This is a genomic window from Pseudomonas sp. LBUM1676 (genome assembly GCF_059695605.1).
The window spans coordinates 117,501-175,171 of record NZ_CP166777.1 but is presented as its reverse complement, the minus strand read 5'-3'; the positions used below and the strand labels follow the sequence as shown (position 1 = coordinate 175,171).

Here is a 57,671-nt window from a genome sequence, read left to right as displayed (position 1 = left end):
TTCCTTGGCCACGGCAGCATTCTTCGGCACGTTGGTCAGAATGGTCGGCTCGAAGAAGTTGCCTTCCATGACCTTGCCACCGGCAAGCACGGTTGCGCCTTTGCTGACGGCGTCAGCAATGTGCTCTTGAACCTTGGCCACAGCTTTTTCGTCGATCAGCGGACCGGTGGTGGTGCCGTCTTCCAGACCGTTACCGATCTTGAGCTTGGCCACGGCCACTTTCAGCTTCTCGGCGAACGCGTCGTAGACCGAATCCTGGATGTACAGGCGGTTGGCGCAGACGCAGGTCTGGCCGTTGTTGCGGTACTTGGAAATGATCGCGCCTTCGACGGCCTTATCCAGGTCCGCGTCGTCGAACACGATGAACGGCGCGTTGCCGCCCAGTTCCAGGGAGACTTTCTTGATGTCCTTGGCGCATTCGGCCATCAGCTGACGACCGATTTCGGTCGAGCCAGTGAAGGACAATTTACGCACGATCGGGTTGCTGGTCAGCTCGCTGCCAATGTCGCCGGCGCTGCCGGACACCACACTGAACACGCCATTCGGAATGCCGGCACGCTGGGCCAGTTCAGCCAGGGCGAAAGCCGAGAACGGCGTTTGCGAAGCAGGCTTGAGCACCATGGTGCAACCGGCGGCCAGGGCCGGGCCGGCTTTACGGGTGATCATCGCGGCCGGGAAGTTCCACGGGGTGATCGCAGCGGTCACGCCGATCGGCTGCTTGATCACGATCAGGCGCTTGTCTGGCTGGTGGCCCGGAATCACGTCACCGTAGATGCGCTTGGCTTCTTCGGCGAACCACTCGATAAAGGAAGCGGCGTAAACGATTTCGCCCTTGGCTTCGGCCAATGGCTTGCCCTGTTCCAGGGTCATCAGGCGAGCCAGGTCGTCCTGGTTCTCGATGATCAGTTCGAACCAGCGACGCAGCTTATTGGCGCGCTCCTTGGCGGTCAGTGCACGCCAGGCCGGCAGCGCTTTGTCAGCAGCTTCGATTGCACGGCGGGTTTCGGCAGCGCCCATTTTCGGCACGGTGCCCAGAATTTCGCCCGTTGCCGGGTTGTTGACCTTGATCGTCTGACCATTGTCCGCATCGACCCAAGCGCCATCGATAAAGGCTTGCTGGCGGAACAACTGGGTGTCTTTAAGCTGCATGTCGGCTTTCCTTAACAGCACCGCGACCAGCGCGGAGCGAATTATGATTGTAGAAAGGCGCCTCAAAGGCTGCCGTCAGGGAAATCATTCACCGGGCTGAAGCACATAAATAGCGCACGGATTGGACTCGTGCGGTTCAGCACCCAGACAAGAGCGTTTGAAATCTCAAACGAATCCTAGGATCAAAGGGGGTAAAGGACAATAGCCTGTTCGAAAAAAAGAACGAAAACGCCGCATTTGCTGATATTTTCAGATCAGCGTAGCAAACGGTCGTTACAGGCTCGAAAAACGCAGGCGATTCAGCAGCATGGACGCCCGCACCGCTTATGAGTATCATGGCGCCCGCATTGCACCAGTAGCTCAGCTGGATAGAGTACTGCCCTCCGAAGGCAGTGGTCGTGGGTTCGAATCCCGCCTGGTGCACCATACGTAGAAACGAGAAAGCCTCAGGCCTTAGGGTCTGGGGCTTTTTTGTGGGTGCTCTGTTTAGGGAGGCTGATAAACAGGAAAGCCCTCAAGATCGACAACACACGACTGGTAAAGGAAAAAAAAAGACAATAAAAACCCCTGAGCAATCTCAGCGTCTTCGCGCATCAATCGACAGGGGCCGTGTTGAGCCGCGATTTGCTGCAAATCATCTCGTGCATGTGCGTAGAAAAGCAGTTGCCTCATGGACGCCCCTGCTCAGCTGCGACCTCATCTATGAGCGCATCGAGCTCAGCAAACACCGTGTCGGCCGCAATGGCCGGGCGTGGATCATTGCGACTGGCCGCAATAGCCTCACGGATTTCTGCCTGTAATCGATCCAGCAATTCCGCTTTCACTCCGTCGTCCAATCAAACTCGTCGTAGTCATCGCCTTCTTCGTCCTCGATCAACTCATCATCAAGGACGCCTTCCTCAAGCGCTTCTTCTGCCTGCTTGGCCAGCAGATACTCCTTACGACTCTCAGTCACTGCTCGCCGCAGTTCCTCGCCCTTTACCGGGCAATTGAGCATTTGGGCGATGCGGTCGATTTTTTTTGCCACGGCATCCTCCAACGCATCGGCTATGGGTCGATAGTGCGCGCTTTCGGGTGTCGATGCCAAATTGACGACCGCTGTGCACCTCAGTTTTTCTGTAATTCCTTCATTCGGACTGTGAGGTTTTCGCCAGGGAAACGCTTGTGCAATGTTTTCAACAGCGCATCGGCGGCTTGGGTCTGACCGGCATTTTGCAGGCGCAGTACCTCATGCAGTTGTTCATCCAGCGTTTTTACTGGCGCCGCTGCACGTTTGCTGACCCTTGCTTCATCGGCCATTTCAGCGTTGATCGATTCGCTCTGCGCAGGGGCGGCAAAATCGGCCATTGGCGCCATGGGCGCGGGGGCGGACATGGCGCCGGCCGGTGCAGCCAAGGAGCGGGCAACGGACGGTGGCGCTTGCGCCGCTTCTTTTTTGGCGACCGGCGCGGACATCTTTGGCGCCGGGGCGAAGTCGTAGCTTGGCGCTTGTTCCGGCGTGCGCTGCACCACTGCAAGCATCAGGGCAACGCCGACGAGGCTGGCGAATGCGACTTGCCAACGAGGTTTCTGGCAGGCTTGCACCCAACGTTGCCACAGGCTTGGCTTGCGCGCAGGGACTTCCCGGTGCGCTGTGGCCAGGATAAACGCATCGAGATGAGCCGGTGGTTCGCCGCTCCCATGCTCGCGGAAATGCTGAAGCACTTCGTCTTCCGGTGTTTTGCGGGCGTCAGTCATGTCAGTACCTCCTCGGCCAGTAGCCGACGCAGTTTTTGCTGGGCGTAGCGCAAGCGGCTCTTGACGGTTTCCAGCGGTGTTTCGGTGAGAGTGGCGATTTGCGGCAGGTCGAGGTCACCGTGGGCGCGCAGCAGGAACACTTCGCGCTGGTCGGGGGGAAGGTGTTGCAGGGCGGCTTCGAGACGCTGGTTGTCACGGCTCAGGCTCAGCAGTTGTTCGGGATCGGCCGCCTCGTCGCTCAGGGCGTGGAGTTGTTCGTCATAGCTGTCATGCAAGGGGTTGTGGATGCCGTGTTTGCGCCAGTGATCGATCAGGCGGTTGCGGGCAATCTGGTAGAGCCAGGTACGAAAATTCGCCCGGCCTTGTGGCTGACTGCTGCTGCGGATCAGGCTCAACCAGGTTTCCTGGTAGACCTCTTCGGCCAGTTCGGATTTGCCGCTCAGGCCGAGCAGGAAGCGATAAAGTCCCTGGCGATGGCGGGCGTATAAAATCTCGAACGCCGGCCCCTCGCCCGAGCGATAGCGGGCCAGCAGCGATTCGTCGCTGCCGCCGGCCGAGCTGATTTCAGAATCGGACATGTCAGCGCTGGCCTCTTTCACTCTATCCGGTGGTCATTGGGTTGTTGATTCGAGGCGGTGGAGATTCGCAGACTTTGTGCCAACTCCACCAGTTGCACGAACTCTGCGCGCAACCCGAATCGATCGTCACCCCGCGCGCCGCGGGCCAGGGTTTCGGTGTCCTTCAGGTTGAAATCGCCGGTGTAGCGCCCGTCCTTGAGCTGCTGGGAAAACGCTGCCACGGCAGCCGCAAATCGCAAGTCATCACTGGCTTTACCGGCTTCACTACTGACGATCGGCCGCTCGATCAAGCGACTATTCCCACCCTCAGGCAACTGATATCGCACGCGCAACATTGCCAATTCCCCGGTCGTTGCGGAGATAGCTGCTGCGGAATGCCCATATCGCAGCGGCTCCAGCCAACCCTTCTCACCCTTGGGCACAATTTCGTACAACGCAGTGACCGTGTGTCCTGCGCCGATTTCTCCGGCATCGACCTTGTCGTTGCTGAAATCCTCACGTTTCAAGGCGCGGTTCTCATAGCCCAACAGTCGGTACTCGCTGACCTGCGCCGGGTTGAATTCCACTTGCAGCTTCACATTCTTCGCAACGACGGCGAGGGTCGAACCGAGCTGATCCACCAGCACCTTGCGCGCCTCGCGCAGGTTGTCGATGTAGGCGTAGTTGCCGTCGCCGGCATCGGCCAGTTGCTCCATCAGGTGTTCATTGTAGTTATCCACACCAAAACCCAATGTGGTCAGGGACACGCCAGTCTTGCGTTTATCCACAGCCATCTGCTTGAGGCTGTCGAAGTCGCTGATGCCGACGTTGAAGTCGCCGTCGGTGGCCAACAGGATGCGGTTGATACCCTTGGGGATAAACGCCTGTTGGGCCATTTGGTAAGCCAGCTCGATCCCCGACGCCCCAGCGGTGGAGCCGCCTGCGGTCAATTGTTCGATGGCGCTGCGAATTTTGGCTTTTTCCCGTCCGGAAGTCGGCTCCAGCACCACGCGCGAATCGCCGGCGTAGACCACCAACGACACCCGATCCTGCTCGCGTAACTGATCGACCAGCAGTTTCAGCGTGCTCTTGACCAGCGGCAAACCTTCGCGACGGTCCATCGAGCCGGACACGTCCACCAGGAACACCAGGTTCGCCGGCGCCAGTTCGGCCACTGCGCGGTCCGAAGCCTTGATGCCGATGCGCAGCAATCGGGTATGCGGGTTCCACGGGGACGGCGCCAGCTCAGTGGTTACACCGAAGGGCGAGCCGTCGGTGGGCAAGGCGTAATCGTAGGGGAAGTAGTTGACCATTTCCTCCAGGCGCACTGCGCCTTCGGGCGGCAAACGTCCTTGATTGAGCAAGCGGCGGACGTTGGCATAGGCGCCGGTGTCGACGTCGGCGCTGAAAGTCGATACCGGCGCTTCGGTCACGCTATGAATCGGGTTGTCGGCCAGCGCTTGATACTGTTCACGCTGCTCGTCCCGATAACCCGCCGGGGCAGATTCAGGCATCGGCGCATAGCCCGCGATCGGTGCCGGTCGCACGCTGCGCTTGGCCATCGTGGCATCAGCCATGACCGCCTCGCTACGCACCAACGCCTCAGTCTTCATCGCACCTTGAGCCGGTGGTGAAACCGAGGCGGAGTCAGGCTTGGACGAAACGCCGCAACCGGCAATGGCCAGCAGCAACCCGACGGCGAAACCCTGGGTGGCCGGGCGCAGGAAATGCAGAGGGAGGGACATGGGGGCTGACCTCAGGAGGAAATTGATCCATTCATCCTCTGAGACGGGCAGCCCGGCCGGTTCGGGTTAAGCCGAAGTGAAAAAAAACTTCAGCGGTGATAACGCCGCACTACGCTGGTGTTTTTCAACTGATCTTTCGGGTGGGGCCGTGGTCGGCGTGCAAACTATAGCCGGACCGTTCGTACCGTGGCAGCGGCAATTGGCTGAACCTCGGGAGAAACCGCGGACTCTTAACTTAAACGTTTGTCAGGAGAGCGATCATGGCCCTGCACCGCGTCGCCCGTTTCGCCGATGTGCCCGAGAACCGCGGCCTGGAAGTCCGGATCGGCGAGACCAAAATCGTCCTGCTGCGAGTCGGCGATCAATTGCGCGCCTACCAGGGTGAATGCCCCCACGCCGGGGCGCCACTGGCCGAGGGCGCGCTGTGTAATGGGCGCTTGATTTGCCCTTGGCACAAGGCGGCGTACCGGATCGAAGACGGAGCATTGTGTGAGCCGCCGTCTCTGGACAGCCTCAAGCGCTACCCGTTGGAACTGCGCGATGACGAAGTATGGGTCGACGACCAGGCGCTGCCGACCGGCAGCACACCGCCGGCTGACGATGAGCGCACGTTCGTGATCATCGGCGCTGGTGCCGCAGGCACGGCGGGTGCAGCGGCGTTGCGCGAAAAAGGCTTCGGCGGCCGCGTGTTGCTGATCGACCGCGAAGCCGACGCCGGCTACGACCGCACGGTGCTGAGCAAATTCGTGATCGCCGGTGAGATGCCGCCGGAGGAAGTCCCACCGCTGCGTGATGAGCGTTTCTACCACGAGCAGCGAATCGAGCGCGTAAAGGGTGAAGTGGCGAGCCTGGATGCGGTGAATAAAACCCTGCGCCTGGCTGACGGTCAGTCGCTGAGGTATGACGCCGCCCTGCTCGCCACCGGCGGTACACCCAATCCGCTCAAACTGCCCGGTGCCGAACTGCCACAGGTTTTCGTGTTGCGCTCCAAGGATCAGGCGCAGCAGATTCTAGCCGCAGCGAAACCTGGCCAGCGCGCCGTGATCATCGGCGACAGTTTCATTGCCATGGAGTCCGCCTCGGCCCTGCGCGAATATGGTCTGGACGTCACCGTTCTGGCCCGCCATGCCGTGCCCTTCGCCAAGCAGTTCGGCGACACGGTCGGCAAGGCCATTCGTGCACGGCACGTGGCCCACGGCGTGGTGTTTCACACCGATAGCGAAGCCGCGCAGATAGAAGGCACTGACAAGGTCGAAGCGGTGAAACTGGACGACGGTCAACGTTTGCCAGCGGACCTGGTGCTGGTCGGCATTGGCGTCAGCCCGGCAACCGAAGCGTTTGCCGACCTGCCCAAGGAAAAAGATCAGTCACTGACGGTCGATGGCGGTATGCGCGTGACCGATGGGCTCTGGGCCGCCGGTGACATCGCGACCTTCCCGCTCAATGGCCAGTCCCAGCGGATCGAGCATTGGCGCCTGGCACAGCAACAGGCGAGGATCGCGGCGGCGAACATGCTCGGCGGCGACGAGCATTACCTCGACGTGCCGTTTTTCTGGACCTGGCACTTCGGCAAAAACTACGACTACCTTGGCCATGCCGAGGCCTGGGACGAAGTCGAATTCAAGGGCGACCCCTATCATCCGCCCTTTATCGGCCTGTTTTGCAAGAACGGTGTGGTGGCGGCAGCTGTAGCCTGCGATGAAGAACGGGCGATGGCGATGCTCGCGGAACGAATGAAACAACCGCTGCCGGTGGACGAGGCGTGGCGCCTGATACGGGATGTTGGCTGACTGCCAGCTTTCATTGCCACGCATTCCCATGCAGGCGCTGCTGCCTGCATGGGAAACGTGGCGGGTTCAGGCGCGGTTCACGGGTTCTGCGTTGTCGTCACCTTCGCCGGGACGACGGATCACTTTTGGATTCTCCAGGGTCTGCAGAGTTTGCGGTGGCCGGGTTTCGATAGTGAAGAAGTGGCTGACGACATGCGTGATATCGCCATCGTGATCGTTGTGAATGGTCATCGAACCCGGGCTGCGCAATTTATGCAGGCGTTCTCGGGTCAATTTGAAAGTCTTGCTCAAGCCTTGATCGTCAACCACCGGGGCCGCCATTCGACGCTGGGCGTAGCTTTTGCTTTTGCGTTGTTGATAACGCGCCCAACCGATCAGGACCAGCGCGTTGAACACCGCCACCCATAAATAAACCTGCAGGGTGCCCAGGGCATCGAACGCTGAAGGGCCAATCCGGGGCCCCTCGTGGGTATCGATCAAGGGCCACAGACCCAGGAACAACAAGTACAGGAATCCGGCCCACGCCAGCACGGTGAATAAGGCATCGACCACGATAAGCACTGGCCGCTGCCGGGTTGTGATGATTTTCATTTGACGATCTCCTCTTCATCGGCACCTGGCGGCCGAATGCCGCGATCCGGACTGATCCAGCGCGCACGTTTCTGACGTAGACGGAACAGCACTTTGGGGAAACTGACCAGCGTCGTGAGCAGACTGACCAGCCAGAACACCAGCGGGTACCAGATCACCCAGAACATGGTCTTGCCCAAACCTTTTTCGTAGCGCCGATCGATCAGGAGGCTGACCCCGAACTGCATCAGGCAGACCACTGCCAGCAACAAGCCGGTAAACGCCGGTGGCCACATTTGGGGCACCGCGATGACTTCCGGCAACGCTATGTACAGACCCACCAGCCATAGAATTATCGACAGCAGGAAAGTAAACGCCCAACCGGTGGACAGGCAGTATTCGAACAGCAACGGCCAGAGGTAGCGATGACGGTACTGCCAGATGCCGCGAATGTTCTTGAACAGTACTTCCGCGCCGCCCTGGGCCCAGCGCAGACGCTGTTTCCATAGACCACCCAGGGTTTCCGGCATCAGGATCCAGCACAGCGCACGGGGCTCGTAGAAAATACTCCAGTGATCCAGTTGCAGCTTCCAGCTGATATCGATGTCTTCGGTGATCATATCCGTGCTCCAGTAGCCGACCCGGTGCAGGGCCGTACGACGGAAAGCAACGACCACTCCGGAGACGGTAAAGATCCGCCCGAAGACCCGCTGGGTGCGTTTGATCAGACCGATGATCGAGGAGAACTCGCCAACCTGTACACGGCCGACCAGGGTCGAACGGGTACGGATCCGCGGGTTGCCGGTCACCGCACCGAGGCGCGGGTTGTCGAGCAACGGCGCGACCAGATAAGCCGCGGTATGGGGTGCCAGCAGCGCATCACCGTCGATGCACACCAGGTACTCGCTACGCGCTGCAATGGCGCCCATGCGCAGGGCCACGGCCTTGCCCTGGTTTTCCGCGAGGTGGAGTACCCGCAGACGCGGATCCTGCACGGCCAAAGCGTCCAGCACGGCACCCGTGTCGTCCTTCGAACCATCGTTGATCGCGATGACCTCGATGTTCGGGTACTGCTGGGCCAGCGCCGCACGGATGGTTTCAGTGACGTTGTCACCTTCGTTGAAGCAAGGGATGAGGATCGAAATCAGCGGCTCGCCGGCCAGCGGTGGCGGCAAGGTGTCTTCGTTCCACGGCCAGTGCCGCTCCCAGTGCAGCCAGAAATACAGCCCCCCCGCGATCCACAGTCCCGACATGAACAGTGGATAGAAGAACACGAAGTCCATCAGGAATTGTCCGGTGAGCAGAAAGATCAGCCCCAGAGGAATCCCGAGGACGATCGCCAGAACCAGTAAAGCCAGAAGTCTATCCAGCATGTTATGGATTCCACTTGTTGGAGAGGGCCGGCCGTACGGATTTCAGGTCGGGCAGGTTGTCGAGGAAGTTGTCGGGGTAGTAGCCAAAACTGGTCACGCCCTGACGCTGCAGAACTCGCATCCACTCGGCCAATTGTTCGCCTTCGATGTCGGCCTGGTCCTGTTTCGTCCAGTCCCGTGCCTGCAGTTCGAACACGGTGCGATCGAGCGCGCCGGGGCGAGCCTTGACCGTGGCGACCAGTTTCTCGAGCCAGGCTTCGGAGTCTTCATAAGACTGTTTTTCCATCAACGGCATGGCCATCGGCGCCGTCCAGTCGTAAGTACCGAGGAAGTCATCCAGATTCTGCGCGTACCAGGTTTCACTCTCGGGATTGAGTATCGGCTCGGCGAAAATGTTGCGCGCCGTACTCAGCTGCGGGCCACGAATGGCGCGGACCTTGGCCGTCAACTCCTTGGTGAAATCGATCAGGTAGCGGCTTTTGAAACGCGTCCACTGCTGCATCACGGCAGGATCGGCGCGCAGCGCGGCAATCGAGCCGGGCAGACCATTGGCGGCATAGACTTTGAGAGCATCGGGGCCTGCGTCTTCGAAGTCCGACATTATTGCGTCATCGTGAAACAGGACGCCGTCGACCGACGCCATGCGCGCAAGGTCTTCGTAGATTTCACCAATGATGCGCCGTACGTTGGGATCGTAGGGCGACAAGCGTTTGTACTGGTTCGGATCGACCGACGTGGTGCCGGTTTCCGGGTCCCAGCGCGTCACGCGCGGCAGCTTCGAATCCAGGGCAAAGCTCAGCACTGGCATCCAGGCGTAGACTTTGACATGGGCTCGAGTGTGCAACTGCCAGGCCACGCGGTTAAAAATGTCGGCGGCCATCGGCAGGTGACGGTTGGGGAAGTACAGCGAATGCACCAGGCCATCACCCTTCGGATCGGCGAAGGCCTGCAGGAACACCGTATTGGCGCCCATGTCGGACATGCGCTGGATCAATTTACCCAGGTTTCTTTCCTGCTGGGCCGGGTCCGGGTCGTAGACGTTATCCAGGTCTACGTGCACGACGCGCATTGGATTCTTCGACTGCACCGAGACGACGCTATTGGCGAAGCGCGCGCCTTCCGGGTCGGCAGCAACAAGATAACGCGGGCTGCTCATCAGGGTATCGACAGTGTCGAGCCCGTCTTCGAGGGTCAAGGACATCTGATAGCCCTGATCATTGACGATTTGCAGCGTGCTGCCGTCCGCCGCGCCGTACGGCCAGACCCAGACTCGCGGCTTTTTACCGGTGACCTTGTAAATTTTCTCCGAGATCGCCGCGATGTCAGCACGCTGGCGGGCCTGGAACTCGGCTTCGGTTTCATAGCGTTTGGCGACTGGATCGTAACGTCGGGTAGTGGCGGCCGGCTGCAGGTTGCCCTGGGGGTTAGCCACGATACCCTTGTGATTGGCATCGGTGTGCGCAGCGATTTCCACCAGTCCGGACTGGGAAACCTCCCGCACCTGATCCCAGGTCAGGAACTCCGAACGCTTGCGCGGCATGCCGGCGAAATCCACCGGTTGGTTCGCCGGGGTGTCGACCCAAGTTCCGACCGGCGCCAGCAATGCAGGCCATTTATAGGCGCGCAGCACCGGCATCACCCGGGTATAGAAGCTCGAATAACCGTCGTCGAAACTGAGCATGACCGCTTTGGGCGGCAGGTCGTGGCCTACTTTGCGTGCCGCCAGAACCTGGTCGACGGAGACCGGCTGGTAGCCGTTCTCCCGCAACCAGGCCAGCTGCTCGAGCAAGCGTTCGGTGCGCACGGCCACCACCGCCTGGTCGGGATCCTTGTCATCGACATCGTGATAGGCGATGCCCAGTACATGGTTTTTCGGCCACGGGGTTTCGCTCTCCACGACCGGACGTTCGGACGGCGGCGAGAACGCGGGTGCCTGCTGGGCACAAGCGCTGATCAACAGCACTCCCAGCAGGAGGAAGAAACGCGACATCAAGGCCATTTTCAAACCCCTCTAGAAGCGGAAAGTAAGATCGACCATCAGACGCAGATCGGTTTCCCGCTCTCCGTCATATGGCCGGTTGATTGCGCTTAACATACCGCCGACCTCCAGCACGTCGTTCCAGCTGTAACGCTGGCCATAGCCCAACAGGGCCATGCCTCCGGTGGAATGATATTGCTGGGTGTAAGTACCTGCGCCGGCCTGGAACTGCTGACTCCATCGTGTTTCATAGCGCTGGTAGAGCATGTGATTGACGCTGACCATCGGCAGGACGCTGAGATCGGACTTGGGGTTGAAATACGGCACGTCGTCAGACATGGAGTTGTGGCTGGCGCCGACTTCCAATCCCAGATCGACTTGCACGTTCGGTGCGCTGTAGATGCCTTCGCGCCCGGTGAGCAAGGCTTCGACGCGGTTGTTGCCATCGCTGAAGTGAGACGGGCTGACCGCGAATTTCCACTCGCGACTTTCATTGGCCCGCCAGCGAATGAAACCGCTGCCGCCATTGGCCGTGATGTCGCTGTTCAAGGCCCGCAACGGCGTCGCCGCTGCGAAGTATTCCAGGCTGGCGCCGTACTGCCAGTAATCGTTGATGTCATGCGCGAACGCCAGACGCGCGCCCTGTTTGGAACCGAAGCCATAGGAGTGGTTGGAGACTTCCGCCTCCAGGGTCAAGTCCCGGGTCCGGCGTTCGAGCCCGACGCGCTGGAAGCGATGGTGGCCCGTCCCTTCCTGGAAATCGCCGGTGGCATAACCGGCACCGCCGAATACACGCCAGTCTTCACCGATGGGCGGGCTGTACAGGGTGGTTTCGATGCCGAGATCACGACTGCCGTTGACCGCGCCGGCGTTGTCGTCATCGCCGCCATAAGTCTTGCCGCCGAAAGCTTCTACTCGCAGCTCGAACTTGTCATGGACCTCACGCTGACGTTGCAAGCGCTGCACCTGACGATTCTCGGGGGAACGCGCGAGCACGTCGTCGGTCAGCGCATCTACCTGCCGCCATTCCTGCAGGTCCGTGGCGGTGTGGGCCTGGGCGATTTCCAGCGAGAGGTTGCGCGGGGCCATGCTCTCGGCTTCCTTGAGCTTGCTCTCGGCAAGCCGCGGCCAGCCCCGGGCCAGGTACAAATCGGCCTGAGCCACACGCAGGCTGACGTTGCCCGGCGCCTGTTCGACCAAGGCCTGCAGACGCTCCTCGCCATGGGGCAGATCGGAACTGTAAGTCCCGGCCTGGGCAGCGAGTTGTTGCGCGTCCATCCATTCGTCGTTGGGGTTGCCTCCGGGCAAACCCTTGAGCTCGACGCGAGGTCGCTGGGCTTTGGCCAGCTCTTCGGCGACTGTACGAGCCTCGGCCGCCTCGCCACTTTCAAGCAAGGCATAGTAAAGCGCGGTGGTGTCTTGCAAACGGTTGCCAGGATCGGCATCCGGCGTGAGCAGGATCTGCCGATACATATCGGTGGCGATTTCCGGTTCGCGCTGGTCCAGGTAAGACGAGGCGACCCAACGCTGGGCGTAGGTCGGAACTTCCACACCTTCGGCCTGCAGCTTGTGGTATTCGCTGATGACTTCGTCGGTGCGCGCACGGGCCTTGAGGGCACCCATGCGGTCGATTCGCCAGCGGATCACGTCATCGTGAGCCTGCGGATCCGAGGACCAGGTGGAAATCAATTTGTCGTAATCGGCCAGGGCCCGATCAGCGATCACGTAACGCTCCGATTCGCTACGGGTAGGCATTTCCGCCAGACGCACGCGTTCCGCAGCCAGGTCACCTTCGAGGTGACGTGTCGTGACCGGATCGATCAAGCCGGGCCGCTGACGGGCCAGGCGCAAGGCCGGTTCCGGCAGGTGGGCACGCTGCATCGCACCCACGTACTCCTTGGCGACTTCCGGCTTGTTACCGGCACGGACAAACGCCTGATCGTATTCGAACAACGAGTCGTACTCTTTACCGGCACGGTTCAAGGCGTAGCCCAGAGCCATGCGGCGGTTGACGTCGTTGGGTTGGGCAGCCACCAGTGCTCGGGCGCGCGTCACCGCGTCGTCGGGCTTGCTGGAGTCGGCCTGGGTCAGCGCCAGCCCCAGTTGCAATTCCTGGTTGTCCGGTTCGAGGGCCAGGGCCTTGTTGTAGACCCGGGTCGCATCGTCCCAGCGCTTCTGGTTGCGGTAGGCCCGCGCAGTGGCGGTCAGGGCTTGAACCGGCAGGTCCAGCGTGCGCCCCTGGGTTTCATAAACCTTGATGACTTCGGCATCCAGACCGGCCCAACTGGCGATCTGCAAGTGATCGCTGATCTGGCTGGTGGTGGCTTGGCCCGGCGGCACCTGACGCAACGCGGTTAGCGCAGGCGTGTAGTGACCAGCTCGGGCATCAAGCACCATTTCGTCGTAAGGGGTATCGGCAAACGCTAACATTGGCCACAACAACTGGCTGCACAGCGCGACGCGAAACAGAGGTCGCATACCACGATGAACAAAGGGGGCAACAATACTCGGCATTCGTCAGCATCCTTACATGGCCAGCCGGGCCGCAATGCCCTCTTCGCCCTTTCGTAACGGAAAGCTGGTCCAGTTGACCCAGCCAAACTTTATTTAAAGGCAGTCTTGCATGCGAGCTCGCTGGGTTATTGGGAACACAATAATTGTTCAGATTCGTGAAATTGCAGGCGTCGTCCATCGTCCCGTCTTAAAAGCCAGACAGCAAAACGCCCGACGTCTGCTAGTAGCAGAGGCCGGGCGTTCGGTGTGTAAGCCCCGGTTTTACTGGATAGTGCCAGTGCCCCCAAGTTTACTCATCACGAAGCCGGCAAATTCTTCGACGGTCATCTTCTGCCCGTTGAACTCCACCTGGTTGTTAGCGTAGTGCAGTTTGGTGACGATGCTACTGCCTTCGAGTTTTGCCAGCTGGGTACCGACCGCCATGCTGGCGAACATGTCGGCGGTGGCGGTGGCCTGGTCGGCGATGAGTTTGGTGTCGGTCTGACCGTCGATTTGCCCCTGGACGCTAAGTAAATCAACGAGCATCGGCTTGGACACCTGTAAATTGAAGTCCAGCAGGGCGATCAGTTGCCGGGTCAGCTGCTCAGGCGGCAAGTCCATGGACTTCGGCTTGGTCAGATCGAGCACCAGATTGGCGCGGCTTTCACCGTTGGTGGTGTGAAACGACAGATTTTCCAGGGCAACCTGCGGACCGGCAGCCAGCAATTTCTCCAGGCCGGCTTTGACCTGGATCTCTTCGGCCGGGGTCAGGACCAGCTCTGGCACGGGTTGACCGGCGGCAGCGGCTTCGGCGGCGGCTTTCTCGTACGGTTGCAGTTTGGTCTGGTAAATCTGCATCAGCGACAGGGTCGCGGGGATGTCGAGGTTCTTCAGGCTCATGGCCATTTGCGCAGAGCCGACCGTCTTGCCGTTGAAGGACACTTCGCCAACCTTGTAATCGGCACGCCCTGAGGCGTTGGTGTCCAATTCCTCGGTCTTGTTTTTCATCTCGAATTTCTTCAACCCGAGTATCGACTGCCGGGCGCCGAAGGTGGTTTTGCTATCGGTCAGTTCAAGGGTGTTTTCGCCGGTGTAGTAGCCGTAGGTGCTTTTTGCCAGGTTGCTGGCCAGGGTCAGACCGCTCAGTTCGATCTTCACCGGCGTCTGGTCTTCAGCCACGGTGGTCAGTGTCAAGCTGTCCATGTAGCCGTTGGCCTTGACCTTCTGCGCCTGGGCGCTGGCAGCGACGTCGAGATTCAGGCCGGAAAATTTCAGGTTGGACTTGTCATCCAGGGCTACGTCCAGCGGCAGCAATTGCAGGGTGCCGTTGGTGGAGTTGTCATAGCCGATGTTGACCACGCCCGTGACCGGAGATTTGTCCTTGGCGGCAATGAACCATTTTTCGGTGGCCGGGGTTCTTTCCAGCTCGTAGTGACTGGTGGCCATGACCGGCAGCCACTTCAGCGACACCAGGCGCGAAAATGGCAGCGGACCGTGCTCGATGTGATCGACGAATAACAGTTCGACCGGCGCTTCGCCAAACAGCTCGCCTTCACCCTTGAGGCGATAGTGCGCGACGCTGCTGAACACATTACGCTCCAGCGACACCAGTTCCAGCGACGCCGTGCCGTTGGAACCCACCAGCGCGGCCTGCAATTCCTTGTTGGCGTCGGCGATCGAGGTGTTGAGCACGCCTTCGAGCTTGGTACCGGTGTACCAGGCACCGCCAGCGCTGATTGCACCGATGGCCACGACAATTCCCAGAAGCACGCCTGCTGATTTATTCATGAATTACCCAGTCAATGTCCGTTGTTGAAGGTGTGGTCGTCTTCCCTGAACCCTTGACGGGTTATGGCTCGACTCCGCTGAAAATGGAATGCAGGTTAGCATCAGGCGCACCGGGCGACCCAAAGATTAAAGGTGAAAGAGTGTCTATGGACCGTATGCATCGGTCGAGAGTTTCGGCGGACATGAAATCGCCTTCGCCGGCAAGCCGGCGAAGGCGTCAGTTCGGGCACCATCAATTCAAGAGTATTGAACCTCAATCTCATCCAGCTGATGATCAAAACTCTTAAGCCGCGCCGTCCAGGTATACACCAACACCTCGAAATCCCGATTGATCACCGCCCCGCCGGTCACTTCCGAGCGCGGGTCGCAGAAATCCAGTTGATAGCGTTCCCGGGCCATGGCGGTAGCCACGTCGGAGAGTTCACGGGCGTTGTTGAGCCAGTGTCGGCCGTCTTCGGCGATCTGCTTGTCCAGCTCCAGACATTGCTTTTTCAGCGCTTCAAGGCTTTTTTCCAGCGGCGTACCAGTGAGTTCGCCCATGACCTCCTGGAACGTGCGCCCCGGTTGCCAGTAGCTGCCCCAGAAATACCGGTCAAACACCGTTTCGACGCGACGCAAAGCCACCTTGGTGTCCCAGATCAGCACCAGGGTCTTGCCTTGTTCACATTGTCTTTTCTTGATGCGCTGACTCTGGACCGACGCCCAGGCCACCACCACGATAGCCATCACGGCAATCAGCGCAGCCGCGCTGTCGAGGAAAAACAGCGCCTTATCGATTTGATGGGCCAGCATGATGCCGTAGAAATAAGTGGCCGAGAGCAGCACCAACGCCGCAATAGCGCACCAGAAGCCGGGAGCATAAGGGTTTTTCATTATTGGTATCCCCATGACCAACGCGAGCCTTGATCGATGAGTTCGACGAGCGATCTCATCAAATCAAAGCATAGCAACGGCCTCAGGGTTTGCCGGGGTTCGAGGCTTGCGTTCGTCCGCTTTCCCAGCCACCGCCCAATGCCAGGAACAAATCGATCTGGCTCATGGCAACCTGGGTGTTGGCGGCGGCCAGTTGCGCCCGTACGTCGGTATAAGTGCGCGTGGCCTGCAGATCGGCCAGGAACGAGGCGCGACCGGCAGTGAAAAAGCGGTGGGTCTGGTCTGCGGCCAGTTGCGCCGACTGTTCTGCATCCGCCAATGCATCGCGGCGCTGCAACAATGCCGAGTACTGGGCCAGGCCGGTCTGGGTCTCGCGGATGGCGTTGAGCACCACGCCGTCGAAATGCGCCAGCGCACCCTGGGTCACCGCTTGCGCCTCACGGATCCGCGCCCGGGAGCCATTGGATGGCACGGTCCAGGTCAGCAAAGGGCCGAAGCCCCAGCGATTGGTCGCCGGTTTGCCGAGGTTCTCCAGGATGCCGACAGTACCGACGCTCGCGCCGATGCTGATGTCCGGGTACAACTCGCCGGTGGCGATACCGATGCCGGCCGTCGCGGCCGCCAGCCGGCGCTCGGCCTGGCGAATGTCGGGACGGCGTTTGAGCAAGGTGGCGCCGTCACCCACTGGCAGCAATTGCGCGATTTTCGGCAGCTCGGCGCAGCTGTCGGTGCCGGCCGGCAGCTGATCCAGCGGTTTGGCCAGCAGCATCGATAACCGGAACAACCCGGCCTGACGCGCCGCGTCATAGCGCGGCATGTCGGCGCGCAAGGATTTGAATTGGGTTTGCGAGCGGGTGACCTGGGTTTCATCGCCACGCCCGGCATCACGCAATCGCTGGATCAGCGCGGTGCCCTGGGCCTGCAGATCGAGGGAGTGCTGGGCGATTTCCCGCTCTTCGTTGGCCGCGCAGACCTGGGTGTAGGCCCGAACGACATCGGCCACCAGGGTGATCCGGGCCGTATCCGCAGCGGCCTGAGTGGCATCGGCATTGGCCTTGGCCGCTTCGATCCCGCGCTGCAGCGTACCGAACAGGTCAAATTGATACGAAGTGGTAATGCCGACGTCGCCGACGTTGGCCACCGGCACTTTCTCCGGTAACAGGAAGGCTTCGCCGGACTCCTGCAAGCGCTGGGCGCCGATCTTCACGCCGCCGCTCCAGCCGCCCGCTGCCTGGGCTTCGTCGACCTGTGCGCGGGCCCGGGACAGATTCGCCGCCGCCACCCGCAGGTCGGTATTGGACGCCATGGCCTGCTGCACCAATTGGTCCAGGCGCGGATCCTGGTACAACCGCCACCAATCGCCGGGGACCGGTGCGGAGACGACACTCTTGCCGTTCACAGCCAACTCACCCTGCAGGTCTTCACGGTGGATGGCGGCTTCCTCCGGCAATTGATAGTCCGGCCCGACCACCTGGCAGGCCGAGAGCAAAAGCCCGAATCCGGCGACCGCCAACCCCGCAGCCCTGCTCATTGCGCGGGCTCCCGGGTTTGATCGTCCATGATCGACACCGTGGCCGTACGTCCGGCAATCATGCGGAAGTCCGCCGGCACCTCGTCGAAGGCAATCCGCACCGGAATCCGCTGGGCCAGGCGCACCCAACTGAACGCCGGGTTGACGTTGGGCAACAGGTTGCTGCCGCTGCTGCGGTCGCGGTCTTCGATGCCGGCGACGATACTTTCTACGTGCCCGCGCAGGCGCGCACGGTCACCGATCACCCGGATATCGACGCTCTGACCGACGTGAATGCCATCCAGCTTGGTCTCTTCGAAATAGCCGTCGATGTGGAACGAATTGCTGTCCACCACCGATAACACCGGGCGCCCTGCAGTGACGAACTCCTGATTGCGCGGCGCACGGTCGTTGACGTAGCCATCCACCGCGCTGCGGATGGTCGAACGGTCGAGGTTGAGCTGGGCGCTGTCGACGGCGACCTGGGCTTCCATCAGCGCCACGGCGGCGCGGGCGACTCTGGATTGGCTTTCTTCCAGTTGTTCGCCCGGCACCAGATTGCCGAGGCCGCGGTTACGTTTGGCTTCCCGTTGTGCCTGGGCCAGGGTTTCCTGACGGTCGGCGACTGCCGCCTTGGCCTGGCGCAAGGCCAGCTTGAAACGGTCCTGATCGATGCTGAACAGCACCTGGCCACGTTTCACCAACTGATTGTCGCGCACCTCGACCTGCTGGATCAGCCCGGAGACGTCCGGGGCGATTTGCACGATATCGGCACGGATGTGCCCGTCACGGGTCCAGGGCGCGAACATGTAATACATCACCATGCGCCAGACCACGACAACGGCGAAAGTCACGATCAGCAGGGTCAGGACCACGCGACCGATGGTCAGAAACGGTTTTTTCATGTCATCAGGTATCGACTGAGTGAGTCCACTGCGCCGAGCAGCAAAGCGTAGAGAGCCACGTTGAACAATGCCCGGTGCCAGACCAGACGGTAAAAGTGCAGGCGCGTGAGCCCCCCGTGCACCAACAGGTACAACACATACGTAATACCCATCAGCACCAGCAGCGTCGGCAGGAACACCCCGCTGATATCCAGATCACCGATCATAAAGGTGCTCCATCGATGCCATGGGGCAACGGTTCTTCGAGTTCGCCTGCGCCGACGAACTCCACCCCCGGCAGCAGGGCCAGGCGCAAGCCGCTCAGGGCGTGCAGCAAATGCAGACGGGCGCCGTCATCGCACTGCGTGTCGAGGGCGCGACGGGTGCGGTCGAGGGTCATCAGCAACGGGCTTGGCGCCGGCAAGCGTTCGCCGGCCTTGAGGCACGCCTTGAAGTACTCGCCGACTTCGGCCACCACCTGCTGCAGCAGCACCTGCGGCAAGCCAGCCACGCGCGGCGTATAGGCGAGCAGGTCGAGCAGGTTCAGCGCCACGCGCACTTCGCGCAACGCGATGCCGGTGTCCTGGCCGGTCATGGCCAGGCGCGGCAAATGCTGCATCAGGCGATCGAGGATCTGCACGCCCAATTGCCGGTGTTCGGCCAACGAGGCCGGCTCGGTGAGGCTAACGATGTCGCGCCAGCTGAAACGGGTCAGGCGCTTGGCCGCCAGTTCAGCACCAAACGGCCGCGCGATCAGGGTCCAGACAAAGGCGAACAGCAAGCCCACGGGGCCGGCCAGGTTGGAGTTGGCGAAGCTGAGGAAATCCGCGTCGTATGCGCCCTGAATGCTGATGAAGGACGAGGTGTTGACCAGGGTCAGCAGCATGCCCAGATAAAACTGCGGCTTTACCGTCAGGGTACCGATGCAGATAAAGGGTACGGCGAACGCCAGCACCAGCATCGGGAAGTCATGCAGGTTGGGCAGGATCAGAAACAGATAGAGGCTGGCGAACAACACCGACATCGCCGTCCAGAAAAAGAACCGGTAGATCTGCGGTGCCGGGTCGTCCATCGAGGCAAAGAAGCTGCACGCCACCGCTGCCAGAATCACTGCGGCGCCGCCGTCGGTCCAGCCAAGCAGGATCCACAGCACCGACGCGACAATGATCGCAGTCACCGTGGACGCCGCCGAGTAGAGCATCAAACCGTGGTCGAGAAACGGCGACAACCGCCCGAGCCGCCAGTGCCGATACACCGCGCGCCAACTGTCCTGGTTTTCGCACTGGATGGCGTATTGCAGGCTGCGGCAGTCCTGCCACAAATCGATCCACTCACCGAGGCGGTACAGGGCGTTGGAAAACAGCAGTTGCTTGCGATCGTCCAAGGCTTCGGCTGAGGGTTGCAGCGCTTCAAGCTGATTTTTCAGTGCTTGCCAACGGCCGAGGTCGGCCTCTTTGTGGTCCAGCCATTCGGTAGTCGCCGTCAGCAGCGGCGCAAACCTGGCCACGAGCTCCGGCGTACGTCGTTCGAGGGCGTAAAGCGCGTCGTCGAGCGCGTCAATCACCGGCAACAGGTGAATCATGCGCCCGCGCAACTCCTTGGTATTGCGCACGGTTTGCGGTCGCGCACCTTCATGGGGCAGCTGGCCGATCATCAATTCCAGGGTGTTGAAAGTCGCGACCATCGATGAGCGCAGGGCGCTGACCTCGTCCGGCTGTACGCTGCGACTGAGGAATCGAAGGCTGTAGGTCGAGGCATCGGCAAACCATTTGTTTACCGAGTCGTTGAACACCGGCGCCAGCCGTCTTGGCCAGAACATCGCGCCCACCACCGCCGCTACGGCGATGCCGAGGAAGATTTCTTCGGTCCGCGATTCAGCCACGTCCCACACCGCCAGCGGATTATCCACCACCGGCAAGGCAATCAGCGGCAAGGTATAACCGGCGAGCATCAGGGCATAACTGTTGGCGGTGCGCAGGTGCAGGGACAAAAACAGCAAGATTCCGGTCCACAGCGCGATGACCACCACCAGCACATAAGGACTCTGGACAAACATCGGCACGAAAAATACCGCGGCGGCAGCGCCAAGCAGGGTGCCGACAGCCCGGTACAGGGCCTTGGAGCTGGTGGGGCCGACAAAGGGACTGGAGACGATATAGACCGTGGCCATTGCCCAATAGGGACGGGGCATTTGCATGAGCATGGCGATGTACAACGCGATCATCGATGCCGCGAACGTGCGCACACCGTAGAACCAGTCCCGCGCCGGGGGCATGCCGGTGAAAAAACCGTTCAAGAATGGGCCACCGGTGAGTCATTGGCCGATTCAAACGCCTTGAGAACCCGCAGTGCCGCTTCCAGATCACTCTGTTCGATGCCTTCGAGCACCTCGTGACGCAAGCGCACCAATTCGATTTCCACCGCCTGTACCAACTCCCGACCGCTCTCGGTCAGGCTCAGGCATTTGGCGCGCCGGTCATGGGTATCTGCTGTACGGCAGACGTAACCGGCATGGCACAGTTGATCCAGCAGGCGCACCAGGGACGGACTCTCCATCCCCGCCGCCTGCGCCACTGTCACCTGCCGCACGCCCTCGCCCAGACGCCCGATCATCAACAACGGGACGGCACAGGCTTCGGAGATTCCATAGTTGACCAGCGTGGTCTGGCAGATCTTTCGCCAATGCCTGGCGGCCACCACCATGGAGCTGCTGATGTTCATCTGGAGAGCGTCGAGGTTCTTCGGCACGAAGGAAAATACACACTGTTAGTTTGCTAACTATCAATATGACATTCGAAGGGAAAGTTGGTCAAGTTTTGTAACAAATTTGCGCTGACCATTTAGAAGAATTCACCGTTTCTTGGCACGCTCATAAACATCGCTGCGCTCGCGCTTCCCAACCGCGACGACAGAAACAACTACACGCTCATCGATAACCTCGTAAACAAGTCGGTATCCCGATGATTTCAGCTTAATTTTGTAGCAGTCAGGCATGCCGTGCAGCGAGTCGGATGGTATTCGAGGGAGCTCCAGTCTTTCCGCCAGTTTCTTTTTGAATTGATCACGCACCGTATGCCCCAACTTGTCCCACTCTTTACGAGCCGATGGCAGGAATTCGAGCTTATAAGTCATCCAGTGTTACCGGAATCGGCGTTTCATGACGGCGAGAACGAACGATTTCTGCCAGTTCAAGGTCATCTAGACGCTCGACCATTCGTTCGAAAACATCCGCGGGAACCATGTATCCCATAACTCGATTGTGATTCAGCACCGCTACAGGCCCACCAAGCGCACCGCTCAGGACCGCAGATGGGTTTTTCTTCAACTCGGAAACACTAACGGCCATGTCGGCAAGTACATTTTGCATAATTAAGACCTCAAATAAGGTCTTAATTCTGGTCTTTTTTCTCTCTTTGGACAATCGGGAAAAATACCTTCTATCAGATTTATACTCCTCGCCCCTTCCTCAGTAGCACATCCAGCTGATCCACCACCTCCGCCCAATCCGCGTCATCCAGAATCTCGTCACGCAAAAGCTCCGCCTGGCTCTCGCTCCAGAAAAACGCATCAGCCAGATGCAATTCCGGCTTAAGCGGTGAATGCGTGGCAATGAATTTATCGATGCTCTCGGCGTCATCAGGCAGGCCGAGTTGTTTGAAAAGCGAGGGCAGGCTGTGGGTTGGGGGTTGCATGTCGTGGCTCCTTTTTATGACGCATATTTGGGGGGCTAATTTGCAGTCGATCGCGGGCAAGTCGGATCGCCGCACCGCTCGCTCCTACAGGTTCAGCGTCGTGCGCAATATTCGTAGACGACATAAATCCGTAGGAGCGAGCGGTGCGGCGATCCGACTTGCCCGCGAAGGCGATACAACTGACGCAAATCTCAAGCACTCAACTCCCGCACTTCGGCATGCGGCACCATTTTCAGAAACTCCGGCATGTTCATGTGCACCAGGTTGGTGTGGTTGCCGGCTTCCAGATAAATATCTTTCTGCCGGGTCAGCAGAGGATCGATAACCACGTCGATCCCATAGGCCTCACCCAGGGCGGGCACAGCGCCGCGTTCGCAATCGTCAAACAGGTGCGGCAGATTGCTTTCCCGTGAGACCTGCCATTCGCCACTGCTGCGAACTTTGCTCAGGTCCAGGTGGCGGCTGGCGGGGAGCACCGCCATCAAGTAATGACCATGGTGATCGTCGAGGATGACCGACTTGGCCACCCGCTCGGCAGGAATGCCCGCGACCCGCGCCGTTTCGAGGCTGCTGGCCGAGTGTGGGTGGGTGACGATGTCATATTCGCATTGAGCCTTCTCCAGGCTTTTCTGCACGGTTCTTGCCATACGCATGATGCACCTCGATGTCCGCAGACAGTGTCTGGTGGACGATGGTTAACACTTTTCTCAGTATTAAAAGTCTAGGCCCGCTGGTGCAATCCAGAGGGAAATCTGCCCACCGGCCAAGGTCAACAATTGATCAAAATTCGTACAAGTCGCAGCTCGGCTAGACTGTATGAAGTGATGAGCTAACGCGGACTGCCTGAATCAGCATGGTGCTCTCAGGTTCATCGCGAGCCAGCTTGCTCCTACCGGAGGGTCAAGTGAACATTCGTTGCTGTGCGGTTGCGCTGTTGTTGGCCTTGAGCGGATCAGTCTGCGCCGCGGACACGGTCGTGCTGCTGGCGCCCAACCCGATCGGGATCTGGCTGATCACCTTCGGCATCGCGTTTCTGATCGCCGAGGCCGCCTTGCCCAACTACGGCGTGATCGGTTTGGGCGGCATTGTGTTGTTCGTGATCGGTGCGGTGATTCTGACCAACACCGAGGTGCCGGTGCCGTTGATGATCGGCCTGGGCTTGATCAGTGCCCTGTTGCTGATTTTCCTGCTGATCCGCGCACTGAAAACCCGACCGCGCGACACGGTCAGTGGCGATTCAGGCCTGGTTGGCAGCGTGACGCCGGTGATGTCGCTTGCCGGCAATGCCTACAACGGCTGGGTGCACCTGCAAGGCGAAAAGTGGCAGGTACTCAGCACCACACCGCTGCAACCCGGGCAACGTGTCCGCGTGGTGGCACGCAAGGGACTGCTGTTGGAAGTGGCCGCGGCTGACGCGGCACCGGGTGGAGAATAGTCATGGGTCTGCAACTGGGTTTTGCCGCGCTGCTGTTGCTGCTGATTGCACTGGCGGGGTCGACCTTTCGTATCCTGCGCGAATACGAACGCGGGGTGGTGTTCCAGCTCGGGCGTTTCTGGCAGGTCAAGGGTCCCGGCCTGATCCTGCTGATTCCGGTGGTCCAACAGATGGTCCGCGTCGACTTGCGTACGGTGGTCCTGGACGTGCCGCCGCAAGATGTGATCACCCGCGACAACGTCTCGGTCAAGGTCAACGCGGTGCTGTACTTCCGCGTCCTCGATCCGCAGAAGGCGATCATCCAGGTTGAAGACTTCCTCATGGCCACCAGCCAACTGGCCCAGACCACGTTGCGGGCGGTGCTCGGTAAACACGAACTGGATGAACTGCTGGCCGAACGCGAGCGCTTGAACGTCGATATCCAGCAAGTGCTCGACGCCCAGACCGACGCCTGGGGCATCAAGGTTGCCAACGTCGAGATCAAGCACGTGGACCTCAACGAATCGATGGTCCGCGCCATTGCCAAGCAAGCCGAAGCCGAACGGGAGCGCCGGGCCAAAGTGATTCATGCCGAAGGCGAACTGCAAGCGTCGGAAAAACTGATGCAGGCCGCAGAAATGCTCGGTCGTCAGCCCGGGGCCATGCAGCTGCGCTACATGCAGACGCTGAGTTCGATCGCCGGGGACAAGAGCTCTACCATCGTCTTTCCGCTGCCGATCGAATTGCTCAAGGGCATGGCGGATCTGTCGTCCAAGGATTGAGTTGAACGGCGACTGCGATGTCGCCGTTGCTTCGATTCGATTCGAACCAGCGAACCAGCGAACCAGCGAACCAGCGAACCAGCGAACCTTAACGCTGCGCTGTCTCATGCTGCACCCTAGCAGTTCTGATAGTTCTCAACCCTGGCGCAAGCGCAGCCATGCAGGATGGTACGAAGCTCCCTTCAGAAGACCTAGCAACAGCCCCCCTGCTTACTTCGATCCATACTCCTCTCATCGCGCCCCGGGAGCTGCGCCTTCATTTCCTCTCAACAGCTCAACGATGTTGCCCGCAACCGCTGGTCAAAGACCGCCCGCTTACTCAAGACAAGATCCTGCGTTGTTCTCAAGGCCGTTACCTGAATTTGAAGCGTACATATCATCCTCAATAGACCCTATTGATACCGTAACCGTTGGAGTAGGTTTTCCGGAGATAAGGCATTACGCCCGACTTCAACGACCAGCACTGGATCGGATAGATGGTCTGTCAAACTCGGGAATGAGCATTCGACAAAGGAGATAGGCGCGGGAGATTTTATCTCACCGCTGCATCCCCCACCGCTTCACCGTCACCCGCTCCAACGTATCAAACACCAGATTCTCAACCAGCAACCCGATCAAAATCACCACCGCCAAACCAGCAAACACCTTGTCGGTATACAACTCATTACGATTCTGAAAAATGTACCACCCCAACCCGCCCTTGCCGCTGGTTGCACCAAACACCAGTTCAGCGGCGATCAACGTGCGCCAGGCAAACGCCCAGCCGATTTTCAACCCGGCGAGGATCGACGGCAGCGCCGCCGGGATCAGGATGAACAATACGAAACGCATGCCCTTCAAACCGTAGTTGCGCCCGGCCATTCGCAGGGTTTCCGATACGCCGAGAAACCCGGCATAGGTGTTCAACGCCAACGCCCAGAGCACCGAATGCACCAGCACGAAAATCAGGCTGTTCTGCCCCAAGCCAAACCACAGCAGCGCCAGCGGCAACAGCGCAATGGCGGGTAGCGGGTTGAACATCGAGGTCAGCGTACTCAGCAGGTCGCGACCGAACTGCGTCGACACCGCCAGGGTCGTCAGGGCAAACGCCAGCACGATGCCGATCAGGTAACCCTTGAGCAACACCACCAAAGAAATCCACACCTTGCCCAGCAACTCGCCACTGAGCAGACCGTCATACAACGCGCTCGAGGTTTGCAGAAAACTCGGCAGCAGCAGGTCGTTGTTCTGGATTCGGGCAACCACTTCCCACAGTACCGCCAGCAAAATCAGGATCAGGCTTTTACGAATCCAGCCCTGTTGCCACAAACGCTGACCGAACGGCAGTTCACGCTCCAGCGGCACGCTCGTCAGTGGTTGTAAAACGGTTTCAAATTCTTGTCGCGCAGATGATAACTGGCTCATCGGGCACTCCTCTCAATGGCTCAGTAAGCGATGCGGATGTCGGAAAAATCCAGCTCGCGCTCGGTTTCCGGTGACTGGCCTTCATCGAACAACAAGCGATGGATACGCCGCGCCGACGCCTGAAACTCCACGCCACCGAGGCTGTGCAAATCGTATTGATGGCTGTGGACTTCTGCCCGCACCCGACCCGGATGGGGCGACAACAGCAAAATCCGGTTGCCCACTACCAGCGCTTCTTCAATGGAGTGAGTAACGAACAGCAACGTGAAGCGCACCTCTTCCCAAAGCAGCAGCAATTCTTCCTGCATCTTGCGTCGGGTCAGCGCATCGAGCGCGGCGAAAGGTTCGTCCATCAGCAGGATTTTCGGCTGCATCGCCAGGGCCCTGGCGATGGCCACCCGAGCTTTCATGCCGCCGGACAAGGTGTGCGGGTAGGCATCGGCAAACGCCGCCAGCCCGACCTTGTCCAGATAATGCAGCGCCCGTTCTTCGGCTTCCTGGCGCTTGAGGGTCTTGGAGGCCAGCAATGGAAACATCACGTTCTGTTTGACGGTTTTCCACGGCGGCAGCTGATCGAACTCCTGGAACACGACGATCCGGTCCGGCCCCGGCGCCGTGACGGTTTGACCTTGCAGCCGAATCTCGCCCTCGCACGGCTGGATGAACCCGGCAACGGCCTTGAGCAACGTCGACTTGCCACAACCGGACGGACCGAGCAGCACAAAACGGTCCGCCGGATCGATTTCGAAGCTGACCTGATGGGTGGCCCGAACCACACGTTGCGGCGTGCGGTATTCCAGGCTCACTTTGTCGACCGAGAGCAACGCCTGGGCTGCCACGATCGGGTTGCTGGCCGTGTGGCCTTGCAAGGGGGCGTTCATCTCGATCAGCTCCCTTGCAGTGGTTTGGCATCCTGGAAGAAATAGTCCTTCCACGAATCCGGCTTGTTCTTGATCGCGCCGACACGGTAGAGAAACTCGGCCAACGGGTAAGTGTTTTTCGGCGTGACGCTGAACTCGAACTGCGGGTTGTCGATGATCTTCAACAGCGCAGCGCGATCGATTTTCGCCTTGGTGACCCGGATGTAAGTGTCGGCCGCCGCGCCTTTATCGTTCTGGGCAAACTGCGCCGCTTCGGTCAGCGCCTCGACGAAGGCCTTGTAGGTCTTCGGGTTCTCGTTACGGAATTTCTCGGTGGCGAACAACACCGTCGGCGAGTTCGGGCCGAGCAAGTCGTAGGTGTTCAGCACCACATGCACGTTGGGATTGGCCAGCGCCTGGTCCTGGAATGGCGGGTTGGAGAAGTGCCCGCTCAGTTCGGTGCCGCCTGCGATCAGCGCCGCCGTCGCGTCAGGATGCGGGACGGCGATGGTGTATTTGTCGAGGCGATTGAATTCCTTGTCGCCCCACTGCTTGGCAGCGGCGTATTGCAGGAAGCGCGACTGCACCGAGACACCCACCGCCGGCACCGCGATGCGGTCCTTCTCGGTGAAGTCGGCAATAGTCTTGACCTTGGGATTGTTGCTCACCAGGTAGTAAGGGAAGTTGCCCAGAGAGGCCACTGCCTTGACGTTCTGCTTGCCGTGGGTGCGATCCCAGATGGTCAGCAGCGGGCCGACGCCAGCACCGGCAATATCGATGGAACCGGAGAGCAACGCATCGTTGACCGCCGCGCCACCGGAGAGCTGGGTCCAGTCGACCTTGATGTCGATGCCTTCCTGCTTGCCGTATTTCTCGATCAGGTTCTGATCGCGCACGACGTTGAGCAACAGGTAAACAATGCCGAACTGTTCGGCGATGCGGATTTCACCTTCGGCATGGGCCACGGTCGGCGCCACCAGGCTGCCGGCGATCAGGCTGAAACCTAGGCCGATGGCTGCGGCCAAGGGTGCAAATGGAAGACGTTTGGACATGGAAATTCTCCGGAAATCAGAAAGGCGCGTCGCCCTGGATGGTGGTGCGATACAACTTGCGACGCAGATGGCTGGGGCATCCGGCGGCAAGGTGGATCAGCGAACGGTTATCCCAGAACACCAGGTCGTGGGGCTGCCATTGATGGCGATAAATGTTCTGCGGCAACACGCTGTGGGCGTAGAGCTCGGCGAGCAGTTGCTGGCTCTCGTCTTCGGGCAAACCGACGATGCGGGTGGTAAAACCCTCACTGACAAACAACGCCTTACGGCCGTTTTCCGGGTGAGTGCGCACGACCGGGTGCACCACTTCTGCGACTTGAGCGAGTTGTTCCGCAGTCAGGGTCGGGCGCCAGTTGCCTTCGAATTTGCTTTCGCTGTAGCGCGCCGTGTAGGAGTGCGCGGCCGAGCGACCTTCGACGGCTTTGCGCAGTGCCTCGGGCAAGTTGTCCCAGGCTTTATGCATGTCGGCGAACAAGGTATCGCCGCCTTCGGCGGGCAGTTCCTGAGCGTGCAGCATCGAGCCCAGGCTTGGCAGTTCTTTATAGGAAAGGTCGGAGTGCCAGAACTTGCCGGCATCCCCGAGGCCGATGGATTGGCCGTTTTCGATGATGTTGGAAACGATGAGAATTTCCGGGTGCCCGGCCAGCAGGAACTGTTTGAGCACGTGGATCTGTAGCACGCCGAAACGGCGGCTGAAGGCGATTTGCTGTTCGGCGGTAATGCGTTGGTCGCGGAACACCACGACGTGATGGTCGAGGTGAGCGCGGTGGATTCGGGTGAAGTCCTGATCATTGATCGGGCGGGACAGGTCCAGGCCGATGATTTCGGCACCGACAGCGCCGTTGAACGGACGAATTTCGAAGGTTTGCGGCGCGATGGTCGCGGCGCTTGGGGTAGCAGTAGCTGCAGACATAAATCACTCCCACGCACGGCGCTCATAGGGCGCGCGTCGATCAGAAACTCACGGAGGTCCCGTGTTGGTTCGGTCGTGCGGCGCGCCGATTGGTCGGCATGTACGCAGGAGGGTGACTTTATAGATATAAGAAATGAAATTTAAATACCATTAGTGAATAACGATATGGCTTTTGAAGTGTATTGCTTCGTGAGCAAGCCCGCTTCCACATTGGATTCGTGGTCGACACAGCACCAGTGTAGGAGCGGGCTTGCTCGCGAAGGGGCCTGCAGCTTCACCGAAGGCTTGTTGTCTACTTGGCCCAGTCAATCACTTCACTGTAAGGCGTCTGCAGATCCCGCTCCGGAATCTCCCAGATCACCAACTTCGGCGGCGTCTGCTTGAACGCCGGGTTGTTGAAGTAACCATTGGCGCCACCGGAGAACTCGCCGCCATCCTTGCCGAAGTTGCCGATCGGCGCGCCCAGCGCCTGCTCCAGAAAGCCGACGAAGTTGGAATTGCGTGAAAACGAGGTTCCGATCAGCGCCACGTTGGGCAAGTTGTCATCGCCAAACAGATCGTCAAGATTATCGCCACCGCTTTGCGCCTCGACTGCCTTCTCGCTGATCTGCGTGGCAGCCACGGTCTCCGGGAGCGGTTGCCAGGCCACGGGCAGCCATTCCAGACCGGCGAGCCTGACCAGGTCACCAGGGCGGCGCGCCGGATCCTGCACCCTTACCTCGAAGTCCTGATGTGGCGTAGCGCTGATGCCCATGGCCTGCACTTGTCTGGCCACAGCTTTGGCGGCAGCGGCCGAGCCGGTTTCACTCCAATGGGTGTCAGTGCGCAAGTACGCCCCGTCCCCCAAGGGTTGCAGGGTCGGCGCCAGGTCCAAGGCGGCGACACCGGCCTTCTTCAGCCCATCGACCCAAGCCACGACACGGTCTTGCAGCTGCGCCGGGCGACGCAGTTCACACAGTTGCGCGCTGGCAATGCGGCTCTTGTCCGGCACCACTGCCACCAGCAAGATAATGCCGCGTTTGGCCAGACGTTGCTGGATGTCGAGCACCACGCCGGCCTTGGTTTCGGCATTGGCCCGGGCGTGGCGATTGATGCGCATCTCATCGGTCAGAAACAGCCAGCCCGGGCACCCCGGACGCACGCGCGGACCGGTGTCATGCAGTGCCAGCCAACTCGCTCCGCGCTCCAGATTCGCCGCCTGCTCGGGCACCGCCGCCTTGGAAAGCTGCTTGGCGATCTTGTGCGTGATATCGCCTTCAAGTGCAGCCTGACGGGTGACGTTGGGCGGCAGCATCTCGACCTTGCCGCTCAACAGCAGCCAGGCGCAGGACGCGAAACCAATCGTCAAAAAAGCCACGAACACAACACCCGATGTCTTGCTGATACGGGCGGTCAGTTCGCTGGGTTGAGCCGGTGCATGGGAAGAGGAGGTCATGGGCGCGGTCATCAGAACTGGAAGTACAGGAAGGGCACGGCTTCACGACTCGCGATCAACGCGAACGAAAGCAGAAAACCCACCACCGGCCACAGGGCCGCAATCGGCACGATCACCGTGTGCCGGGCCAGGAGCTGCTCGCAACGGCTTTGCAGCAGCGGCGCCAGGATACACAGCACGCCGAGCAAGGCTGCCAGGCCATGCACCGGACGCAAGGTCACCGACAGCGCATCGCCCAAGGCAAAGTCGTGCAGACCGAACTGCCCGGCATACATGGTCATCGCCGAATGAAAATCCGGTGCACGGAACAGCGTCCAGGCGAGGAACACGAACAACAGCGTCAGGGTATGCGACAACAGCGGCGGCACGCTCGGCAGGCTGGAGCGGGACCAGAGGCGATCGATACACAACGCGACGCCGTGGGCCGCCCCCCACAATAGATAATTCCAGCTGTCACCGCCGTGCCACAGGCCGGCAATGGCCATCGTCAGGAACAGGTTGCGGTAGGTATTCCACACGCCGTTGCGGTTACCGCCCAAGGCGATGTAGAGGTAATCACGCAGCCAGCTGGACAGCGACAGGTGCCAACGTCGCCAGAAGTCCTGGATGCTGCTGGCCAGGTACGGCCGGTTAAAGTTTTCCGGGAAGTGAAACCCCAGCATCAGGCCTAGGCCGATGGCCATGGCGCTGTAGCCGGCGAAGTCGAAAAAAAGTTGCAGCGAATAGGCCAGGCAGCCGATCCAGGCGTCGACGAACGACGGGTTTTCCAGATGGAAGGCGACGTCCACCAATGGCGACAAGGTATCGGCAACCAGGACCTTCATGCACATGCCGATCATGAACCGGCGCGCCCCCAGGGAAAAGTTCTGCCAGCTGAAATAGCGCTGCGTCAGCTCCCGACGTACCCAATCATAACGAATGATGGGACCGGCTATGGAGTGGCCGAACATCGAAATGTACGTCGCGTAATTGATGAAGCTGCGCTCCACCGGCACGGTGTGCCGGTGCACATCCACCAGGTAGGAAATCGCCTGCAGCACGATGAACGACAGACCCGCCGGCAGCGCCACACGCTGCCACTCCAGCGGCATTGCCCCGTAATAGGTGATCAGTTCACTCCAGGTCCCGGCCAGAATGTTGGCGTATTTGTACCAGCACAGCACCGCAGTGTTGAACACGATCAACGCGATCAACAATCGCACCCGCCCACGGGAGCCATCTTGCGCGCGATCGACCAGAAGGCCGCCGACCCAAGCCACAATCGTCAGCACGATATGCAACGTCAGGAATAGTGGACTCAGCCAGCCATAAAACAGCCAACTGCCGATCAACAGAACGACGTTGCGCCAGGCCGGTTTGCCCAAGGCGTACACCAGCAAAAACGCCGGCAGGAACAGCGTCAGGAACTCGAGTGAGGCAAAGACCATGGCGGCGGCAGAATCCGATCAGTGGGACAAGGTGTCCGTGGCGTTCAAGAGACGCGATCCGCTCGCCGACGGCACCAGCAGCACGCTGTAACGCTCGCCCGCCTTGAGCTCACCCAGGTCCAGCGGCGCGCCGACGTTGGCGTTGGCACACACCAGTTGTACCGACAGGCTCACTGGGTTGATCGAGCGACGTTGCAGGCCATCGAGCGGCACGGCCTTGAACAGATCAGCGTTGCGTCCGGCAGGACGCAGACTCGCGTCGGCGCACGAGGCGTCGACGTTAAAGAACGCCAGCGAAGCCTTGAGACCGTTGAAGTCGTCCGGCTGCTCGCGCACGGCCACCTGCTTGATGCCGGTGCCATCCGGTAATGCAACCACGGTAGCGAATTCACCAGGCTCGATTTTCAAGTCCATGGCCAGTTTTTGCGCGCCGCTGACCAAGGAGCCCTGCACCGGACTACTCGATTGCACCGGGAAAAACAGCGACACCGGTTGCGCGGTTTCCAGGCGTAGCGGTGGCTGTCCTGCCTGGGCGATCACGTCCAGAGGGGCGGCGCTGGCGTTGACGAAACGAATGAATGCCGCGTCTTCGCTGGGGCCGGTTGGGTACAGCGCAAATTCGGCAGCCATGGCGTTGACGCTGGAAAACAGCGCCGCCGCGGCGCACATCGCAGAGAGAGCACGCATCACTGCTTGGCTCCCTTGTTGCTGACCGCGTCTACCGGCAGTTTGGCCAGCGCGCCGCCGATGGCGTTGGCCCAGGATTTGTAGCCGGCTACCGTAAAGTGCTGGCCGTCGGTGGTGACCCACTCGCCGGGCTTGGAGAAGGTTAGCGAATCGATGTAAGTGCAAGGCGCCACGTTGCTTGCCAGGAAGGCCGACATCAACTTGGTGCGCGCATCATTCTTCTTATACATGCCGCCTTCCTTGCCCCAGGCCGGACCGACCCAGGCGCACTTGGCGCCGTTGGCGGTGATTTCCTTGGCCAGCGCGGTGACGTTTTGCCAGGCCCAGGCTTTCGGGAACACCGGTTTATCGTAGGAGGCCATGGTGTCGCCGATTACCAGCACGACCAGATCAGGCTTGTCGGCGGCAATCAGGTCCTTGATCGGGGTGGTGGTCGCTTCACGGCCCTTGATGACGATTTTGCCGGTGCCTTTTTGATCGGCGCCGCAATCGACTTTCTTGGTGATCAGCCAGTCGCCGGCGCTGGCGCCGCACGCACCGATCGAATGCACGATCGCACCCTGCTGGGTCAGGTTGGCTTGCAGCGGCTCCATCAAGTGGTCCGCCAGGCTCATGTGGCTTTCCCCAAGTACCAACAGGGTCATACCGGCAAGAACGGAAGAAGGCATTCAAGTCTCCAGAAAAATCAATTGGAATAAGGGGAACGGTAGGGGCTGACCGGCAATTCCATCGGGCCGTTCATGTCTTCGAACATGTAGCGCAGGTACATGGCCCCGGTGAATTGCTTGTAGTCCTGAGCGTTATCCAGGCCGAGATTGGCGCCGAGGATAAAGCTCGAACCGAATTTGTATTCGCCGGCACCACTCAGGCTGTAACCGATGCCGGTCTTGTTCTGGCCTTTGTAGCGCTGGTCGTTGGCAACCTGCAGGTCTTTGTCGTTCGGGAAGTAATCCACCGCATCCTGCTCGAAGTACTGAACGCCCACCGAGCCCTTGACCTGATAGGAGAACCGATCGGTGCGCTGCGACCAAGTCACGGGCACACCCAAGGCGAAGTAGCTTTGCGGGCTGAAGTAGCCGCCGTGGCCGTAAGTGAAGAAGTCCTGGTTGTTCTCGAAGCTCAGCCCGGTGGCACTGAGGCCAAGCGTCAGTTTGCTGTCTTCGGCATTGCGCAGGTACCAATACACGCCACCGCCCAGTTCGGCGCGGCTATTCGATTCGACGTTGTGGCCCAGCAACTTGTGCCACGAGCCATAGCCGTAGGTGCCGACTTCCTGGTTGTCATAGCTGAGCTGTGCCCGGCCGCCGTTGGCGGTCACGCCGCCCCACGACTGGCCGCTGCGTTCGTCGGTGGTGCCGGCGAATGACGTCACGCTGTCGGTCACCGGACGCCGCGAAACGCTGACGCCATACCGCATGCTGGAGTTGTCTTCGAACGGCCGGTCGACACTCACGCCACCGGCTGCGGTGCTGTACTTGAAGCCTATAGGCGTCGTGCCGATGTCAGCCTTGATGCCTTCGTCCGGCCGGGCGTAAGCCACGCTCAGACCCACGCCTTTATCGCGCTGGGAGCCGATGCCGTCCGATGATGCCTGACCACTGCCAAAGCGCGCGGCAGCATCACTGCCGACACTGCCGGCATTCAGCGATACCGGGGTCACGCGCACAGCGTAACGGTTGTCGCCAGCCGGAATGTTGATTTCCAGTGGTGTTTCGACATCGGTCATCTTGCTCAGGCCCGACTCGCTGTCGTTGCTACGAATCGTCACGCCTTGGGTCACGTAACCACTGCGTTCCTGAAGAATGTTATCCAGTGCACGTTGGGCGGAACTGGTTTGATCCACCGCAACGTTGACCGTAGCTTGCGGCACGAACGGGTTACCCGCCGCACCCGCAAAGCGTCCGGCCGGCAATGCCTGGCGACCGGTTCCAGATGCGACCATGCGCGGTTGCGTCTGACCAGGATAAGCATCGACCGGCAGCGAATCAGTGCTGGCGAACATTACAGGTTCAGGTTCAAGCAGGGTTTGCGCCGGTGCCGGAATCGCATCGATCGGCGTACGGCTGACCTGATTGCGCTGGCCCGACAAGCCCACAAACGGGTTCGGCGCGATATTCAGGCTATTGGCCTGGGCCGTCAGGCTGCGTTTCTGCTCGTTCTGCTCGATGGCCACAGCCTTGCGTAGCAAATCGGTCGCCTGGCTGCTCTTGCCCATGCTGCGATAGATCCGCGCGGCCTCGGTCAGCGATTGCGGGTCGTAGGTTTCCAGCTTGAGGAACTGATCCAGTGCTCGCTCGGCATAGCCGATATCGTGCGCCTGAACTGCGGCATCCGCTGCATTCAGCAGGATTTGCGGGTCGTTGGGCTTACGCTGTAACAACGGTTTGTACAGCTCGAACGCCTTGGCATTGTCGCCGTTGCTGGCGTGCATCCGCGCCAGTGCCGAAACTGCGCCGGCATCTCCCGGACGCGCAGCCAGGGCCGGGGCCAAGGTATCGTAGGCGGCTGCCAGATCACCGCCTTCGCGCAGCAGATCGGCCTGGCGAATGCGGTACTGGTACAGCACATCGTCGAAGCGTTTGCGGGTGGCCACGCTCATGGTCTGGCTTTGCAGGCCGCGCAGGATCGAGTTGACCTGCGCATCGTCGCCGGTCTTGAGCAACAGGTTGGCGTATTGCAGTATCAGGTCGGCGGATGGCGTCGGCGTCCGGGCAATCACATCGCGCATCATGCTTTGAGCGCGAACCGAATCACCGGCATCGACATAGGCCGATGCCAAGGTCGCCATGCGATCGGGACTGCGGCTGGCCATCGGCTGCAAGCGATCGAGCAGCGCCAGGGCTTCCTGGCGCTGACCGCGCTTGGCGATGCTGGCGGCCAGTTTGATTTGTACGGTGAGGGTGATCTGGTCCGCCAGATCGCTCATGTCCGCGGTGCGCCGCTCGGCCGGAATGCGGCTGATGGTGGCTTGCGCGGCGTCCCATTGCTCCATTTCCACCGAGAGCAAGGCACTGGTGTACAGCGCATCGACGTCGGTCGGGTGCGCCTTGAGGTAGCCGTCGATCAGGTCCCGGGCTTTCTGTGATTCGCCGGTCTTGAGGTAAAGGCGCGCCAGGTCGAAACGGGTCCAGATGTTGTCCGGATCGTCCCGCACCGCTTGCTGCAGGGCTTGCTGGGCACCACGGGTATCGCCGCGCTGCTCAGCCAGTTTGGCTGCCTGGGTGGAGCGCAAGGCACGAAGACGACCGCTGCCGCCCATGTCGGCCTGTTGGGCTGGCGTCAAGCTGTCGAGCAGATGCAGGGCTTCATCAGCCTGACCGGTTTGGGACAGCACGCTGATCAAGCCTTGAACAGCCTGAGGGTTGTTACGCTGCACAGCCAGCACCTGGCGATAGTTGGCCTGCGCGGCATCGAGCTGTCCGGTCTGGGCCTGGATGTCCGCCAGAGTCAGGCGTGCATCGATGCCGTTCGGGTTCAGGCGCATGGCCTGAGCGATGCTCTCCTGGGCCTTGGCCGGCTGCGTCCTGGCTTGATTGCGGGCCTGCTGCAACAGTGCCCAGTAACGCACGCTATCGAGCGCCGGCTTCCACCGCGTACCGCCATTGGCGATGGCGCGGGTCAGCAATCGCTGGGCTTCGTCAAAGCGATTCTGTTGTTGGCGCACCACACCGAGGCCACCCAGGGCATCGGCATCGTTCGGTTTGCTTTTCAGACGTGCGGCAAACGCTTGCTCGGCGCCGGACTGATCGCCCTTTTCCAAGGCTTGCAGCCCACGGGCGACCAGTGGATCTGGCTGCCATGACACAGCACCGCCAGTGGCCGATTGCGCCTTGCCCTTGTTCAACAGATCGCGGATTTCCTGGTCATCGGGATGCACCTTCAGAAAGTCTTCGAACAACGGCACCTGCGCGGCATTGGGCGCGCCGGTCCAGACCAGCGCCAGGCGCCAGCTCTGATCGGCGTCACCGGCGATGTCGGCACGGGTCGACAATTTGGCCAAGGCACGGATGCCTTCCGGACGGCTGTCTTCGTGACGCACCAGATGCTTGGCCAGGAACAGCGCCAGAATCGAGTCGTTCGGCGTCTCGCGCAGCAGGCGCTCCAGGCCTTTACGGGCCTCGGGCCAGCCGGCGGCATTGAACGCCAGATTATTGTAATACTCGCGGCCCACCCTGCCTTCCGGGGTACGACCGGCAAACATCTGGCGGAAGACTTCAGTGGCCTGGTCACGCTGGTCGCCATCGGCCAGGCGTCGGGCTTCGTCCAGCAGCGCGCTGTTTTGCGGCAGGGCCAGAGCGATGTCTTGCTCGAGCTGCGCGGCCTGCCAGGGTTGCGGCGACAGCGCCTGCAAGCGCGCCAAGTATTGCTGTGCTTGTTCGGGCTTGTTCTCTTTAACGCCGATCAGGCCCATGCCATACAGCGCGTCGACTTGACTGGGGTCCAGACGCAACACTTTCTGCCAGGCTTCAGCGGCACGCGCAGGGTTCGCACGGGCTTGCCAATACTGGCCTTGCTCGACCAGCAGCGCCTTTACATCGTTGGTTTCGGCAAAGGCAGCAGTGCCGATGAAGGCGGTGAGAATCCCGATGGCTAGCGTGTGACGGCGCGTGCGCATGACGTCTCCCAAGAAAGTTTGAGTGTTCCGTCATCACGAAACTGATAGCGTTTTTCAGCCCAGCCGAGTGCGAACAGACTGAGCATGGCGTTGTAGTACAGCGGTTCGACACGTTCGCCATCGGCTGTGGCCAGCGCCGCGTTCAACGCTTGCTCGGTTCGACGTTGCTGTTGCTCAGCCAGCCATGGTTGACCCTTGGCATGGAAGTATGGGATTAGCGCGGCAGAGAACCCGAATGGCCCCTGGCCTTCGAGAGCGCCACTGAGGACCTGAACCTTTTCAGGTGGAATGCCTGTGGAGGCGCCGCTGTTCGACATACCGCCCAGACGCGCCAGTAGCGGCGCCGCCAGCGGGTCGGATGCGGGCGTCATGCCAGCCCACAGGTAGACGCGGATCGCGTCATAACTGCCCAGCTCGCCCTTGATTGGATCAACCACGAACAAGCCGGCGTGCGGTGCGGTAGCGCGGTAACCGATCCAGTCGGCCACGTAGCCTTTGGGGCTGGAGGCCTTGACCATTTTCACAGTGTTTTCAGCGATTTCTTTCCACGGCCCGGTCGGCATTTCCTTGGCCAGACGCCGTAACAGCGGCAGCGGCAAATAGCTCGGGTTCAGGCGCCACAGTTGATCGGGCTGCACGAAACCTTCTGGTCCTGGCAGGAGCATTTTGCCAAGGCCCGGCAGGCTCACCACCAGTTTGCTTTCAATAGTCTTGAGCAGGCGCAGGGCGTCTTCGCGATAGTCCGGACGCTGCCACACACGCGCCGCTTCCAGCAGCGCATAGGTGATCCACAGGTCCGAATCAGAAGCCGAGTTGGCGTCCTGCAATTGCCAGGTGCCGTCCTTGCCCTGCCCCCACAACCAGCCCGGCAGACGATGGCTGACGTCGGCGCCGGCCATGTTGGCGATGGTCCATTTCCACAGCGCATCAAAGCGTTCGCGGTCGTTGCCGATCACCGCGAACAGCATGCCGTAGGACTGGCCTTCGGAAGTGCTGTGGTTGGTTTGGACACTGGACTCCAGCATGCGCCCGTCGTTCTGCACGAAGCGTGCAGCGTAGGTTTGCCACAACGGCCAGCCGGCGCTCTTGCACACGGCCCCATCAGCCATGACCGGCGTCAGGCTCAGTGTCGCCAGCGTACCGGCCAGCCACAGCACGACTCTGCGCCAGCGGCACACGGAAGTAAGGTTGCATCGATTATTCCTGGGAGTGCTCATGTCGATTTCAGTGACCCAAGCGCTGTTTGGCACGGGAGCGCAATGCCAGGTAGGCCAGGCAGCTGAGCAGCAACACGCCGAGACCGGTCAACAGCAGCGTCCACCCCACATGACGCGACATCAGCCATTGCAGGTGTTTGACCGGGCCCAGATTACCAACGTAGTACTGCTCGTCCGCCACCAGGGCTTCGACGGTTTTCCCGCGCACGACCACCAGGCTGCCTTGGATCGACTGGGCGTAATCCTCACCACCGATCAGGGCGTTAGTCGCTTCAACCAGGCCTTGCGGTTGACCACTGGCAATCACCACCACGCTGCGACCACTTTTCATTGGCGATTCGAAACCGGTCAGGTAGGTACTGCGCTCACCGCCGGAGAAAGCCATGGCCAGACGCGCCTTGCGCTGGTTAGCCTCCGGGTCGGGGCTGAACCACTCGCGCACACGCATCGGCAGGTCTGACAAGTGGAAGCTTTGCTGGCCACCGGCATCGGCAGCAGGCAGGCGATCCGCCCACTGGCTCAGCAACGGCTGGTTGGCGCCCGAAGCAAACACAAGCAAGTCTTTATCTGCTGCAGCCTGGATCTGCGCCGCCTGAGTCACCAACACGCCGGTGGCCGGGTAACCGGTTGATTGGCCGAAACGGCCGAGCACGGTCAGGTAGGCATCCAGCTCGGGAGCACCGGCGTTGTCCGGCAGTACCACTGCAGTTTGCGACAGGTCAGCCAGGCGAGTGAACGGGAAGCCCGCATCCTTGAATACGCCGAGGTTGGGCATGGCCATGAAGTGGTCGTAGCCGCTCAGGTCCAGCGTCGACTCCGGATCGATGCTGCCGCGCATGTTGTCGATGATGATGTCGCCACACTCGCCCTGCTTGATGTAATCGAACATGTAGCGCAACTGCAGACGCGACTGCAAGGCAACCGAGTTCAGCGGCAAGCGCACGCGGGTTTCACGGCCCAGGCTGTCGTCGGTTTTCAGTGCGCCGAGGATACCGCTGTCGAGTTTGTCCTGGGACAGCAGGTTCTGCGACTGAATCAAGGCGTCGTTGAAGCTGATGATGAACGATGAATTGGACGATTTTTCCTGCGGCGTATAACGGTACTTGAGGTTCAGCGGCGCACCTTCATCACGCCAGGTAAACAGGTCAGGCGGGAAGTTCAGTGGCACGGTGATGTCGCCCGGGTTGTAGCCCGACACATTGAATTGTTTGGCTGCCAGCAATTCACCCAGCTTGACCGGACGATCGCTCGGCAACCAGTTAGGTGCGTCGTATGGCTTGCGCGGCTGCACCGTGTCGAGGCGATCAATCACCACGTTGCTTCCCGACAGGGCCTGGCTGCCCAGTACCAATGCAGTGGCGGCACGTTTGAGTTCGATGCCATCTCGACCGGTGATTATCAGCAGCTTGCCATTGGCGTCGTTGGGGTTGGTCATCACGCTCAGGGTCGGGCCCTTGGCCGCAGGCAGATTCAACCCACCCAGTTGCAGGGCCTCGGGGCCGCTGAGCAAAATCACGGCGTTGCCGCTGGCCGGAATTTGATTGAAACGTGTAGAGAAGGTCGCACCTCGATAGCTGGCTAGCGCACCGAACCACGACGACAGTGCGCCGGCCGCTTCCAGGGTGGTATTGTCCGGCGCTGCGGCAAACACGAACGGTAGATTCAACGCACCGGCATCACGGCGATCGAAGAATGGCAGCGGCATGATCGACAGGTCGTTCGGTAAAGCCAGCGGCGATACGTCAATGCTCAACTCAGTAGCGTTGCTGATTTTCGCCCAAAGACTGGAGTGCTGCGGATCTTCACAGCTCATCGTGTAATGGCCGACGAATTGGAGGCTCAGACGGTTGAACTCAGTAATCAGGTGCGCCGGGATCTCGACCACCTGTTGCTGCAACTGCCCGGCGTTTTCTTTGGGCAAAGGCAAACTGGCAGCCACTTCATCGTTGACGATGACGTTGATCTGCGACAGGTCCGCCAGCAGCGCCGGCGAATACGTGTACTGCAACTTTAGCCTGGCGCCGGTAACGATCGAATCGGCACGCACATCGAAGTTGACGCTGTCGGTGGACTCCACGCCGCGCAGGCTCATCGGATAGTTGCGGCCCAGTTGCTTCAAGGTCACGTCATAGCTATAGGTCCCGGAAGCATTCGCCACGGGCGCCGTATCGGCCATGGCTGTTGCAACGCCACCCAAGGCCACTAAAGAACACATCATCGGGATCAGGGAACGCAGATTACCGAACGCGCAATACTTCGAATTCATCACTTGTCCGTAAGATTTTCAAGGGTAGAAGGGGCCGATCGACGGCGGCGCAGCAAAGTGCGCATTTCCATGACTATGGCTTTGAACAATTCGTAGATGCCGCGCATGCCGATTACACTGACATCACGCAGTGCTGCCAGCGGAGTATCGACCTGCCCGTTGCCCCAGGTTGATGCCCAGGTGTCGGCGCGAGAGAAGGTCAGACGCACCAGTTCGCTTTGCTGACGCAGGGTCAGCTGATTGAATTGAGCTCCCAGCAGCCCATCGCGGCTGAACACGATGACGGCCGGGAATACGCTTAGTTGCTGATTGCGAAACAAAGAGATCTGTACGCGTTCGCCCCGAGGAATCATGAACCCGTCCGGCAAACGAAAGCCCAGGCCTTTTTGCGAGAAGTCCTGGGTCACGCCTTCAATGCTGGTGCCGTCGGCGCGCGTCAGGCGCATCGGCAATTGGGCCGTGACCCGGGGCTCGGAGCGCACCTGACGTGTTTCACTGGCCACCGCCACCGAGGCACTGGTGATGATGATGTTGTAAACCGTCCAGGCCAAATTGATCAGGATAGTGGTGGTCGCGCCGTCTGCGCCTTGCATCAGCCTTACAACGCCGAAGATGAGTCCCGCAATGTTCAGGCTCAGCAACACGATGTAGGGGCGAGCGAGCTTCCACTCGAAGTATTTCTTGTCGATGATCCCGCCCTTGTCAGTTACGTTGAAGCCGCCAAACTTGGGGTTGACCAGCGCCATCAGTACCGGGCCCATGATGTACCAGGCCAGTACCGTCTCGTAGACCTCGTTCCAGAAGGAGTGACGGAAACGTCCCTGAATGCTGGAGTTGGTCAAACTCGCGTGAAGGATGTGCGGTAGCACATAGGCAGTGATCATCAACGCCGAGGCGTGGAAAATCTGAGCATCGAAAAACAGGAAGGCCAAGGGCGCTGTTAGAAACGCCAGGCGTGGCAAACCGTAGAAAAAGTGCAGCATCGCGTTCAAGTAACACAGGCGCTGACCGAGATTCAGACCTTTGCCGAACAGCGGATTATCGGTGCGAAAAATCTGCGCCATCCCGCGAGCCCAGCGAATCCGCTGACTGATATGCCGCGACAGGCTTTCCGTCGCTAGACCGGCGGCTTGAGGAATGGCCAGATAAGCCGTGTTGTAGCCGGCGCGGTTTAGCTTGAGCGCAGTGTGGGCATCTTCGGTGACGGTTTCGACGGCAACACCACCGATTTCCAGCAACGGCTCACGACGAATGACCGCACAGGACCCGCAAAAAAAAGTGGCGTTCCACAAGTCGTTGCCGTCCTGCACCAGCCCGTAAAACAACTCGCCTTCGTTTGGTACGGAGCGGAAGGTATTGAGGTTTTTTTCGAACGGGTCAGGCGAAAAGAAAAAGTGTGGCGTTTGCAGCATCGCCAGCTTCGGATCCTTGATAAACCAACCGATACTCACCTGAAGGAAGGAACGCGTCGGCACGTGATCGGCATCGAAAATGGCAATGTACTCGCCATGAGTGACCTTCAGCGCTTCATTCAAGTTGCCCGCTTTGGCGTGACGGTTATTGTCGCGAACGATGTAACCCACGCCGATCTGCTCGCAAAACTCGCGGAAATCTTCACGACGACCGTCATCCAATACGTGGACACGCAGTTTGTCCTTAGGCCAGTCGATGGCCTGGGCGGCGAAGATCGTGACCTTCACGATGTCGAGGGCTTCGTTGTACGACGGGATGAACACATCGACGGTTGGCCATTCGCCAGGAGGGCCGCTGAGCAATACCGGTTTGCGTCGCAGTGGCCACGCGGTTTGAATGTAGCCGAACACCAGCACGATCATCGCGTACAATTCAGCCATTACCAGGCCGTAGCCGAAGAGCATGTCCACCCAACCTTCGAAGCCGAGGGTCGACGTCAACCGCCAGTACAGGTAACGCAGTGAAGCGGTAAGCGACAGACCGATCAGGATCATGACCGTCAGTCGTCCGGGAATCTTGCGCAAGACCATGGCCGCGACAAAGCAGCCAAGTGCAAAGATGCATTGCGAGTAAAGATCGAATGGCACCGTGATGATGAACAGCGCCAGCAGGCTGCACAACAAGGTGATGCTGACGGTCAGCACTCGACGGGCGGCAGAAGGCCACCGCTCGAGCCGGTCAGACATGGATTGTGCCCAGCGTTGCGAGCGAGTCGGAGCGTCGCCGGTTTCGGCAGAGGTAGTGATCACGAGGCGATCAGTTCCGCAATATGGGCGGATTCGAGCCGAACCTTGAGCTGGTCGCCGAGCAACAACATGTCCTGGCACGCCGGGGACGAGTCTGACGCCAAGAGCGGATTGCGACCGTAAGCCAGCGCCTCGCCAATGGCATGATCCAGCGATATGACACCTAGCAGTTGTCCGCCCAGTCGCCGCTTGAACACCTCGTGCATGTCCCGGGAGAATTCCCGACTGGCATCGAATTGGTTGATGACATAGCTGCATTCCGATGACGGCGCACGCGCGTCCGGGCCTGCGAGCAACTTTTCCATCTGATCAAGGATCAAGAAACTGGCCGCGTCGGCGGTGGTCACTACGACAATTTGATCGGCCACAGCCAGGACCTGTTCCAGGTACACCGTGCGCCCTGGAGGCGTATCGAGAATAACCACGTCGTTTTCGTTCAGAGCCATACGCGCGAGCTGCCGGGCCAGCCAATGACGGTCATTGATCAAGTAATGCTCCAGGGTGCGGCGCTCTTCTTCCGTCAACGCGCCATAAGGCAGCAACAGCGAATCGGCGGAACCAGGCAGCAATAGGTCGTTCCAGCTATTGCCAGTAAGGCTCGCGCTGCCCATGCCGGCCACATCGGGTTGAACACCAAGGTGGTACTGCATGGCGTTTTGAGGATCGAGGTCGATTGCCAATGTCTGGCCACCCGTCAGGCGCAAAGTGCTGGCCAGCGCGGCACACAGGGTAGTTTTGCCAACACCGCCTTTGCTCGACACCACCGCGACGACGTGGGCCTTGCACTTGGGTGGTCGCCCCTGAGGCAGCGCCTGACGCAGGGCTTCTTCGTTAAGCGCCTGGGCCTCGGCTTGACGGGCCAACGCCACTTCAGCCAAAAGATGACGAAGCGGGGCAGCAACCGCAACGGTGGTGTCATCCTGGAGATCGGCGACAGTAGCCAATGGTTTGGCGGCAAGCATCGGTTTCACCGAGTGGCCCCCGAACGAGGCATCCCCAGACTCGATTACTGGCGCTTCGATAACAGCGTCCACCACCGACTCAGTGATCCCGGTCATCCCTGCGATAGTTTTTTCCTTGTAGTCGAAATGGCTATCGAATTCGAGATAGCTGTCCGCACTTGCTCCGAACCTGTTGAATAGGTTCGAGATATCGTCTGTACGATTCATAAAGGACTATCCGGGGCACTGGCTGTAAGGGAGCGCGATGCACAGTCAACCCCTAACTGAGCCATCAAAATGATATCGTCAAAATTTTGAACCGCGCAAGTGTAATATTTGTTCGCTATTAAAAAAACATTTTTTATCGCCATGTTTTTGACGCAATTCTCTAATTTTATTTTGGCGCCCCATCAACACCACGCCCATCGAGCACGCCACAGGCACCGGAACACCTGCCTGAGCTGGGCGGCGCGGGATTATCCAGTAAGCTATGAAGGGGTGCACATGTTTTGCGCCGAGTGGCATCGCGCTGGATAAATGACAGTCTGCGAACGCCTGGGACCGATCAAGCAATTAGTGGACCATATGAACTACCGACAATAAGGTGCCATTCAACTTAGCCATAAGTGTTTTTAAATCAATATCTTGGTTATACGTAAGTTAGTGTCGGATCTTTCCGTCAGGCATTTAAGGATTGGATCTGTGGCGTAGATGGCAAAGACACGCCCTCACAGTCTGACCGGGACTATGCTGCTGAAAGCATGACGCGGGTTCATTTATGAGGGATGCACAATGTTCTACGTGCAACGCAATCCAGAAGGCCGACTGATGCGCGTGGAAGCCCAGGCCTATGCCGAAGCAACCGAAACGCTGCCGGCCGACCATCCCGATCTGCAGGTCTGGTTCGCCAGCGAGGTCATGGCCACCAGCCTGAAACAGCTCAAGCAGAGCGACCTGGACATGATCCGGGTACTCGACGACTTGATCCAGGTATTGACCAGCAAAGGGGTGATCCGCGTGACCGACCTGCCGGCCGCCGCACAGGCGAAGCTCATGGACCGGTCCCAGGCCCGTGAGGCGCTGGGGGGGTTGAGTCATTTGGTCGATGAGGATGAGGCGGGGTTGATTTAAGACTGCACCTTCTTTTGGTGCCGGTACTGACGCCTTCGCGAGCAGGCTCGCTCCCACACTGAGTTCGTGTCGTACAACAATCCAGTGATCACCCCGATCAACTGTGGGAGCGAGCCTGCTCGCGAAGGCGATCTTCAATTCGCCATCGGATTGCCCTGCTAAACCTTGGCCTGAGACTGCATCTTGTCCGGCGATTCAAGGTGATCCAGCACTCGTTCCACCAACAAATAAACCCCATCGGCCATGCGACTGAGCGCCAGGGCTACGGAACGGCGTGAGCCTTCCACATCGTCGGCGAGGTCGGCGGCGATGGCGCTGATCGAGAGCAGGTCTTCGGAGGCGTTGGCCAGGAGGGCTTCGATGTGGACGTCAGGGGATACGGTGAAGAGAAGGTCTTTGCGGGGAGCAGGTGGATTAGGAGTTACCTTGAACATAGAAATTTTCCCTAAACAGTAAGTTGGGGCCGTCACCGTTCGCTTGCACGCGAATAGGGTGGCGGCCGTGCGCAGGTGTGCAAGACCGGGACTGTTTAGGACACCCAGCAGATCCAAGGATCTCCTGCGCGCAGCCGCCATAAAGCAACGAGCATCGAAATGCTCGAAAGAATGGCAGAGCGCATACCTAAACAGTTTGGTCGGACTTGCACGTCCGTGTCACCGCTTTTTCAGTGACAATCCCAGACTAACCACGAGCCTGAAGCCGGACAAGTTCACCAACACCGCTACAACTTGAAGGAAATCTCCGACGCCGCTGTCCCCCCGTCAGATGGTTCTTACGCCAGCTTGGGTGTTGTACTGACGCCTTCGCGGGCAAGCCTCGCTCCTACAGGGCCTTACTTCCAAGGCTCAGGCTCCCCAAACAACCGCCCCTGAACCCCATAAATCCCCAGTTCGCGAATCACCAGCAACTCCCCTTCAGTCTCGACCCGCTCGGCAATCAGCGGCAGGTCGATGCTGTGGGCAGCCCGTTGAACTGCCTCAATGAACGCTCGCTTGTCGCCCTCCTGATCAATCGCCCGGATGTAGCTGCCGTCGATCTTCAGATAGGCCAACCCAAGCCGTGCCAGGTTGCCGATCATGCTGAAGCGCCCGCCAAAGTGTTGCAGGCTCAGGGAAAAACCGAGCTCGCGCAGACGCCGCGTCAGCTCTTCCAGTACCGCTTGTTCCGGCAATTGCTCCTCGCCGATTTCCAGGGTCAGCCGCGAGCCCAGATTGGAATGGGCACGCAAAATCTCGAAAACCTTGTTCAGCGCCTGCGGGTCGACCAATGTCGCGCAAGACAGGTTCAGCGCCAGCGACTGTTCGTGATCGGCCATCTGTTCAAGCACCCATTCCAGCATCAGGCGGTCCAGCCGCGCGGTCCAGCCAAAACGCTCGAGCCACGGCAAGAAGCGCCCGGCGGGAATTGCCTGGCCCTGGTCGTCGATCAAACGCGAAAGCACTTTGTAGTGCAGCACCAGTTGGGTGTCCTGGCTGGCCACCACCGGCTGGAAATACAGCTGGAAACGCTGCTTGTCCAGCGCCTGATCAAGCAAGCCGTACCAGGCATGGTGGTCATCACCGACATCGGCCGCTGCATTGTGATCCAGGCAGACCCAGGTCGAATCGCCCAGGCCTTCGGCTTGCGACAACGCCTGATCCGCCAACGCCAACACCGCTTGCGGCGAGTCGCCATGGACAAACGGCGCCAGCCCGATCGAAGCGACCGAAGCCACATCGGTGGCGCCGGTCGCGTACAGGCTGCCCAACGCAGCTTCGAGGTTCTGCGCCAGTTGCAGCGCTTCTTCGCGCACCAGCCCCGGTGCCAGCACGGCGAATTCGCCGCCACGGATGCGCGTGATGAGGTTCAGCGTTTCCGGGTACCTGGCGCACTCTCGGGACAATTGCTCGCCGACCGCTATCAGCAGTTCATCGGTGTGTTGACCGCCCAGGCGCTGGTTCAAACCGGCCAGATCCTTCACTCGCAACAGCAGCAGATAACCCGAGCTGGCCTGCTCCGGGTTAGTCACCCGCGCATTCAATTGCATTTCGAAATAGCGCCGGTTGGCCAACCCGGTCAAGGCGTCCTGGTAAGACTCGGCGCGCAGTTTTTCACTGTGCCCGGCCTGCTCCAGGAACAACGCCTTGAGCTTTTCGACCATCTGGTTCATGGCCTGCACCACGCGGCGCAATTCGGGGGTGCGCGGCAGGTCTGGCAGGCTGAGGAATTCCCGACGGGCGATGGCGTGGGACTGCTCGACCATGTAGTCGAGCGGCTTCAATTGCCGGCGTAACAACAACGCGCCGAGCACCGCACTGACCACGCCGCAGATCAGCAACCAGGTCAGGCTGCCCAATGCGCTCTGCCAGAGCTTGGCCAGCGCAAACATCGGGTGACTCACCACTTCGACCCTGGCGGCCTGCTCCCAGCCACGGCTGACGATGGCATCGCCGCCGGCCGGTTCCAGGCCGATCAGTTTGACGAACCAGTCCGGCACTCTATTCACCGCGGGAATGCCGCTGCGCTCGACCAGGGTCTTGTCGCTCGACAGATCGACCACCCGGATGCTCGCGTAATACCCGCTGTCGAAGATCGAGCTGACCTGCAACTCGACCATTGCCGGATCGTCAATGTTCGGCGTCAGGGACAGCGCCAGCGCCGTCGCGGCGTCCTGGGCGTGGGAGCGCAACTGGTTGACGTACTGGGCACGGGAGCTTTCCAGGCTGACGATGAAGTTGCCGGTGAAGGCGACCACCAGGAATAGACAGATGGCGATCAACAGCTGTTTGAACAAAGACATCTGAGCGTGTGCTCCTAGTGAGTCGTCTCGACCGGAAAACCTTCTGCCTGCATTTTCTTCAGCACATCCTGCCATCGGGACAGGCGTTTGGTGTCACCCACCTGTTTGTTGCCCTTGGCTCCCGGCAGCCACAACCCTTCGGCATTGAAAGCGTAGACCGGCAGCAGGTCGGTTCTTTGGCTGGCGGGCCTGATCGCATCGATCAGGCTGTCGAGCACCAGTGGCTCGGCGTTCGGACTCGAGTAATAGGTCAGCACCATATGGGCGCGGTTCAGGCTCACGGCCTTGACGTAGGTGATGCGCAGCTTGTCACTGGAAACACCGAGATGACGCAGGCTGAAATACTTGGCGATGGCGAAGTCTTCGCAATCGCCGGCACCTTTCCACAGGGCTTCGATCGGGGTTTCCCAGTAATCGACCTGTTGCCACAAGTCGAGGTCCTCCAGGTAATTCAGCTGCTTGTTGAAGAACTGGTTGACCACATTGAGCTGTTCCGGCTCGCTGATCTGCTTCTGCGTGGCCAGCAATTGTTGCCAGGTATCAATGCGTTGCTGACCTTCACCCAGCGGTCCGTATAATGCCTGCGCCCGACGGCTGATCAGGGAAAAATCCCAATCCGCGTGCAGGCCACCCGGCATGACGCCAGCCAGCAGCAGCGCGCAGCACAACCAGCGCAATGTCCGAGGAACCGCGAAACATGCCACCAAGGCGAGGCTTCCTGGATAGGCAGAGAGAGAGTCAAATGGATGGTGAAGCCTGGCCCGTTAAAAGACAATGGCACGGTGAGATCACCGCTGACACGCTAAACTCTTGATATAGCCTTCTACAGGGTTTGACATGTTGTATAACAATAACTAGTGTCAATTGGATCCAATTATTTCAGTCAATCAGGGTGCGTTGTAGTGACACAGAAGCCCAACCCTCTCAGCAGTATCAAGGTCAACGGGCCGATTCCTGCTCATCTGGCTCGCTCGGTGATCGAAGAAACCCTGCGTGCTGCCATACTCGACGGTCGCATCCCTTGCGGCACCGCCCTCAGGCAGCAAGACCTGGCCGACCTGTTCGGCGTCAGCCGCATGCCGGTGCGCGAAGCCTTGCGCCAGCTCGAAGCCCAGTCGCTGCTCAATGTAATCGCTCATAAAGGCGCGGTCGTCGCACCGCTGGTTCAGGGCGATGCCGTTGAAACCTATGCGCTACGCATCCTGTTGGAATCCGAAGCCCTGCGCTTGTCGGTCCCTTTGTTGACCAACGAGGATCTTGAACAGGCCGCCCGCTACATCGACGAATTGGAAACGCAACACGACTACACCGAAATCGGCCGGCTCAACCGTCTGTTCCACATGACGCTGTACAGCAAGGCGCCGAACCGGCGGCTGTTGAAGCTGGTGGAAGACGGCTTGAATGAGGAAGAGCGCTTTCTGCGTTTCAATCTGGAAGCCATGGGCCTGGGCAAACTGTCCCAGGAAGATCACCGGGCGATGTTGCGGGCCGTCGAGGACCGCGACATCGAACGCTCGGTGAAGATGCTCGAACATCACCTCAATCGCGGGGTCGAGGTCATCACACGCTACCTCGAAAGCCCTGAAGCGAAGAACCGCAAAACCCCGAAATAATTCCAGCGGCAGGCCTGAGCGAGCAAATCGAACTGCTCATTCTCGCTTGCCGCGATTGCCCCCCCTAAGCCCCACCTTCGACTCGCCCCACTCAAGCCCGCTCATGGCACCGACAGCATTCACGACTCGGTGATAGCGGCTTCCTTGAATTACCCTCACTCTTGGTCCGACAACGAATAATGAACGGGTGACGCACCGCACGAGCGAGCAGTCCTCGCAACAAGAACCAACGGAAGGAGTCTTGTCACGGGAAAGGAAGAATCGGCGTCATCCCCGGCCAACTTCCCCCCTCAGATCACTTGACGCTCGACCATTAGAAAGTTGCTTCGAGTGAGGCATTCACTCTCTGCTTCAATTCTGACTTATATAAGCCGGAAGGAGCAACTACGGCCAAATAAACCTTAATTGAAAAGTTTTATTGGAACTTGTCGCACCCAACAAAGTTAAACTTTAAAATAATAAATAAATATCTTGCCCACAACTTTACTTGTGTATTAATTTTTCACCGCCACCAATGATCATTGGCCGGCAGGCCCTCACCAGACAACTTAAATATACCAACCCCATATCAATTAGTTGAGGCGTTCGCTCGACAGCAGAAAACTAATGCGCTCATTACTTATTGATCACACACTTATAGGCACGCCCATGACATCGACCAAAGACCACCTTAATCAGAAAAAAGCACAACTTGGCGCGCACCCGATCTTTTCTGAAATACATTCGCTCCCGGTACTTCAACGCTTTATGGAATCCCATGTGTTTGCGGTGTGGGACTTCATGTCGCTGACCAAGCGCCTGCAACAGGAATTGACCTGCGTCCAACTGCCGTGGTTGCCGCCGCCTGATCCACAGGCGGCGCGCCTGATCAACGAGATAGTGTTGGGTGAAGAGTCCGACGACCGTCCGGGCAAGGGACACTTCAGCCACTTCGAGTTGTACCTGGACGCCATGCGCGAAGTCGGTGCAAGTACGGTTGCAGTGGAACGCTTCGTGGCGCTGCAGCAGGAAGGCGTCAGCTACGACGTGGCATTGCGAAGTGTGGATGTCGATCCGGCAGCCGCACAGTTTGTGCGCCACACCTTGCACACGGCGCTGCATGCTCCGGGGCATCGTGTTGCGGCCGCCTTTCTGCATGGTCGTGAGAGTGTCATCCCACAGATGTTCCAGCGGATTCTTGATGATTGGGGCATCGGTATCGAGCAGGCGCCGACCTTCCGTTATTACCTGCAGCGGCACATCGAAGTCGATTCCGAAGACCACGGTCCTGCGGCGCAAGAACTTCTCGCGCGGTTGGTCGATGGCGATCCGCAGCGTGAAGAAGACGTGTACGCCAGCGCCATCGCCGCCGTGGAAAGCCGCATCGCCTTGTGGGATGGCCTGCGCCTGAGCATGAGCGAACCTATGCCTGAGGTGAACGCATGAACGCCGCAGACTACCAATCCTTTGCCGACGCCTGGGAGAGCCGCGCCACCATCCGCACCCGCCCTCGCCGAGTGCTGGAGAACGACGAGAAGCTGATCTATCCCTTGAGCCGTCAGCCGTTGGTGCTGAGCGAAACCTTCCTGCGCGAATGCCCCGGGCAGCGCGACTTCGCCTTGGTGCAGACGCTCTACAAGTTCATCAATGACGTGGTGATCTTCGAAACCGAGATCGTCGACAAGACCGCCCGCAGCATCGCGAAAAACCGCTTCCCCCTGGCCTTCCCGTTCGCCTGCCGTTACGACGCCATGACGGTGGTGGTGGACGAGGACTACCACGCGCTGGTGGCCATGGATTTCATGCAGCAGACCATCGCCATGACCGGCATCGCGCCGATCGGGCTGCCGGATGAAATCGAACTGAGCCGTGCGATTCCAGCGGCCGTCGCACTCGCGCCGGAGCACCTGCGCAGCGCCGTGGAATTGATCTGCGTGGCCATTGCGGAGAACACCGTGACCGGTGATGTGGCGGCGTTCGCCAAGGACGACACGGTCAAGCAGTCGATCAAGGGCCTGATGGCCGACCACTTGCTCGACGAGGGCCGACATTCGGGCTTCTGGGCGCGGCTGGTACGCATCTACTGGCACACCGCAAGCGAAGACGACCGTCAAAGCATTGCGCACATCCTGCCGGTGTTCATCGGCCATTACCTGACCAACGACATTCAGAAGTCCTTCGACTTGCGGCTGATCGAGTCCCTGCCAATCAGCGATGCCGCACGTTGCGCGCTCAAAAGCGAAGTCTCGGGGCTGGCTTTTCCGATCAATCGCCATCACCCGCTGGTCGCCAACATCGTGCGGTTTTTCCGCAGCAGTTCGTTGCTCGACTCGCGGTGCGTGCAAGACGCCCTCGGCGACTACCTGGCTTAACGAGGAGCCCATCATGAGACGTCTCGACATTCTGCTCATTGGACGCAGCCAGGCCTTGACCGGCCTGGCGCTGGAACTCGAACAACAGGGGCATTCACCAAGGCAGCTGACATTCCTCGATGAGCAGCCGACGGATCACGTCGATTTGCTGATCGACGACGCCAGCCTCAGCGTTCCTGCCTTTGGCAACGCGCCGCGACTGACGCTGCAATTGGGCGTCGGTGCGCCGGGAGCGTCAGGCCTGCCACCGCTGGACCTGCTATGCCGCTTCGGCTCGACGCTGCTGACTCGGGTACCGATCGCCGATGAGCCTTCAGGTAACGGTCAGGCGTTGCGGGTACGAGCAGTGGCTGAACTGGTGGACCAGGTAGCGTTGTTGATCAGCCGCTACTCCCGGGATGCCGAGTATTTTCTGCTCGCCCCGCCCGCGCCCTGCGCCCCCTTCGAGCAGGTGGAGAATCTGCTGTTTCTGGAAAGCCTGGCGTTTGTACACCGGCTCAATGCCACAGCAGAACCCTGGCTGCTGCAACTGGCGCAGACACCGCTGATCGAACGCCTTGAGCAGCGTTTCATCCAGTGCGCCGAGCGTGCGGCGCTGACCGTCGACGGCAGCTCGTTGAGTTATCGCCAATTACATGCACTGAGTCGCGCCATTGCGCAACGATTGCAGCCATTGCTCGATCAGCAGCCGGGACCCGTAGTGGTCGGGATCTGCCTGCCGAAATGCAGCGCACTGTATGCGGGGATTCTGGCGATACTCGGCAGCGGCGCGGTGTATCTGCCGCTGGAACCGAGCCATCCGCTGCAACGCCAGCAGTACATCCTGTCGAATGCCGGGGCGGCGTTGCTGCTGCATGACGGGCAACACCCGCTCGCGGCCGAGATGCCCGGCCTGGACATCACCCTGATCGGCGTCGATCAGGTGAACCTCGATCAACCGCTGATGCGCTCGCGTCCCGATCTCGCGGCGCCCTGCATGGCGCTCTACACCTCAGGCACCACCGGCCATCCCAAAGGCGTACTACTCAGTCAGGCCAACCTCGCCCATTTCAGTACGTGGTACGCCGACTACGTGCAGCTGAGCGAACGGAGCCGGGTGTTGCAGTTTTCGTCGCTGGGTTTCGATTCATCGCTGATCGATATTTTCCCGACCCTGCTGCAGGGCGCCGAGCTGATTGTGCCCGGCGACGATCAACGTCGCGACCCATTGCAGCTGGTGGAACTGATCCGCCACCAACGCCTCACCCACGCCTTTTTGCCGCCAGCGCTGTTGAGCATCCTGCCGCTGCAACAATTGCAGTGCCTGGATCACGTGATGACCGGCGGCGATGTCTGCGAGCCCTATGTCATCGAGCAACTGACCCGCCAGGGCAAGCTGTACAACCTCTATGGCCCGACCGAAGCCACGGTGCTGATCACCGCGCGGCAACTGCGCAGCGGCGACAGCAACCGTACCCTCGGCGCGCCGATTGCGAACAGCCAGGTGTTGATTCTCGACGAGGATTTGCAACCGGTGGTTGAACAGACCGTAGGCGAGCTGTACATCGTCGGCCCAGGGGTGTGCATGGGTTATTTGAATAACCCGCAACAGACCGCCGAACGCTATCTGGACCTCAGTCTGGCCAATGGTGACAAGCTGCGCGCCTACCGCACCGGCGACATGGCCAAGTGGACCGGCGAAGGCATCGAGCTGTGCGGACGTCGGGACAACCAGGTGAAGATCCGGGGTTTCCGGGTCGAGCCGGAAGAGATCGAACGCTGCCTGCGCGACGGTCAGCGGTACCGGCAGGTGGCAGTGGTCATCGACAACCAGCGGCGGATCCTGGCCTTCCTCGCACAGCCTCAGGAAGAGCATCCCGGTGCCGCTCGCCAAGCGCTGAAAGCTCATGCCCTTCAGTTCCTGCCCGACTACATGCAGCCGATGGCCTGGACCGAACTGTCGAGTATGCCGTTCGCCAGCAACGGCAAGGTCGACCGCAAGGCACTGCTGCAACTGCCCGTCAGCGCTACCGAAAACCACCCACGGCGCTTACCTGCCAGTGCCGATGAAGCGTTGTTATTGGCGATTTGGGCCGAGCTGCTGGAATTGCCGGCCAGCGATATTTCCACCGACGAAAGCTTCTTCAATCTGGGCGGCCACTCGATCCTGTTGTCGCGCATGCTCCTGCGCTTGCGCGAAGAATTCGGTCGCAGCATCTCGATCAACCGCTTCATCGAACTGCCGACCATCAGCAAACTGGCGACGCTGGTTCGTGGCACCGGCACCGAAGAAGTGTTGAGTGCACAAGCCATGGCTGACGCCTTCCGCGAGCTGGATGTGCAGCCCTTGCCGGTGAGTTGCATGGGCGATGTGCACAAGGTGATCGTTACCGGCGCCAACAGTTTTGTCGGCGTGCACATTGTCGAGGCGCTGCTGGCCTGGGGCGCCAGCGAAGTCGCCTGCCTGGTGCGCGAGGGTGGTGGGCAATCGGCGGCCGAACGTTTCGCTCAGGCCTTGCGCGAGAACCGCCTGGAGCATCTGGACCTGAGCCGGGTGCAGGTTTATGCGGCGGACATGACCCATCCCGCGCTGGGGCTCGCCGCTGATGTCCATGAGCGACTGGACCGGGAGTTCGGCGCCCTGGTGCATAACGCCGCCAACGTCAATCACGTCCTCGACTACGAGTCGTTGGCCCGGGACAACGTCGAGCCGATTTTCGAATGCCTGCGATTGTGCGAAGGGCGTAGTAAGAAGATTTTCAACTTCGTCTCGACCCTGTCGGCTTCCAGCACCCTCTGCGCCGATGGCCGGGTGCTCGAGTTGCCTGCCGCGCAGACGCCGCCGATCTACATCAAGAACGGCTACAACCTGTCGAAATGGGTCGCTGAACGCATTCTCGAGCGGGCTCGCGAGCGTGGGGTGCGGGTCAATCTGTATCGCCCCGGCAATATCAGTTTCAACAGCCTCACGGGGGTCTGCCAGCCGCACAAGAACCGTTTGATGCTGATGCTCAAGGGCTCGATCCAGCTCGGTCGGGTGCCGGAATTCGCGTTGAATTTCGACTTGATGCCGGTGGATTTCCTCGCCCGCTTCATTGCTTTCCACGCCAGCCGTTATCAGCCCGACAAGGCGGTGTTCAACCTGCACAACCCCGAGCCCTTGAGCTGGGACGCCTATGTCGCGTCATTTCGCGAGGCCGGCCGGGAGTTTTCGATGGTCAGCGTCGCCGACTGGCAGCAGCAACTGGGCCGGGTCGACAGCGACAACGCGCTGTTCGGCGTACTCGGTTTCTACCTCAACGGCTTCGAGGAAGACATCGGCGACATCTCGATGATCGGCCACGACAACGCCCAGGCCGGCGTACGCCAAATGGGCACGCACTACCCGGAAAAATCCCCGGCGCTCCTGCGTCGCGGCTGCGACTACCTCAAAGAAATCAATTTCATCTGATTCATTCCAACCAAGAACGGAGCAACACCATGAGCACTCTGCAACCCGATACCCTGATCAAAAACCCTCAAGGCGCAGCTGTCGTGGCGTCGCTGGAGGTGCCAGCCAATGCCGCGCAAGTCTGGGCCGTGGTCGGTAACTTCGCCGGCTTCGATCGCTTCATTCCGGCGTTGTCGCACATCGAGATGACGGGTGAGGGCGTGTCATCCCTGCGCAAGAAGTTCTTCAGGGACGGCAATCTGGTGGTTGAACAACTCAACTCCCGGGATGACCAAGCGCTGAACATGACCTGGACCACGATCTACAACACTTTAGGCGTGGCCAACTTGTGGGCGGCGATGAGTGTTGAAGCGTTGGGCGCGAACTCGTCCCGGGCGACCTGGACCATCATTGCCGAACCGGCGCAGGGCGGTGCCGAAGCGTTTCCGGGGTTCAGGGCATTCGTGCAGGGGTTTGCCGATGATGCGATGAGCAATGTGGTGAAGTTGTTTGGGTAGGACCTTTATTTGGCGGTGACTGTACTGCCGCCTTCGCGAGCAGGCTCGCTCCCACAAGGGGTTTCGGTCGATCACAAGTGTTATGGTCGTTGAAGATTCCCTGTGGGAGCGAGCCTGCTCGCGAAGAACGATAACGCGGTCGCAGCGACGTCGCGCTCAGCGGCAGTTGCAAATTCCCAAGCCCTTGACGACAATGCGACTAATTATCATTTGTGACGTCCGGGCTTCGCGTTCATGTCCTCACCCGAGTTTGCAGTACAGGCGCTTTACAGTAGCCATCACGGTTGGCTCAACTCGTGGCTACGCGCTCGACTGGGCAATGCCGCCGATGCGGCGGATCAAGCATGATGCCGTCGGATAGCTCGGTGTTGAATCGCCGCGGCGAGCCGCATCAGCAGGTGGTCAAGCAAGCCATCAATTGGTTGCTGCGCCTGCGTAATAACGCGACCAATCCAAGACTGCGCCAGCAATGCGATAGCTGGCGGGCAGAACACCATGAACACGAACTGGCCTGGCAACGAGTGCAATCGCTGCATGCTGAACTGAGCAGTAACCTGCGCGCGGTGCCTGGCGCACAAGTCGCCTTCAGCACCCTGGAAAACAGCGCCCAGGGACTGGGCCGACGCCAGGCGCTGAAGTTGCTGTCGGGCGTATTGCTGATGGGCTCTGCCGCCTGGCTTTGCAAGGATGCGGTGGGCTGGCAACAATGGACCGCCGACTTCGCCACCGCCACCGGCGAGCGCCGTGGCTTCCAGCTACCCGATGGCACACGCCTGGAGCTCAACACGGCCAGTGCGGTGGATCTGGATTACACCGCGCAGCAGCGCCGGATCAAACTGACCCGGGGCGAAATCATCGTGACCTGTGGCGGAATCGACGAAGGCTCTTCGTTTGATCGACCATTACGGGTGCACAGTCGCCACGGCGTGTATGAAGGGGTGGGTGCCCGTTTCATCCTGCGCCAGGAGGCCGACTGCACTCGACTCAGCGTCACCAGTGGCATCGTCGCGATTCATTCGCCGCTGGCCGCTGACGGTGTGCCGATCCAGGTGGACGCCGGGCAGAGTTATTTGATCGATCAGCACCAGGCCAAGCCGGTACCGCCGCTGAACATGGACGTCGGTGCCTGGGTCGACGGCCTGATCGTGACCCGCAACATGCGCCTGGGGGATTTCCTCAATGAAGTCGCACGCTACCGCCACGGGTATCTGACGTGCTCGGCGGACATTGCCGACTTGCGCCTGTCCGGGGTTTTCCGTCTCGAAGACACCGACAGGCTACTGGCCATCCTGCCGCACACCTTGCCGGTGCAACTGCGCTACCGCACTCGCTGGTGGGTGACGCTGGAGCGGCAGGCCTGAATTATTTCTGGCGGGTTTTCCGTGCCGGCTGAAAGACAAAACCCCTGTCTGCGTTAGCAGACAGGGGTTCTGGAATTCAATCTTGACGATGACCTACTCTCACATGGGGAAACCCCACACTACCATCGGCGATGCATCGTTTCACTGCTGAGTTCGGGATGGGATCAGGTGGTTCCAATGCTCTATGGTCGTCAAGAAATTCTGTGACCAGCCCGTTACAGCGGTAACGTGCCAGCAAAAAATGGTGACTTCTACTAAAACAAAACCCCTACCTGCGTACGCAGATAGGGGTTTCGGAATTTAATCTTGACGATGACCTACTCTCACATGGGGAAACCCCACACTACCATCGGCGATGCATCGTTTCACTGCTGAGTTCGGGATGGGATCAGGTGGTTCCAATGCTCTATGGTCGTCAAGAAATTCGGGTACTGAGTCGCGACCAGCTGGCCTCGCTTCAGCAAATTGGGTATGTGATAGCTTTCGGTGTTTTGTGAGATTCGAACTTTCGGTTCATTTCGTCTTCACACACCGCAATCTGATGCTCTTTCGAGTAGTCAAATTGCTTGGGTGTTATATGGTCAAGCCTCACGGGCAATTAGTATTGGTTAGCTCAACGCCTCACAGCGCTTACACACCCAACCTATCAACGTCGTAGTCTTCGACGGCCCTTCAGGGGACTCAAGGTCCCAGTGAGATCTCATCTTGAGGCTAGTTTCCCGCTTAGATGCTTTCAGCGGTTATCTATTCCGAACATAGCTACCCGGCAATGCCACTGGCGTGACAACCGGAACACCAGAGGTTCGTCCACTCCGGTCCTCTCGTACTAGGAGCAGCCCCTCTCAAATCTCAAACGTCCACGGCAGATAGGGACCGAACTGTCTCACGACGTTCTAAACCCAGCTCGCGTACCACTTTAAATGGCGAACAGCCATACCCTTGGGACCGGCTTCAGCCCCAGGATGTGATGAGCCGACATCGAGGTGCCAAACACCGCCGTCGATATGAACTCTTGGGCGGTATCAGCCTGTTATCCCCGGAGTACCTTTTATCCGTTGAGCGATGGCCCTTCCATACAGAACCACCGGATCACTAAGACCTACTTTCGTACCTGCTCGACGTGTCTGTCTCGCAGTCA

At 59.8% G+C, this 57,671-nt stretch carries 47 protein-coding genes, 1 tRNA gene, 3 rRNA genes and 1 pseudogene (2 of these 52 cut by a window edge); 12 read left to right on the top strand and 40 right to left on the bottom strand.

The window, feature by feature from the left end; translation table 11 throughout:
• A protein-coding gene (gene gabD / locus ACA041_RS00820) for an NADP-dependent succinate-semialdehyde dehydrogenase (RefSeq protein WP_497439469.1) crosses the window boundary here: on the bottom strand, positions 1-1,149 show its 5' portion. Its footprint begins 294 nt before the window's first position; only the first 1,149 of its 1,443 coding nucleotides appear in the window; it begins with the start codon at positions 1,147-1,149; its stop codon lies beyond the left edge, outside the window.
• Between the two features lie 349 nt (positions 1,150-1,498).
• On the opposite strand from gabD, the gene ACA041_RS00815 reads away from it, so the two are divergent.
• Positions 1,499-1,575 (top strand) — tRNA-Arg (locus tag ACA041_RS00815).
• A 242-nt stretch (positions 1,576-1,817) separates the two neighbouring features.
• Here the strand turns inward: ACA041_RS00815 and ACA041_RS00810 are convergent.
• The 5 genes from ACA041_RS00810 to ACA041_RS00790 are packed head-to-tail and all read right to left on the bottom strand — an operon-like array spanning position 1,818 to position 5,188.
• The gene (locus ACA041_RS00810) at positions 1,818-1,973 is read right to left on the bottom strand and encodes a hypothetical protein (RefSeq protein WP_497439468.1); all 156 of its coding nucleotides are present in this window, start codon (positions 1,971-1,973) and stop codon (positions 1,818-1,820) included.
• Positions 1,970-2,236, bottom strand: a complete 267-nt coding sequence (locus ACA041_RS00805; RefSeq protein ID WP_497439467.1) for a hypothetical protein — start codon at positions 2,234-2,236, stop codon at positions 1,970-1,972. Before ACA041_RS00805 ends, ACA041_RS00810 begins: the two co-directional genes overlap by 4 nt.
• Positions 2,237-2,256: 20 nt before the next feature.
• Positions 2,257-2,886, bottom strand: a complete 630-nt coding sequence (locus tag ACA041_RS00800) for a hypothetical protein (protein WP_497439466.1) — start codon at positions 2,884-2,886, stop codon at positions 2,257-2,259.
• Positions 2,883-3,464, bottom strand: coding sequence for an RNA polymerase sigma factor (locus ACA041_RS00795; protein WP_497439465.1), 582 nt, complete (start codon positions 3,462-3,464; stop codon positions 2,883-2,885). Before ACA041_RS00795 ends, ACA041_RS00800 begins: the two co-directional genes overlap by 4 nt.
• Before the next feature lie 17 nt (positions 3,465-3,481).
• Positions 3,482-5,188: a vWA domain-containing protein gene (locus ACA041_RS00790; protein WP_497439464.1), complete on the bottom strand. Its 1,707-nt coding sequence runs from the start codon at positions 5,186-5,188 to the stop codon at positions 3,482-3,484.
• Between the two features lie 260 nt (positions 5,189-5,448).
• On the opposite strand from ACA041_RS00790, the gene ACA041_RS00785 reads away from it, so the two are divergent.
• Complete coding sequence (locus tag ACA041_RS00785) at positions 5,449-6,978, top strand: FAD-dependent oxidoreductase (RefSeq protein ID WP_497439463.1); 1,530 nt, start codon at positions 5,449-5,451, stop codon at positions 6,976-6,978.
• Between the two features lie 66 nt (positions 6,979-7,044).
• On the opposite strand, the gene pgaD is transcribed toward ACA041_RS00785, so the two are convergent.
• The 15 genes from pgaD to ACA041_RS00710 all read right to left on the bottom strand — a co-directional run bounded on the left by pgaD (position 7,045) and on the right by ACA041_RS00710 (position 22,792).
• Positions 7,045-7,569, bottom strand: coding sequence for a poly-beta-1,6-N-acetyl-D-glucosamine biosynthesis protein PgaD (gene pgaD, locus ACA041_RS00780; RefSeq protein ID WP_497439462.1), 525 nt, complete (start codon positions 7,567-7,569; stop codon positions 7,045-7,047).
• Positions 7,566-8,921 carry a poly-beta-1,6-N-acetyl-D-glucosamine synthase gene (gene pgaC, locus ACA041_RS00775; protein WP_497439461.1) on the bottom strand — a complete coding sequence of 452 codons (1,356 nt, stop codon included), beginning with the start codon at positions 8,919-8,921 and terminating at the stop codon, positions 7,566-7,568. The genes pgaD and pgaC overlap by 4 nt, the downstream gene beginning before the upstream one ends.
• A gap of 1 nt (position 8,922) precedes the next feature.
• Positions 8,923-10,920 carry a poly-beta-1,6-N-acetyl-D-glucosamine N-deacetylase PgaB gene (gene pgaB, locus ACA041_RS00770; protein WP_497439460.1) on the bottom strand — a complete coding sequence of 666 codons (1,998 nt, stop codon included), beginning with the start codon at positions 10,918-10,920 and terminating at the stop codon, positions 8,923-8,925.
• 12 nt (positions 10,921-10,932) lie between these two features.
• Positions 10,933-13,413, bottom strand: coding sequence for a poly-beta-1,6 N-acetyl-D-glucosamine export porin PgaA (gene pgaA, locus ACA041_RS00765; RefSeq protein ID WP_497439459.1), 2,481 nt, complete (start codon positions 13,411-13,413; stop codon positions 10,933-10,935).
• Positions 13,414-13,674: 261 nt separating this feature from the next.
• Complete coding sequence (locus ACA041_RS00760; RefSeq protein WP_497439458.1) at positions 13,675-15,180, bottom strand: YdgA family protein; 1,506 nt, start codon at positions 15,178-15,180, stop codon at positions 13,675-13,677.
• 237 nt (positions 15,181-15,417) lie between these two features.
• Positions 15,418-16,053 (bottom strand): NADH:ubiquinone oxidoreductase subunit N, encoded by a 636-nt coding sequence (locus tag ACA041_RS00755; protein WP_497439457.1) that lies wholly within the window; start codon positions 16,051-16,053, stop codon positions 15,418-15,420.
• 82 nt (positions 16,054-16,135) lie between these two features.
• Positions 16,136-17,584: an efflux transporter outer membrane subunit gene (locus ACA041_RS00750; RefSeq protein ID WP_497439456.1), complete on the bottom strand. Its 1,449-nt coding sequence runs from the start codon at positions 17,582-17,584 to the stop codon at positions 16,136-16,138.
• Positions 17,581-18,468: an efflux RND transporter periplasmic adaptor subunit gene (locus tag ACA041_RS00745; RefSeq protein WP_497439455.1), complete on the bottom strand. Its 888-nt coding sequence runs from the start codon at positions 18,466-18,468 to the stop codon at positions 17,581-17,583. The genes ACA041_RS00750 and ACA041_RS00745 overlap by 4 nt, the downstream gene beginning before the upstream one ends.
• A complete protein-coding gene (locus tag ACA041_RS00740) occupies positions 18,465-18,674 on the bottom strand; it encodes a DUF1656 domain-containing protein (RefSeq protein ID WP_497439454.1) in 210 nt (69 codons plus the stop codon). The genes ACA041_RS00745 and ACA041_RS00740 overlap by 4 nt, the downstream gene beginning before the upstream one ends.
• Complete coding sequence (locus tag ACA041_RS00735) at positions 18,671-20,743, bottom strand: FUSC family protein (RefSeq protein ID WP_497439453.1); 2,073 nt, start codon at positions 20,741-20,743, stop codon at positions 18,671-18,673. The genes ACA041_RS00740 and ACA041_RS00735 overlap by 4 nt, the downstream gene beginning before the upstream one ends.
• Positions 20,740-21,168 carry a MarR family winged helix-turn-helix transcriptional regulator gene (locus tag ACA041_RS00730; RefSeq protein WP_497439452.1) on the bottom strand — a complete coding sequence of 143 codons (429 nt, stop codon included), beginning with the start codon at positions 21,166-21,168 and terminating at the stop codon, positions 20,740-20,742. Before ACA041_RS00730 ends, ACA041_RS00735 begins: the two co-directional genes overlap by 4 nt.
• A gap of 129 nt (positions 21,169-21,297) precedes the next feature.
• The gene (locus ACA041_RS00725) at positions 21,298-21,579 is read right to left on the bottom strand and encodes a type II toxin-antitoxin system RelE family toxin (protein WP_497439451.1); all 282 of its coding nucleotides are present in this window, start codon (positions 21,577-21,579) and stop codon (positions 21,298-21,300) included.
• Entirely contained in the window at positions 21,569-21,814 is a 246-nt protein-coding gene (locus ACA041_RS00720; protein ID WP_497439450.1) for a type II toxin-antitoxin system Phd/YefM family antitoxin, read from the bottom strand. Before ACA041_RS00720 ends, ACA041_RS00725 begins: the two co-directional genes overlap by 11 nt.
• A gap of 79 nt (positions 21,815-21,893) precedes the next feature.
• Positions 21,894-22,139 carry a DUF2789 domain-containing protein gene (locus ACA041_RS00715; RefSeq protein WP_497439449.1) on the bottom strand — a complete coding sequence of 82 codons (246 nt, stop codon included), beginning with the start codon at positions 22,137-22,139 and terminating at the stop codon, positions 21,894-21,896.
• 191 nt (positions 22,140-22,330) lie between these two features.
• Entirely contained in the window at positions 22,331-22,792 is a 462-nt protein-coding gene (locus ACA041_RS00710; RefSeq protein ID WP_497439448.1) for an aminoacyl-tRNA deacylase, read from the bottom strand.
• Positions 22,793-23,043: 251 nt separating this feature from the next.
• Between ACA041_RS00710 and ACA041_RS00705 the strand changes: the two genes are divergently transcribed.
• Positions 23,044-23,574 (top strand): NfeD family protein, encoded by a 531-nt coding sequence (locus tag ACA041_RS00705; protein ID WP_497439447.1) that lies wholly within the window; start codon positions 23,044-23,046, stop codon positions 23,572-23,574.
• Between the two features lie 2 nt (positions 23,575-23,576).
• The gene (locus ACA041_RS00700; protein ID WP_497439446.1) at positions 23,577-24,335 is read left to right on the top strand and encodes a slipin family protein; all 759 of its coding nucleotides are present in this window, start codon (positions 23,577-23,579) and stop codon (positions 24,333-24,335) included.
• A 537-nt stretch (positions 24,336-24,872) separates the two neighbouring features.
• On the opposite strand, the gene ACA041_RS00695 is transcribed toward ACA041_RS00700, so the two are convergent.
• The 13 genes from ACA041_RS00695 to bcsQ all read right to left on the bottom strand — a co-directional run bounded on the left by ACA041_RS00695 (position 24,873) and on the right by bcsQ (position 43,599).
• On the bottom strand, positions 24,873-25,739 hold the full coding sequence (locus tag ACA041_RS00695; protein WP_497439445.1) for an ABC transporter permease: 867 nt from the start codon (positions 25,737-25,739) through the stop codon (positions 24,873-24,875).
• A gap of 20 nt (positions 25,740-25,759) precedes the next feature.
• Positions 25,760-26,620 carry an ABC transporter ATP-binding protein gene (locus ACA041_RS00690; RefSeq protein WP_497439444.1) on the bottom strand — a complete coding sequence of 287 codons (861 nt, stop codon included), beginning with the start codon at positions 26,618-26,620 and terminating at the stop codon, positions 25,760-25,762.
• Positions 26,621-26,625: 5 nt separating this feature from the next.
• Positions 26,626-27,651 (bottom strand): ABC transporter substrate-binding protein, encoded by a 1,026-nt coding sequence (locus ACA041_RS00685; RefSeq protein ID WP_497439443.1) that lies wholly within the window; start codon positions 27,649-27,651, stop codon positions 26,626-26,628.
• Between the two features lie 16 nt (positions 27,652-27,667).
• On the bottom strand, positions 27,668-28,564 hold the full coding sequence (locus ACA041_RS00680) for a TauD/TfdA dioxygenase family protein (RefSeq protein ID WP_497439442.1): 897 nt from the start codon (positions 28,562-28,564) through the stop codon (positions 27,668-27,670).
• A gap of 292 nt (positions 28,565-28,856) precedes the next feature.
• A complete protein-coding gene (locus tag ACA041_RS00675; protein WP_497439441.1) occupies positions 28,857-29,999 on the bottom strand; it encodes an alginate O-acetyltransferase AlgX-related protein in 1,143 nt (380 codons plus the stop codon).
• 11 nt (positions 30,000-30,010) lie between these two features.
• On the bottom strand, positions 30,011-31,426 hold the full coding sequence (locus ACA041_RS00670) for an MBOAT family O-acyltransferase (RefSeq protein WP_497439440.1): 1,416 nt from the start codon (positions 31,424-31,426) through the stop codon (positions 30,011-30,013).
• An 18-nt stretch (positions 31,427-31,444) separates the two neighbouring features.
• On the bottom strand, positions 31,445-32,113 hold the full coding sequence (locus ACA041_RS00665; protein WP_497439439.1) for an alginate O-acetyltransferase AlgF: 669 nt from the start codon (positions 32,111-32,113) through the stop codon (positions 31,445-31,447).
• Entirely contained in the window at positions 32,113-32,781 is a 669-nt protein-coding gene (locus ACA041_RS00660; protein WP_497439438.1) for an SGNH/GDSL hydrolase family protein, read from the bottom strand. The genes ACA041_RS00665 and ACA041_RS00660 overlap by 1 nt, the downstream gene beginning before the upstream one ends.
• A gap of 17 nt (positions 32,782-32,798) precedes the next feature.
• Positions 32,799-36,728 carry a cellulose biosynthesis protein BcsC gene (locus ACA041_RS00655; protein WP_497439437.1) on the bottom strand — a complete coding sequence of 1,310 codons (3,930 nt, stop codon included), beginning with the start codon at positions 36,726-36,728 and terminating at the stop codon, positions 32,799-32,801.
• Positions 36,704-37,945 carry a cellulose synthase complex periplasmic endoglucanase BcsZ gene (gene bcsZ, locus ACA041_RS00650; protein WP_497439436.1) on the bottom strand — a complete coding sequence of 414 codons (1,242 nt, stop codon included), beginning with the start codon at positions 37,943-37,945 and terminating at the stop codon, positions 36,704-36,706. Before bcsZ ends, ACA041_RS00655 begins: the two co-directional genes overlap by 25 nt.
• 7 nt (positions 37,946-37,952) lie before the next feature.
• The gene (gene bcsB, locus ACA041_RS00645; RefSeq protein ID WP_497439435.1) at positions 37,953-40,211 is read right to left on the bottom strand and encodes a cellulose biosynthesis cyclic di-GMP-binding regulatory protein BcsB; all 2,259 of its coding nucleotides are present in this window, start codon (positions 40,209-40,211) and stop codon (positions 37,953-37,955) included.
• Positions 40,211-42,433, bottom strand: a complete 2,223-nt coding sequence (gene bcsA, locus ACA041_RS00640) for a UDP-forming cellulose synthase catalytic subunit (protein ID WP_497439434.1) — start codon at positions 42,431-42,433, stop codon at positions 40,211-40,213. The genes bcsB and bcsA overlap by 1 nt, the downstream gene beginning before the upstream one ends.
• A complete protein-coding gene (bcsQ, locus tag ACA041_RS00635) occupies positions 42,430-43,599 on the bottom strand; it encodes a cellulose biosynthesis protein BcsQ (protein WP_497439433.1) in 1,170 nt (389 codons plus the stop codon). The genes bcsA and bcsQ overlap by 4 nt, the downstream gene beginning before the upstream one ends.
• A 564-nt stretch (positions 43,600-44,163) precedes the next feature.
• Here bcsQ and ACA041_RS00630 point away from each other — a divergent pair.
• Positions 44,164-44,502: a tryptophan synthase subunit beta gene (locus ACA041_RS00630; RefSeq protein WP_497439432.1), complete on the top strand. Its 339-nt coding sequence runs from the start codon at positions 44,164-44,166 to the stop codon at positions 44,500-44,502.
• A 158-nt stretch (positions 44,503-44,660) separates the two neighbouring features.
• On the opposite strand, the gene ACA041_RS00625 is transcribed toward ACA041_RS00630, so the two are convergent.
• The 3 genes from ACA041_RS00625 to lapG all read right to left on the bottom strand — a co-directional run bounded on the left by ACA041_RS00625 (position 44,661) and on the right by lapG (position 47,988).
• Positions 44,661-44,936, bottom strand: a complete 276-nt coding sequence (locus ACA041_RS00625; protein ID WP_497439431.1) for a DUF6124 family protein — start codon at positions 44,934-44,936, stop codon at positions 44,661-44,663.
• A gap of 398 nt (positions 44,937-45,334) precedes the next feature.
• A complete protein-coding gene (gene lapD / locus ACA041_RS00620) occupies positions 45,335-47,281 on the bottom strand; it encodes a cyclic di-GMP receptor LapD (RefSeq protein WP_497439430.1) in 1,947 nt (648 codons plus the stop codon).
• Between the two features lie 14 nt (positions 47,282-47,295).
• The gene (lapG, locus tag ACA041_RS00615; protein ID WP_497439429.1) at positions 47,296-47,988 is read right to left on the bottom strand and encodes a cysteine protease LapG; all 693 of its coding nucleotides are present in this window, start codon (positions 47,986-47,988) and stop codon (positions 47,296-47,298) included.
• A gap of 195 nt (positions 47,989-48,183) precedes the next feature.
• Between lapG and ACA041_RS00610 the strand changes: the two genes are divergently transcribed.
• The 7 genes and pseudogenes from ACA041_RS00610 (at position 48,184) to ACA041_RS00580 (ending at position 56,533) form a co-directional block, all read left to right on the top strand.
• Positions 48,184-48,894, top strand: coding sequence for a GntR family transcriptional regulator (locus ACA041_RS00610; protein WP_497439428.1), 711 nt, complete (start codon positions 48,184-48,186; stop codon positions 48,892-48,894).
• Positions 48,895-49,542: 648 nt separating this feature from the next.
• Positions 49,543-50,319 carry a DUF3050 domain-containing protein gene (locus tag ACA041_RS00605; protein ID WP_497439427.1) on the top strand — a complete coding sequence of 259 codons (777 nt, stop codon included), beginning with the start codon at positions 49,543-49,545 and terminating at the stop codon, positions 50,317-50,319.
• Positions 50,316-51,245 (top strand): diiron oxygenase, encoded by a 930-nt coding sequence (locus tag ACA041_RS00600; protein ID WP_497439426.1) that lies wholly within the window; start codon positions 50,316-50,318, stop codon positions 51,243-51,245. Before ACA041_RS00605 ends, ACA041_RS00600 begins: the two co-directional genes overlap by 4 nt.
• A gap of 13 nt (positions 51,246-51,258) precedes the next feature.
• Positions 51,259-54,675 (top strand): amino acid adenylation domain-containing protein, encoded by a 3,417-nt coding sequence (locus tag ACA041_RS00595; protein ID WP_497439425.1) that lies wholly within the window; start codon positions 51,259-51,261, stop codon positions 54,673-54,675.
• Between the two features lie 29 nt (positions 54,676-54,704).
• On the top strand, positions 54,705-55,172 hold the full coding sequence (locus tag ACA041_RS00590) for an SRPBCC family protein (protein ID WP_497439424.1): 468 nt from the start codon (positions 54,705-54,707) through the stop codon (positions 55,170-55,172).
• Positions 55,173-55,406: 234 nt separating this feature from the next.
• Positions 55,407-55,517: pseudogene (locus ACA041_RS00585) on the top strand (sigma-70 family RNA polymerase sigma factor); the annotation flags it as partial.
• Positions 55,518-55,519: 2 nt separating this feature from the next.
• On the top strand, positions 55,520-56,533 hold the full coding sequence (locus tag ACA041_RS00580) for a FecR domain-containing protein (RefSeq protein WP_497441980.1): 1,014 nt from the start codon (positions 55,520-55,522) through the stop codon (positions 56,531-56,533).
• 80 nt (positions 56,534-56,613) lie between these two features.
• Here the strand turns inward: ACA041_RS00580 and rrf (ACA041_RS00575) are convergent.
• The 3 genes from rrf (ACA041_RS00575) to ACA041_RS00565 all read right to left on the bottom strand — a co-directional run.
• Positions 56,614-56,729: ribosomal RNA gene (rrf, locus tag ACA041_RS00575) — 5S ribosomal RNA — on the bottom strand.
• 108 nt (positions 56,730-56,837) lie between these two features.
• Positions 56,838-56,953: ribosomal RNA gene (gene rrf, locus ACA041_RS00570) — 5S ribosomal RNA — on the bottom strand.
• A 157-nt stretch (positions 56,954-57,110) separates the two neighbouring features.
• Positions 57,111-57,671 (bottom strand): 23S ribosomal RNA (locus ACA041_RS00565); it runs 2,331 nt beyond the window's last position.

Bases quoted from the DNA above. Each gene is read 5' to 3' on its own strand.
- bcsB (WP_497439435.1), bottom strand. From the start codon at position 40,211: ATGAATTCGAAGTATTGCGCGTTCGGTAATCTGCGTTCCCTGATCCCG.
- ACA041_RS00590 (WP_497439424.1), top strand. From the start codon at position 54,705: ATGAGCACTCTGCAACCCGATACCCTGATCAAAAACCCTCAAGGCGCA.
- ACA041_RS00785 (WP_497439463.1), top strand. From the start codon at position 5,449: ATGGCCCTGCACCGCGTCGCCCGTTTCGCCGATGTGCCCGAGAACCGC.
- ACA041_RS00760 (WP_497439458.1), bottom strand. From the start codon at position 15,180: ATGAATAAATCAGCAGGCGTGCTTCTGGGAATTGTCGTGGCCATCGGT.
- ACA041_RS00675 (WP_497439441.1), bottom strand. From the start codon at position 29,999: ATGACCTCCTCTTCCCATGCACCGGCTCAACCCAGCGAACTGACCGCC.
- ACA041_RS00580 (WP_497441980.1), top strand. From the start codon at position 55,520: ATGCCGTCGGATAGCTCGGTGTTGAATCGCCGCGGCGAGCCGCATCAG.
- bcsQ (WP_497439433.1), bottom strand. From the start codon at position 43,599: ATGAATCGTACAGACGATATCTCGAACCTATTCAACAGGTTCGGAGCA.
- ACA041_RS00600 (WP_497439426.1), top strand. From the start codon at position 50,316: ATGAACGCCGCAGACTACCAATCCTTTGCCGACGCCTGGGAGAGCCGC.
- ACA041_RS00750 (WP_497439456.1), bottom strand. From the start codon at position 17,584: ATGAGCAGGGCTGCGGGGTTGGCGGTCGCCGGATTCGGGCTTTTGCTC.
- pgaD (WP_497439462.1), bottom strand. From the start codon at position 7,569: ATGAAAATCATCACAACCCGGCAGCGGCCAGTGCTTATCGTGGTCGAT.
- bcsZ (WP_497439436.1), bottom strand. From the start codon at position 37,945: ATGAGCACTCCCAGGAATAATCGATGCAACCTTACTTCCGTGTGCCGC.
- ACA041_RS00670 (WP_497439440.1), bottom strand. From the start codon at position 31,426: ATGGTCTTTGCCTCACTCGAGTTCCTGACGCTGTTCCTGCCGGCGTTT.
- ACA041_RS00745 (WP_497439455.1), bottom strand. From the start codon at position 18,468: ATGAAAAAACCGTTTCTGACCATCGGTCGCGTGGTCCTGACCCTGCTG.
- ACA041_RS00795 (WP_497439465.1), bottom strand. From the start codon at position 3,464: ATGTCCGATTCTGAAATCAGCTCGGCCGGCGGCAGCGACGAATCGCTG.
- ACA041_RS00660 (WP_497439438.1), bottom strand. From the start codon at position 32,781: ATGCCTTCTTCCGTTCTTGCCGGTATGACCCTGTTGGTACTTGGGGAA.
- pgaB (WP_497439460.1), bottom strand. From the start codon at position 10,920: ATGGCCTTGATGTCGCGTTTCTTCCTCCTGCTGGGAGTGCTGTTGATC.
- ACA041_RS00715 (WP_497439449.1), bottom strand. From the start codon at position 22,139: ATGCAACCCCCAACCCACAGCCTGCCCTCGCTTTTCAAACAACTCGGC.
- ACA041_RS00605 (WP_497439427.1), top strand. From the start codon at position 49,543: ATGACATCGACCAAAGACCACCTTAATCAGAAAAAAGCACAACTTGGC.
- ACA041_RS00695 (WP_497439445.1), bottom strand. From the start codon at position 25,739: ATGAGCCAGTTATCATCTGCGCGACAAGAATTTGAAACCGTTTTACAA.
- ACA041_RS00690 (WP_497439444.1), bottom strand. From the start codon at position 26,620: ATGAACGCCCCCTTGCAAGGCCACACGGCCAGCAACCCGATCGTGGCA.
- ACA041_RS00665 (WP_497439439.1), bottom strand. From the start codon at position 32,113: ATGCGTGCTCTCTCTGCGATGTGCGCCGCGGCGGCGCTGTTTTCCAGC.
- ACA041_RS00790 (WP_497439464.1), bottom strand. From the start codon at position 5,188: ATGTCCCTCCCTCTGCATTTCCTGCGCCCGGCCACCCAGGGTTTCGCC.
- ACA041_RS00625 (WP_497439431.1), bottom strand. From the start codon at position 44,936: ATGTTCAAGGTAACTCCTAATCCACCTGCTCCCCGCAAAGACCTTCTC.
- ACA041_RS00700 (WP_497439446.1), top strand. From the start codon at position 23,577: ATGGGTCTGCAACTGGGTTTTGCCGCGCTGCTGTTGCTGCTGATTGCA.
- lapD (WP_497439430.1), bottom strand. From the start codon at position 47,281: ATGTCTTTGTTCAAACAGCTGTTGATCGCCATCTGTCTATTCCTGGTG.
- ACA041_RS00740 (WP_497439454.1), bottom strand. From the start codon at position 18,674: ATGATCGGTGATCTGGATATCAGCGGGGTGTTCCTGCCGACGCTGCTG.
- ACA041_RS00755 (WP_497439457.1), bottom strand. From the start codon at position 16,053: ATGAAAAACCCTTATGCTCCCGGCTTCTGGTGCGCTATTGCGGCGTTG.
- ACA041_RS00720 (WP_497439450.1), bottom strand. From the start codon at position 21,814: ATGCAAAATGTACTTGCCGACATGGCCGTTAGTGTTTCCGAGTTGAAG.
- ACA041_RS00680 (WP_497439442.1), bottom strand. From the start codon at position 28,564: ATGTCTGCAGCTACTGCTACCCCAAGCGCCGCGACCATCGCGCCGCAA.
- ACA041_RS00595 (WP_497439425.1), top strand. From the start codon at position 51,259: ATGAGACGTCTCGACATTCTGCTCATTGGACGCAGCCAGGCCTTGACC.
- ACA041_RS00685 (WP_497439443.1), bottom strand. From the start codon at position 27,651: ATGTCCAAACGTCTTCCATTTGCACCCTTGGCCGCAGCCATCGGCCTA.
- ACA041_RS00630 (WP_497439432.1), top strand. From the start codon at position 44,164: ATGTTCTACGTGCAACGCAATCCAGAAGGCCGACTGATGCGCGTGGAA.
- ACA041_RS00710 (WP_497439448.1), bottom strand. From the start codon at position 22,792: ATGCGTATGGCAAGAACCGTGCAGAAAAGCCTGGAGAAGGCTCAATGC.
- pgaC (WP_497439461.1), bottom strand. From the start codon at position 8,921: ATGCTGGATAGACTTCTGGCTTTACTGGTTCTGGCGATCGTCCTCGGG.
- ACA041_RS00655 (WP_497439437.1), bottom strand. From the start codon at position 36,728: ATGCGCACGCGCCGTCACACGCTAGCCATCGGGATTCTCACCGCCTTC.
- pgaA (WP_497439459.1), bottom strand. From the start codon at position 13,413: ATGCCGAGTATTGTTGCCCCCTTTGTTCATCGTGGTATGCGACCTCTG.
- ACA041_RS00730 (WP_497439452.1), bottom strand. From the start codon at position 21,168: ATGAACATCAGCAGCTCCATGGTGGTGGCCGCCAGGCATTGGCGAAAG.
- ACA041_RS00725 (WP_497439451.1), bottom strand. From the start codon at position 21,579: ATGACTTATAAGCTCGAATTCCTGCCATCGGCTCGTAAAGAGTGGGAC.
- ACA041_RS00800 (WP_497439466.1), bottom strand. From the start codon at position 2,886: ATGACTGACGCCCGCAAAACACCGGAAGACGAAGTGCTTCAGCATTTC.